Source organism: Zhihengliuella sp., assembly GCF_031178195.1.
GTDB lineage: Bacteria > Actinomycetota > Actinomycetes > Actinomycetales > Micrococcaceae > Zhihengliuella.
Map to the genome: position 1 here is coordinate 115,343 of NZ_JAPSJL010000002.1, position 57,671 is coordinate 173,013.

General features: G+C 70.3%; 49 protein-coding genes (2 of these 49 running past the window's edge). 32 read left to right on the top strand and 17 right to left on the bottom strand.

Features of this window, described 5'->3' with window-relative positions:
* From murG to nrdR, 14 genes are all read left to right on the top strand, one after another.
* Positions 1–257 carry the 3' portion of an undecaprenyldiphospho-muramoylpentapeptide beta-N-acetylglucosaminyltransferase gene (murG, locus tag RIN46_RS03180; RefSeq protein ID WP_309080019.1) on the top strand. 889 nt of this gene lie to the left of the window's left edge, so 257 of the gene's 1,146 nt are visible here — the last part of the coding sequence; its start codon lies beyond the left edge, outside the window; its stop codon occupies positions 255–257.
* Positions 258–265: 8 nt separating this feature from the next.
* Positions 266–1,702: a UDP-N-acetylmuramate--L-alanine ligase gene (gene murC, locus RIN46_RS03185; protein WP_309080018.1), complete on the top strand. Its 1,437-nt coding sequence runs from the start codon at positions 266–268 to the stop codon at positions 1,700–1,702.
* 7 nt (positions 1,703–1,709) lie between these two features.
* Positions 1,710–2,450 carry a cell division protein FtsQ/DivIB gene (locus RIN46_RS03190; RefSeq protein WP_309080017.1) on the top strand — a complete coding sequence of 247 codons (741 nt, stop codon included), beginning with the start codon at positions 1,710–1,712 and terminating at the stop codon, positions 2,448–2,450.
* A gap of 193 nt (positions 2,451–2,643) precedes the next feature.
* Positions 2,644–3,924 (top strand): cell division protein FtsZ, encoded by a 1,281-nt coding sequence (gene ftsZ, locus RIN46_RS03195; RefSeq protein ID WP_309080016.1) that lies wholly within the window; start codon positions 2,644–2,646, stop codon positions 3,922–3,924.
* Between the two features lie 83 nt (positions 3,925–4,007).
* The gene (locus RIN46_RS03200; protein ID WP_309080015.1) at positions 4,008–4,928 is read left to right on the top strand and encodes a polyphenol oxidase family protein; all 921 of its coding nucleotides are present in this window, start codon (positions 4,008–4,010) and stop codon (positions 4,926–4,928) included.
* On the top strand, positions 4,925–5,704 hold the full coding sequence (locus RIN46_RS03205; protein ID WP_309080014.1) for a YggS family pyridoxal phosphate-dependent enzyme: 780 nt from the start codon (positions 4,925–4,927) through the stop codon (positions 5,702–5,704). Before RIN46_RS03200 ends, RIN46_RS03205 begins: the two co-directional genes overlap by 4 nt.
* 68 nt (positions 5,705–5,772) lie before the next feature.
* Complete coding sequence (locus tag RIN46_RS03210; RefSeq protein WP_309080013.1) at positions 5,773–6,297, top strand: cell division protein SepF; 525 nt, start codon at positions 5,773–5,775, stop codon at positions 6,295–6,297.
* A 15-nt stretch (positions 6,298–6,312) separates the two neighbouring features.
* Positions 6,313–6,606: a YggT family protein gene (locus RIN46_RS03215; protein WP_309080012.1), complete on the top strand. Its 294-nt coding sequence runs from the start codon at positions 6,313–6,315 to the stop codon at positions 6,604–6,606.
* A gap of 165 nt (positions 6,607–6,771) precedes the next feature.
* Complete coding sequence (locus RIN46_RS03220; RefSeq protein ID WP_309080011.1) at positions 6,772–7,488, top strand: DivIVA domain-containing protein; 717 nt, start codon at positions 6,772–6,774, stop codon at positions 7,486–7,488.
* 160 nt (positions 7,489–7,648) lie between these two features.
* On the top strand, positions 7,649–8,167 hold the full coding sequence (lspA, locus tag RIN46_RS03225; RefSeq protein WP_309080128.1) for a signal peptidase II: 519 nt from the start codon (positions 7,649–7,651) through the stop codon (positions 8,165–8,167).
* Entirely contained in the window at positions 8,164–9,102 is a 939-nt protein-coding gene (locus tag RIN46_RS03230; protein ID WP_309080010.1) for an RluA family pseudouridine synthase, read from the top strand. Before lspA ends, RIN46_RS03230 begins: the two co-directional genes overlap by 4 nt.
* A 58-nt stretch (positions 9,103–9,160) precedes the next feature.
* Positions 9,161–12,724, top strand: a complete 3,564-nt coding sequence (gene dnaE / locus RIN46_RS03235) for a DNA polymerase III subunit alpha (protein WP_309080009.1) — start codon at positions 9,161–9,163, stop codon at positions 12,722–12,724.
* Between the two features lie 82 nt (positions 12,725–12,806).
* Positions 12,807–14,198: a histidinol dehydrogenase gene (hisD, locus tag RIN46_RS03240; protein ID WP_375141832.1), complete on the top strand. Its 1,392-nt coding sequence runs from the start codon at positions 12,807–12,809 to the stop codon at positions 14,196–14,198.
* A 109-nt stretch (positions 14,199–14,307) separates the two neighbouring features.
* Positions 14,308–14,796, top strand: coding sequence for a transcriptional regulator NrdR (nrdR, locus tag RIN46_RS03245; protein ID WP_309080008.1), 489 nt, complete (start codon positions 14,308–14,310; stop codon positions 14,794–14,796).
* Positions 14,797–14,896: 100 nt separating this feature from the next.
* On the opposite strand, the gene ppgK is transcribed toward nrdR, so the two are convergent.
* Positions 14,897–15,697 (bottom strand): polyphosphate--glucose phosphotransferase, encoded by an 801-nt coding sequence (ppgK, locus tag RIN46_RS03250; RefSeq protein WP_309080007.1) that lies wholly within the window; start codon positions 15,695–15,697, stop codon positions 14,897–14,899.
* A 51-nt stretch (positions 15,698–15,748) separates the two neighbouring features.
* Positions 15,749–16,621 carry a type I methionyl aminopeptidase gene (gene map, locus RIN46_RS03255; protein WP_309080006.1) on the bottom strand — a complete coding sequence of 291 codons (873 nt, stop codon included), beginning with the start codon at positions 16,619–16,621 and terminating at the stop codon, positions 15,749–15,751.
* A 106-nt stretch (positions 16,622–16,727) separates the two neighbouring features.
* On the opposite strand from map, the gene RIN46_RS03260 reads away from it, so the two are divergent.
* The gene (locus RIN46_RS03260) at positions 16,728–16,901 is read left to right on the top strand and encodes an SPOR domain-containing protein (protein ID WP_309080005.1); all 174 of its coding nucleotides are present in this window, start codon (positions 16,728–16,730) and stop codon (positions 16,899–16,901) included.
* Between the two features lie 89 nt (positions 16,902–16,990).
* On the opposite strand, the gene panB is transcribed toward RIN46_RS03260, so the two are convergent.
* Positions 16,991–17,833, bottom strand: coding sequence for a 3-methyl-2-oxobutanoate hydroxymethyltransferase (gene panB, locus RIN46_RS03265; protein WP_309080004.1), 843 nt, complete (start codon positions 17,831–17,833; stop codon positions 16,991–16,993).
* 116 nt (positions 17,834–17,949) lie between these two features.
* Here panB and glnA (RIN46_RS03270) point away from each other — a divergent pair, with 116 nt between their 5' ends.
* From glnA (RIN46_RS03270) to RIN46_RS03280, 3 genes are all read left to right on the top strand, one after another.
* A complete protein-coding gene (gene glnA / locus RIN46_RS03270) occupies positions 17,950–19,290 on the top strand; it encodes a type I glutamate--ammonia ligase (RefSeq protein ID WP_309080003.1) in 1,341 nt (446 codons plus the stop codon).
* A gap of 2 nt (positions 19,291–19,292) precedes the next feature.
* Positions 19,293–22,301 (top strand): bifunctional [glutamine synthetase] adenylyltransferase/[glutamine synthetase]-adenylyl-L-tyrosine phosphorylase, encoded by a 3,009-nt coding sequence (locus RIN46_RS03275; protein ID WP_309080002.1) that lies wholly within the window; start codon positions 19,293–19,295, stop codon positions 22,299–22,301.
* A gap of 154 nt (positions 22,302–22,455) precedes the next feature.
* Positions 22,456–24,345, top strand: a complete 1,890-nt coding sequence (locus RIN46_RS03280; protein ID WP_309080001.1) for a BCCT family transporter — start codon at positions 22,456–22,458, stop codon at positions 24,343–24,345.
* Positions 24,346–24,635: 290 nt separating this feature from the next.
* Here RIN46_RS03280 and glnA (RIN46_RS03285) read toward each other — a convergent pair whose 3' ends face one another.
* Positions 24,636–26,060 (bottom strand): type I glutamate--ammonia ligase, encoded by a 1,425-nt coding sequence (gene glnA / locus RIN46_RS03285; protein WP_309080000.1) that lies wholly within the window; start codon positions 26,058–26,060, stop codon positions 24,636–24,638.
* A 279-nt stretch (positions 26,061–26,339) separates the two neighbouring features.
* Between glnA (RIN46_RS03285) and RIN46_RS03290 the strand changes: the two genes are divergently transcribed.
* Positions 26,340–26,702 carry an RDD family protein gene (locus RIN46_RS03290; RefSeq protein WP_309079999.1) on the top strand — a complete coding sequence of 121 codons (363 nt, stop codon included), beginning with the start codon at positions 26,340–26,342 and terminating at the stop codon, positions 26,700–26,702.
* 106 nt (positions 26,703–26,808) lie between these two features.
* On the opposite strand, the gene RIN46_RS03295 is transcribed toward RIN46_RS03290, so the two are convergent.
* From RIN46_RS03295 to lipB, 3 genes are read right to left on the bottom strand one after another with little or no spacing between them, the layout of a single operon-like run.
* Complete coding sequence (locus RIN46_RS03295) at positions 26,809–27,567, bottom strand: DUF4191 domain-containing protein (protein ID WP_309079998.1); 759 nt, start codon at positions 27,565–27,567, stop codon at positions 26,809–26,811.
* A gap of 12 nt (positions 27,568–27,579) precedes the next feature.
* Complete coding sequence (gene lipA / locus RIN46_RS03300) at positions 27,580–28,515, bottom strand: lipoyl synthase (RefSeq protein WP_309079997.1); 936 nt, start codon at positions 28,513–28,515, stop codon at positions 27,580–27,582.
* A complete protein-coding gene (lipB, locus tag RIN46_RS03305) occupies positions 28,512–29,228 on the bottom strand; it encodes a lipoyl(octanoyl) transferase LipB (RefSeq protein WP_309079996.1) in 717 nt (238 codons plus the stop codon). The genes lipA and lipB overlap by 4 nt, the downstream gene beginning before the upstream one ends.
* A gap of 420 nt (positions 29,229–29,648) precedes the next feature.
* On the opposite strand from lipB, the gene RIN46_RS03310 reads away from it, so the two are divergent.
* Positions 29,649–31,196: a serine/threonine-protein kinase gene (locus RIN46_RS03310; protein ID WP_309079995.1), complete on the top strand. Its 1,548-nt coding sequence runs from the start codon at positions 29,649–29,651 to the stop codon at positions 31,194–31,196.
* Between the two features lie 70 nt (positions 31,197–31,266).
* On the opposite strand, the gene RIN46_RS03315 is transcribed toward RIN46_RS03310, so the two are convergent.
* From RIN46_RS03315 to RIN46_RS03330, 4 genes are all read right to left on the bottom strand, one after another.
* The gene (locus RIN46_RS03315; protein WP_309079994.1) at positions 31,267–31,620 is read right to left on the bottom strand and encodes a hypothetical protein; all 354 of its coding nucleotides are present in this window, start codon (positions 31,618–31,620) and stop codon (positions 31,267–31,269) included.
* A gap of 143 nt (positions 31,621–31,763) precedes the next feature.
* A complete protein-coding gene (gene sucB / locus RIN46_RS03320) occupies positions 31,764–33,650 on the bottom strand; it encodes a 2-oxoglutarate dehydrogenase, E2 component, dihydrolipoamide succinyltransferase (RefSeq protein WP_309079993.1) in 1,887 nt (628 codons plus the stop codon).
* A 159-nt stretch (positions 33,651–33,809) separates the two neighbouring features.
* On the bottom strand, positions 33,810–35,189 hold the full coding sequence (lpdA, locus tag RIN46_RS03325; RefSeq protein ID WP_309079992.1) for a dihydrolipoyl dehydrogenase: 1,380 nt from the start codon (positions 35,187–35,189) through the stop codon (positions 33,810–33,812).
* A 231-nt stretch (positions 35,190–35,420) separates the two neighbouring features.
* Entirely contained in the window at positions 35,421–36,941 is a 1,521-nt protein-coding gene (locus RIN46_RS03330; protein WP_309079991.1) for a leucyl aminopeptidase, read from the bottom strand.
* Positions 36,942–37,190: 249 nt separating this feature from the next.
* On the opposite strand from RIN46_RS03330, the gene RIN46_RS03335 reads away from it, so the two are divergent.
* The 3 genes from RIN46_RS03335 (at position 37,191) to RIN46_RS03345 (ending at position 41,064) form a co-directional block, all read left to right on the top strand.
* The gene (locus RIN46_RS03335; RefSeq protein WP_309079990.1) at positions 37,191–38,105 is read left to right on the top strand and encodes a PAC2 family protein; all 915 of its coding nucleotides are present in this window, start codon (positions 37,191–37,193) and stop codon (positions 38,103–38,105) included.
* A gap of 92 nt (positions 38,106–38,197) precedes the next feature.
* Complete coding sequence (locus RIN46_RS03340) at positions 38,198–39,397, top strand: DUF4192 family protein (protein WP_309079989.1); 1,200 nt, start codon at positions 38,198–38,200, stop codon at positions 39,395–39,397.
* Positions 39,398–39,729: 332 nt separating this feature from the next.
* The gene (locus RIN46_RS03345; protein ID WP_309079988.1) at positions 39,730–41,064 is read left to right on the top strand and encodes an RNA polymerase sigma factor; all 1,335 of its coding nucleotides are present in this window, start codon (positions 39,730–39,732) and stop codon (positions 41,062–41,064) included.
* Between the two features lie 232 nt (positions 41,065–41,296).
* On the opposite strand, the gene RIN46_RS03350 is transcribed toward RIN46_RS03345, so the two are convergent.
* Positions 41,297–41,524, bottom strand: a complete 228-nt coding sequence (locus RIN46_RS03350) for a hypothetical protein (protein ID WP_309079987.1) — start codon at positions 41,522–41,524, stop codon at positions 41,297–41,299.
* A 254-nt stretch (positions 41,525–41,778) separates the two neighbouring features.
* Between RIN46_RS03350 and RIN46_RS03355 the strand changes: the two genes are divergently transcribed.
* On the top strand, positions 41,779–43,884 hold the full coding sequence (locus tag RIN46_RS03355) for a DNA topoisomerase IV subunit B (RefSeq protein WP_309079986.1): 2,106 nt from the start codon (positions 41,779–41,781) through the stop codon (positions 43,882–43,884).
* An 18-nt stretch (positions 43,885–43,902) separates the two neighbouring features.
* Here the strand turns inward: RIN46_RS03355 and RIN46_RS03360 are convergent, their stop codons facing one another.
* The 3 genes from RIN46_RS03360 to RIN46_RS03370 form a co-directional block, all read right to left on the bottom strand.
* The gene (locus RIN46_RS03360) at positions 43,903–44,835 is read right to left on the bottom strand and encodes a M56 family metallopeptidase (protein ID WP_309079985.1); all 933 of its coding nucleotides are present in this window, start codon (positions 44,833–44,835) and stop codon (positions 43,903–43,905) included.
* Between the two features lie 19 nt (positions 44,836–44,854).
* A complete protein-coding gene (locus RIN46_RS03365) occupies positions 44,855–45,241 on the bottom strand; it encodes a BlaI/MecI/CopY family transcriptional regulator (protein ID WP_309079984.1) in 387 nt (128 codons plus the stop codon).
* A gap of 168 nt (positions 45,242–45,409) precedes the next feature.
* Positions 45,410–48,130 carry a DNA topoisomerase (ATP-hydrolyzing) gene (locus tag RIN46_RS03370; RefSeq protein WP_309079983.1) on the bottom strand — a complete coding sequence of 907 codons (2,721 nt, stop codon included), beginning with the start codon at positions 48,128–48,130 and terminating at the stop codon, positions 45,410–45,412.
* Positions 48,131–48,179: 49 nt separating this feature from the next.
* Here RIN46_RS03370 and RIN46_RS03375 point away from each other — a divergent pair, with 49 nt between their 5' ends.
* The 3 genes from RIN46_RS03375 to RIN46_RS03385 are packed head-to-tail and all read left to right on the top strand — an operon-like array spanning position 48,180 to position 52,804.
* The gene (locus RIN46_RS03375) at positions 48,180–50,978 is read left to right on the top strand and encodes a GNAT family N-acetyltransferase (RefSeq protein WP_309079982.1); all 2,799 of its coding nucleotides are present in this window, start codon (positions 48,180–48,182) and stop codon (positions 50,976–50,978) included.
* Between the two features lie 49 nt (positions 50,979–51,027).
* Entirely contained in the window at positions 51,028–51,630 is a 603-nt protein-coding gene (locus tag RIN46_RS03380; RefSeq protein WP_309079981.1) for a DUF5998 family protein, read from the top strand.
* Positions 51,623–52,804, top strand: a complete 1,182-nt coding sequence (locus RIN46_RS03385) for an alkaline phosphatase family protein (protein ID WP_309109435.1) — start codon at positions 51,623–51,625, stop codon at positions 52,802–52,804. Before RIN46_RS03380 ends, RIN46_RS03385 begins: the two co-directional genes overlap by 8 nt.
* Positions 52,805–52,818: 14 nt before the next feature.
* Here RIN46_RS03385 and sepH read toward each other — a convergent pair whose 3' ends face one another.
* Positions 52,819–54,027 (bottom strand): septation protein SepH, encoded by a 1,209-nt coding sequence (gene sepH / locus RIN46_RS03390; protein WP_309079979.1) that lies wholly within the window; start codon positions 54,025–54,027, stop codon positions 52,819–52,821.
* A gap of 249 nt (positions 54,028–54,276) precedes the next feature.
* Here sepH and RIN46_RS03395 point away from each other — a divergent pair, with 249 nt between their 5' ends.
* Positions 54,277–54,576 carry a DUF4193 domain-containing protein gene (locus tag RIN46_RS03395; protein ID WP_309079978.1) on the top strand — a complete coding sequence of 100 codons (300 nt, stop codon included), beginning with the start codon at positions 54,277–54,279 and terminating at the stop codon, positions 54,574–54,576.
* Between the two features lie 160 nt (positions 54,577–54,736).
* On the opposite strand, the gene RIN46_RS03400 is transcribed toward RIN46_RS03395, so the two are convergent.
* Complete coding sequence (locus RIN46_RS03400; protein WP_309079977.1) at positions 54,737–55,216, bottom strand: DUF3093 domain-containing protein; 480 nt, start codon at positions 55,214–55,216, stop codon at positions 54,737–54,739.
* 115 nt (positions 55,217–55,331) lie between these two features.
* On the opposite strand from RIN46_RS03400, the gene dut reads away from it, so the two are divergent.
* The 4 genes in view from dut to RIN46_RS03420 are tightly spaced (at most 32 nt apart) and all read left to right on the top strand, a layout consistent with a single transcriptional unit that may run on beyond the window.
* A complete protein-coding gene (gene dut, locus RIN46_RS03405; RefSeq protein ID WP_309079976.1) occupies positions 55,332–55,814 on the top strand; it encodes a dUTP diphosphatase in 483 nt (160 codons plus the stop codon).
* Positions 55,811–56,596, top strand: a complete 786-nt coding sequence (locus RIN46_RS03410; RefSeq protein ID WP_309079975.1) for a DUF3710 domain-containing protein — start codon at positions 55,811–55,813, stop codon at positions 56,594–56,596. The genes dut and RIN46_RS03410 overlap by 4 nt, the downstream gene beginning before the upstream one ends.
* Before the next feature lie 9 nt (positions 56,597–56,605).
* Positions 56,606–56,968, top strand: coding sequence for a hypothetical protein (locus RIN46_RS03415; protein ID WP_309079974.1), 363 nt, complete (start codon positions 56,606–56,608; stop codon positions 56,966–56,968).
* A gap of 32 nt (positions 56,969–57,000) precedes the next feature.
* A protein-coding gene (locus tag RIN46_RS03420; protein ID WP_309079973.1) for a DUF3159 domain-containing protein crosses the window boundary here: on the top strand, positions 57,001–57,671 show its 5' portion. The gene runs 70 nt beyond the window's last position; the window shows 671 of its 741 coding nt (coding positions 1–671); it begins with the start codon at positions 57,001–57,003; its stop codon lies off the right edge, out of view.

Genomic DNA, 57,671 nt, shown 5'->3' on the forward strand with positions numbered 1-57,671 from the left:
AGCGGCACAACGGACAGCCGCTCGTCGATGCCGGCGGCGCGCTGATGGTCGAGAACGCGCAGTTCACCGCGGACTACGTCGCGTCGACCGTGCTGCCCCTCCTCGACGATGCCGAACGCCTCGAGGGCATGGGGCGGCGGGCCGCTGCCTACGGCAGGCGCGACGCCGCGGAGGCGATGGCCCGCATCGTCGGCCAGGTCGTCGCCGCGGCATCGGAAGACCAGGGATCCGGCAACCAGGGAACGGGGAGCAAGTGAAGGACAGCATGGCACCACGGCAGCGCGCACCCCGGCTCGACGAGCTCGGCCGCGTCCACTTCCTCGGCCTCGGCGGCGTGGGCGTCTCCGCCGTCGCACGGCTCATGCAGGCCCGCGGGGTCGCCATCTCCGGCACCGATGCGAAGGACCTCCCGGTCCTGCGCGAGCTGGCGGCGCAGGGCGCCAGGGTCAGCGTCGGCTACGCGGCGGAGAACCTCGGCGACGCGGAGACCGTGGTCGCCTCCTCGATCATCAAGGACGGCAATCCGGAGTACGACGAGGCCCGGCGCCGCGGACTGCGCATCCTCCACCGCTCCGAGGGGCTCGCCGCCACGATGGAGGGCCACACGGTGGTCACGGTCGCCGGCACCCACGGCAAGACGACGACGACGTCGCTGGTCGCCGTCATGCTCCGCGAGGCCGGGCTCTCGCCCTCGTTCGCCATCGGTGCCAACGTGGGTGGACTCGGCGTCAACGCCGAGCTCGGGGCCGGGCGGATCTTCGTCGCCGAGGCCGACGAGTCCGACGGCTCCTTCATGAACTACGCGCCCGACATCGCGGTCGTGACCAACGTCGAGGCCGACCACCTGGACCACTACGGCACGGCGGAGGCCGTGCACGGGATCTTCCGCGAGTTCGTCGGGCTGCTTCCGGCCGGCGGTCTGCTCGTCGCCTGCGCCGACGATCCCGGCGCCGCGGCCCTGGCGGAGTGGGTGCGCGAGGCCCGGCCGGAGGTGCGGGTGCGGACGTACGGCTTCACGGACGCCGCCGGGCTCAGGCTCGTCGGCGCCGCCGCGGACGGTCTGCGCTACAGCTGCGGCCTCGAGTGGGACGAGGGCCGGAGCGCGGGCCTCGACCTCGCCGTCCCCGGTGACCACAACCTCCTCAACGCCGCCGCGGCCTTCGCCGTCGGCCTCGAGCTCGGCGTGGAGCCCGACGCCGCGGCGGCCGGACTGGCCGCCTTCCGCGGCGCCTCCCGACGGTTCGAGTACCGGGGCGAGGCGGCGGGGGTGCGTGTGTACGACGACTACGCGCACCACCCCACCGAGGTCGCCGCGGCGCTTGCGGCCGCACGCTCGGTGGCCGGGACGCACCGCGTGCACGTGCTCTTCCAGCCCCACCTCTTCTCCCGGACCCGGGAGTTCGCGGGCGAGTTCGCCGCGGCGCTCTCGCAGGCCGACACCGCCCGGCTCCTGGACATCTACCCCGCGCGGGAGACGCCCATCCCCGGGGTGACGAGCGAGCTCATCGCCGCCGGGCTGGACACCGACGGGGGACTGGTCGCCGCCGAGGACGCGGCGGCCGCCGTGGCCGCCGGCGTCCGTCCCGGCGACATCGTGATGACGGTCGGTGCCGGCGACGTCACCGAGTACGGGGAACGGATCCTCGCCGCCATCTCGGCCGTCGGGGACGGTTCCACGGCGGCCCGGCGGGACGACGCCTGAGGTGCCGATGACTGCGGAGTCCCCGAACGTCGTCGAACTCCCGCCCGCGGCGCGGAGCGTCTGGAAGCGCCGTCTCCTGATCTGGGGCGGCAGCATCCTGGGCACGGTGGCGGCCCTGATCCTGGTCCTGCTCTACTCGCCGCTGCTGGCCATCGAGCAGGTCGAGATCGAGGGCAACCGGCTGACGCCGACGGCACGCGTCCAGTCGGAGCTGGAGCCGTTGCTCGGGGTGCCGCTGCCCCGCGTCGGCCCGGGCACGGTGGAGGAGCTCCTCGCCGACCAGCCGGCCGTCGAATCGGTGGTCATCCAGGCTGAGGCCCCGCACACGCTCCGCGTGGTGATCGAGGAGCACCAGCCGGTCGCCGTGGTGGGCGAGTCGGGCGCGTTCCAGATGGTCTCCGCCACCGGCGAGCCGCTGGCCCCGGTCGACGAGCGCGGCTCCGTGGAGCTGCCCTACATCGAGGGGGTGAGCGCCGAGGAGCAGCCCGACGTGTTCGCGACCGTGACCTCCGTGCTCTCCACCCTGCCGCCCGAGGTGCTCAAGCAGATGGAGTCCGCCACCGCGCAGAGCATCGACTCCGTGGAGCTGAAACTCGCCTCGGGGGAGCGGGTCGTGTGGGGCAACTCAGAGCACGGCGCCGAGAAGGCGGCCGTCCTCGCGGCGCTGCTGACGGTCGAGACGCCAAAGGGCCAGGAGCCGGTGGAGGTCATCGACGTGTCCAGCCCCGAGCGGCCCGTGACGAATTGATCGCGGGGCGAAGTATTGGACGACACGCGGCCCCGGTCATTGCTTCGGGACCTAGCGGCCCATAGCGTCTATAGAGACACAGCTTGACATAAGTATAACTCTCAACCTGAGGGTTAAGGTTAGTCGGCTCCGTAGGCGAAGGTCAGACCTTCGGCAGCACACCGTAGAGCACATCGAGCAAGGGATACAGGACGTGGCAGCTCCCCAGAATTACCTCGCCGTCATCAAGGTCGTCGGCATCGGCGGTGGCGGCGTCAACGCCGTCAACCGCATGATCGAGGTCGGCCTTCGAGGCGTCGAATTCATCGCGATCAACACGGACGCGCAGGCGCTGCTGATGAGCGATGCCGACGTCAAGCTCGACGTGGGCCGCGAACTCACCCGCGGCCTCGGCGCCGGCGCCAACCCCGAGGTCGGCCGACAGGCCGCCGAGGACCACGCCGAGGAGATCGAGGAGGTCCTGCGCGGCGCCGACATGGTCTTCGTGACCGCCGGCGAGGGCGGCGGCACCGGTACCGGCGGCGCGCCCGTGGTGGCCCGCATCGCGCGGTCGCTCGGTGCGCTGACCATCGGCGTCGTCACCCGCCCGTTCACCTTCGAGGGCCGCCGCCGCGCCAACTCGGCCGAGGCGGGCATCGACGCACTGCGCGACGAGGTCGACACCCTCATCGTCATCCCGAACGACCGGCTGCTGTCCATCAGCGACCGGAACGTCTCCGTGCTCGACGCCTTCCGTTCGGCCGACCAGGTGCTGCTCTCTGGCGTCCAGGGCATCACCGACCTGATCACCACGCCCGGCCTCATCAACCTCGACTTCGCCGATGTGAAGTCCGTGATGCAGGGCGCCGGGTCCGCGCTCATGGGCATCGGATCCGCCCGCGGCGAGGACCGCGCCGTCCAGGCCGCGGAACTCGCCATCGCCTCGCCGCTGCTCGAGGCCTCGATCGACGGCGCGCACGGCGTGCTGCTCTCGATCCAGGGCGGATCCGACCTCGGGCTGTTCGAGATCAACGAGGCCGCGCGTCTCGTCCAGGAGGTCGCCCACCCCGAGGCCAACATCATCTTCGGCGCCGTCATCGACGACGCCCTCGGCGACGAGGCGCGCGTGACGGTCATCGCGGCCGGATTCGACAAGGTCGACGCGACGAGCGCGCCGGCCGCCTACGGCTCCAGCGCCGCACCGGCCTCGCCCCTGGCGAACGGCGCCTCCGCGGGCGCTGCGGGGGCCGTGGCGGGGACCGCCGGCGAGAGCGCGCAGCAGCCCACGAGCGTCCCGGGGACCGTGCCCCTGGATGCGCCGTCGGGGACCCCCGTCCGCGGCACGGTGCCGTTGGAGCCGGTCGGGGCTCCGGCCCAGTCCTCGGCCGCGGCTGCGGAGGGCGGCTCGCAGTACGAGGAACTGCCGTCCGTCGTCGACCAGGATCTCAGCGCCGGCGGCGGCGACGATCTGGACGTCCCGGACTTCCTGAAGTAGCCGCACCGCCGCAGCATGCCACGCGACCCCGGCCGGTCGGACCGAGTGTCCGCCCGGCCGGCGTCGTCCCAGGAAGGATTCCGATGCTCCAGCTCGACGCCGGCACCGCCAGGCGGTCCGGCCTCGTCCCGCGGGTGGCGTTCACCACCGTCGCCGAGGGCAACCTGGCCCTCCACGTCGACGACGACGCGCAGGCCGTGCACCGCCGGCGCGCCGCGGTCGCGGCGGCCCTCGGCGCCGACCGGGTCCACTACATGAACCAGGTCCACTCGGCCGACGTCGCCGTCGTGCCGGGGGTTCCCGACGCGGACGCGCGCCGTGCCGAGGATCCCTCGGTGGCCGATGCCGCCCCCACTGCCGACGCACTGGTCACGGGTGACGACGGTGCGGCGCTGGCCGTCATGGTCGCCGACTGCGTGCCGGTCGTCCTGGTCGGAGTGCCGGCCCGTCCCGGCACCGGCTCCGCCGGCAGGGAGGGACCCGACGGCGCCGAGGGCCCGGGAGGCCGCGATGGCCACAGCGGGGTCGTCCGGGCCGTCGCGCACGCCGGTCGGCGCGGACTGCTCTCCGGGATCCTCCCCGCCACGGTCGCGCGGATGCGGGCCGTCGCAGCGTCCGCGCACCAGGGCTCCCGTCCCGACGGGCCGGTGGCGGACGCCGACGCCGGGCTCGAGATCACGGCCTGGATCGGCCCCTCGATCTGCGGTGCATGCTACGAGGTCCCGGAGGCGATGGCCCGGCAGGCCGAGGCGGAGCAGCCCGGCATCAGCGCCACCACGAGCTGGGGGACTGCGTCGCTCGACCTGCCCGGGGCCGCGGCGGCGCAGCTGCGCTCGGGCGGAGTCGCCGTCGTGCCGTCGGGGATCTGCACCCTCGAGGACGCCCGCTTCTACTCCTACCGGCGCGACTCCCGCTGCGGCCGGTTCGCCGGCCTCGCGTGGATGGGCCCCGCCTCGGGGGACCGGGCCGGAACTGCAGCGGACACGACGGGAGGAAGCCGATGAACGACCCAGCGGCACAGGGGCGCCGGCAGGATCTGGCGGAGCGGCTCGAGCGGGTCCGGCGACGCATCGCCGACGCGGCGCGTGCCGCCGGGCGGGAGACTCCGGAGCTGATCGTCGTCACCAAGTTCTTCCCGGCCTCCGACGTACGCCACCTCAGCGGGCTGGGCGTGCGGGCGGTCGGGGAGAACCGGGACCAGGAGGCGGCGGCCAAGGCCGCCGAGACCGCCGACCTGGACCTGGAGTGGCACTTCATCGGACAGCTGCAGAAGAACAAGGCCAAGTCGGTGGTGCGCTACGCATCCGCCGTGCACTCGGTGGACCGCGAGCCGCTCGTGGGGGCACTGGCCCGCGCCATGGAGCGCGAACAGGAGCGGCGTCGAGAGGCGGGCGAACCGCCGCGGCCGCCGCTGACCGCGCTCGTCCAGGTGGATCTGGACCAGGGCGGACCGGACGCCTGGAACGACGGCGGGGCGGACGCCGCCCAGCCCGGCCGGGGCGGGGCCGCACCCGACGACGTCTCCTCGATCGCCGCGGCGATCGCGGCCGCTCCCGGGCTCGAGCTCGGCGGCGTCATGGCGGTCGCGCCCCTGGGCGGGGACCCCGACGAGGCGTTCGAACGACTTCGCGCTATCGCTCTGCGGCTGCAGGAGCAGTATCCGGAGGCCACGGCGATCTCGGCCGGGATGAGCCAGGACCTGGAATCGGCCGTAGCACACGGTGCGACACACCTGAGAATAGGCTCTGATGTCCTCGGGCCGCGTCCTGCCGTGCGGTAGCGTCGACTCAGCGGGAGATCCAGCGAATCCGGCGGTGCTGGGCCGCGCACGATCTGAAGGAGAAGACCATGGCTGGCGCACTGCGCAAGACGATGATCTACTTGGGCCTCGCCGACGGCGACGAGCACTACGAGGAGACGGCACGCGTCGAATCGGCCGAACGCGACGATGTGCGCCGAACCGAGCCGGCGGCGGCCCGCGAAGAGACCAGGCCCGCGGCGGCCCCCGAGCCGCCCGAGGCCGACAACGAGTACAGGGCGCCGGTCACGCCCATCAAGCGCGCAGCTTCATCGAGGGACGAGGATTTCGAATTGCGTCAGATCACGACCGTTCACCCGCGCTCGTACAACGATGCGAAGATCATCGGGGAGAGCTTCCGGGACGGCATCCCGGTGATCATGAACGTGACCGACATGGGGGAGGCGGAGGCCAAGCGGCTCGTCGACTTCTCCGCCGGTCTCGTCTTCGGCCTCCACGGCACCATCGAGCGTGTGACGAACAAGGTGTTCCTGCTCTCGCCCTCGACCATCGAAGTCCTCGGCGAGGATCAGAAGGCCTCCGAGGAGCAGACCTCCTTCTTCAACCAGAGCTAGCCGGGCCGCTCGACCGTGGATCTCCTCTTCGCCGTCCTCTACATCGCCCTGACGGTCTTCCAGATCGTGCTGATGATCAGGATCGTCTTCGACATCGTGCAGTCCTTCGCCCGGACCTGGCGTCCCGGCGGAATCGCGCTCATCGTGGCCAGCTTCGTCTACCGCCTGACGGACCCGCCGATGCGCTGGCTGCGCTCCAAGATCCCGCCGCTGGATCTGGGCGGGATGCGCTTCGATCTCGCGTTCCTCGTCCTCTATTTCGTGGTCATCATCGCCAAAGTGATCGTCTCGACGATCGCCGGGGCCTGAAGACTCAATGAAGAACAAAGGGCTCCTGTTAGCCCTGACCGGATAACCGTTATAGTCTTGTTAGCGAAGTGATCAGGGGCTTTGGCCTCCGTCCCACTGAATGTGAAAAGCCTGCCCGGCCAATCTGCTGAGGCTGGGAACAGACCTAAGTATCGAGGTGACCAGATGGCGCTCACGCCAGAAGACGTTGTCAACAAGCGATTCCAGCCGACTAAGTTCCGTGAGGGCTACGACCAGGATGAGGTTGACGACTTCCTCGACGAGATCGTCGTCGAACTGCGTCGCCTGAACCAGGAGAACGACGAGCTGCGCCGCCAGATCGCCGAGCTGGAGTCCGGCGAGGGCTCCGAGACCTCCGCCGTTCCCGCCCCGGTCGCAGCGGCCCCGGCCGAGAAGACCGAGGCGAAGGCCGACGCCGACGCCGGCAAGGCCACGGAGAAGGTCGCGGAGAAGCCTGCGGAGAAGGCCTCGGACAAGCCGGCTGCCGCTGCTCCGGCCACTCCTGCGCCGGCCGCCGAGGCCCCCGCCGCGGCTGCCGCTGCACCGCAGCAGGGCGGGGACACCGCCCAGTCCGCCGCAGGCGTCCTGGCCATGGCGCAGCGCCTCCACGACGAGTACGTCAACGAGGGTGCCAAGACCCGCGACAAGATCATCGCCGAGGCCCAGACCAAGGCGAAGTCCCTGGTCGAGGAGGCCGAGGAGAAGAGCCGCCAGACGCTCAACGCGCTCGAGGTCCAGAAGACCGAGCTGCAGCAGAAGGTCGACTCGCTCCGCACCTTCGAGCGCGACTACCGCGGCCGGCTCAAGGCGTACATCGAGGGCCAGCTGCGCGACCTCGAGGCCAAGGGCTCGTCGGCTCCGGACAGCAACGACAAGGCGTAACGACGCTTCGACCCATCGGCGGCCGGTGATCCGGCCGCCGATGGTGCGTTAACCACCGCACCGGGACGGCGGCAACGTCCCTCCAGACCCACCCGGAGGACCAGTGGACAACCCCGAGCGCACGACGGCGCAGCACGGCTCCGTCCGAGCCGGACGCTGCGTGGCGGTTGCCGCGGCGGTCTTCACGATCGCCGTCGTCCTCGACCAGACCACCAAGGCGGTCGTCGAGAGCACCATGAGCCTCGGGCAGAAGATCCCGGTCATCGATCCGGTCCTCTCGTGGCACTACATCCTCAACCCCGGGGCAGCGTTCTCCATCGGCACGGACGTCACCTGGATCTTCACAATCCTGCAGGCCGCCGTCGTCGTCTACGTCGCGACGCTGCTGCGGAAGGTCCGCCACCTGCCGTGGGCCCTCGCCCTCGGCGGTGTCGCCGGCGGCGCCGCCGGGAACCTGATCGACCGCCTGTTCCGGGAGCCGTCGTTCGGCATGGGCCATGTCGTGGACTTCATCGCGCTGCCGGACTTCGCCGTCTTCAACGTCGCAGATTCCTTCGTCGTCTGTTCGATGATCGGCGTGTGCCTGCTGATCTTCCGCGGCGTGAACCTCGACGGATCCCGGGAGGGCGTGGGCCCGCCCGCCGACGACGCACCCGAGTCGGGGCGGACGGGCCCGTGAGCCGGCAGGAATTCCTCGAGGTGTTCGAGGAGGACGACGGCGTCCGGATGGACGCCTTCGTGGCGGACTCGCTGGGGGAGTCGCGCACGCGGGCGGCCCAGTGGTGCCGCGACGGGCTCGTCGCCGTCGACGGTCGGCCTGCCGCCAAGTCCCGTCGGCTCGTCCGAGGGGAGATCGTCGAAGTATCCGTGCCGGACCGGGAGGACCCGCTGGCCGTGAAGGTGGAGGCCGTGGAGGACCTGAAGATCATCGCCGAGGATCCCGACTTCGTCGTGATCGACAAGCCGGTGGGCGTGGCAGCGCACCCCTCGCCCGGATGGGTCGGGCCGACCGTGGTGGGCGCGCTCGCGGCGGCGGGGTACCGCATCAGCACCTCCGGCGCCGCGGAGCGCCAGGGCATCGTCCACCGCCTCGATGTCGGTACCTCCGGCCTCATGACGGTCGCCACGAGTGAGCGCGCTTACACGGTGCTGAAGCAGGCCTTCCGCGACCGGACGCCCCGCAAGGTCTACCACGCCGTCGTTCAGGGCATCCCGGATCCGACGCGCGGGACGATCGACGCCGCGATCGGCCGCCACCCCGGCCACGAGTGGAAGTTCGCCGTCACGGAGGACGGGCGCCCCTCCGTCACCCACTACGAGGTTCTCGAGGCCTTCGGACGGGCCTCTCTGGTGGAGGTCCACCTGGAGACCGGACGCACCCACCAGATCCGCGTGCACTTCTCCGCGCTGCGCCATCCGTGCGCCGGAGACCTGACCTACGGCGCGGATCCGCGTCTGGCCTCCACACTCGGGCTGACCCGGCAGTGGCTGCACGCCCACCGGCTCGGGTTCCCGCACCCGGTCACGGGGGAGTGGGTCGACTTCGAGAGCAGCTACCCAGCGGACCTGCAGCAGGCGCTGGACCTCCTGCGTGACGGAGCCGACCTCGCCTGACGGCCCCACGCCCGGCCCATGGCGCCAACACGTCGGGCCGGGCTCCTAGACTGTACGGGTGGCTTCTACGCGAGACGGTTTCGTTCATCTGCACACCCATACCGAGTACTCGATGCTCGACGGGGCGGCGCGCCTTCCGGAGCTCTTCAAGGAAGCCGAGCGGCTGGGGATGGACGCCATCGCCACGACCGACCACGGCTACCTGTTCGGCGCCTTCGACTTCTGGAACAAGGCCCGCCAGGCCGGCATCAAGCCGATCATCGGCGTCGAGGCGTATGTCACCCCGGGCACGCACCGGACCGACAAGCAGCGCGTGAAGTGGCGCACCGACGAGTCCCAGAAGCGGGACGATCTCTCCGGCGGTGGCCTCTACACGCATATGACGCTGCTGAGCTACAACAACACCGGCATGCGGAACCTCTTCCGGGCGTCCTCCCGCGCCTCGCTCGACTCCCCGCTGGGCAAGTACCCCCGCTGGGACCGCGAACTGCTGAACGAGCACGCCGAGGGTCTCATCGCCACCACGGGCTGCCCGTCCGGGGAGATCCAGACCCGTCTTCGCCTCGGCCAGTACGAGGAGGCGAAGCAGGCCGCAGCCGAGTTCCGCGAGATCTTCGGCGCCGAGAACTACTTCTGCGAGCTGATGGACCACGGCCTCGAGATCGAGCGCCGGACCACCCGGGACCTCCTCCGCCTGGCCAAGGAGCTGAGCCTGCCGCTCGTGGCGACGAACGACCTGCACTACACCCACGAGCACGACGCGAAGGCCCATGAGGCCCTGCTGGCCATCAACTCCGGTTCCACGCTGGACGAGCCGACCTACGACGAGGGCGGGTCGCGGTTCGCCTTCTCCGGGACCGGGTACTACGTCAAGAGCCCGCGGGAGATGCGCGAGCTCTTCAAGGAGCTCCCCGAGGCCTGCGACAACACGCTGCTCATCGCCGAGCGGGCCGAGGTCTCCTTCGACATGGACGCCAACTACATGCCGAAGTTCCCCTGCCCGCCGGGCGAGGACGAGACGAGCTGGCTGATCAAGGAGGTCGACAAGGGCCTCCACTACCGCTACCCGGACGGGATCCCGGAGGACGTCCGCCGGCAGGCCGACTACGAACTCGACATCATCATCAAGATGGGGTTCCCCGGGTACTTCCTCGTCGTCGCCGACTTCATCAACTGGTCCAAGGACAACGGCATCCGCGTGGGCCCGGGCCGTGGCTCAGGCGCGGGGTCGATGGTCGCCTACGCCATGCGCATCACCGACCTGGACCCGCTGCGCCACGGGCTGATCTTCGAGCGCTTCCTCAATCCGGACCGCGTGTCCATGCCCGACTTCGACGTCGACTTCGATGATCGCCGCCGCTCCGAGGTCATCAAGTACGTGACCGAGAAGTACGGCGACGAGCGCGTGGCCATGATCGTCACGTACGGCTCCATCAAGACCAAGCAGGCGCTGAAGGACTCCTCGCGCGTGCTGGGCTACCCGTTCTCCATGGGCGAGACGCTGACCAAGGCACTGCCGCCGGCCGTCATGGCCAAGGACATCCCGCTGAAGGACATCGAGGATCCCTCCGCCAAGCGTTACGGCGAGGCCGCCGACTTCCGCGAGCTCATCGGCACCGACCCCGAGGCGAAGCGCGTCTTCGAGACCGCCAAGGGCCTCGAGGGCTTGAAACGCCAGTGGGGCGTGCACGCCGCCGGCGTCATCATGAGCTCGGACCCGATCATCGATGTCATCCCGATCATGCGAAGGCTCCAGGACGGCCAGGTCATCACGCAGTTCGACTACCCGACCTGCGAGGGACTCGGGCTGATCAAGATGGACTTCCTGGGGCTGCGCAACCTCACGATCATCTCCGACGCGATCGAGAACATCCGCGCCAACCGGGGCGAGGGGCTCGACCTGGAGACCCTGGACGTGGGGGACCGGGAGGCCTACCAGCTGCTCGCCCGCGGCGATACCCTGGGCGTCTTCCAGCTCGACGGCGGCCCCATGCGCTCCCTCCTGCGTCTGCTGCGCCCGGACAACTTCGAGGACATCTCCGCCGTCATCGCCCTGTACCGTCCGGGCCCCATGGGCGCGAACTCGCACAACAACTACGCGCTGCGCAAGAACGGGCTCCAGGAGGTCACCCCGATCCACCCCGAGCTCGAGGAGCCGCTGAAGGAGATCCTCGACACGACCTACGGCCTGATCGTGTACCAGGAGCAGGTCATGGCCATCGCCCAGAAGGTGGCCGGCTACTCTCTCGGCCAGGCAGACATCCTCCGCCGCGCCATGGGCAAGAAGAAGAAGGAGGAACTGGACAAGCAGTACGCCGCCTTCCACCAGGGCATGGTGGACAACGGCTTCTCCGAGACAGCCATCAAGTCCCTCTGGGACATCCTGCTCCCGTTCTCCGACTACGCCTTCAACAAGGCGCACTCGGCCGCCTATGGCCTGGTCTCCTACTGGACCGCCTACCTCAAGGCGCACTACCCGGCCGAGTACATGGCGGCCCTGCTGACCTCCGTCGGCGACGATCGCGACAAACTCGCGATGTACCTCAACGAGTCCCGCCGCATGGGCATCACCGTGCTCCCGCCGGACGTGAACGAGTCGGCCCTGAACTTCACCCCGGTCGGCGGGGACATCCGTTTCGGCATGGGCGCCATCCGCAACGTCGGCAGCAACGTGGTCAACGCCATGGTGGAGGCCCGCCGGGAGAAGGGCGGCTACCAGTCCTTCAGCGATTTCCTGCAGAAGGTCCCCGCCGTGGTCTGCAACAAGCGGACCATCGAGTCCCTGATCAAGGCGGGAGCGTTCGACTCGATGGGGCAGCCGCGCCGCGCGCTCGCCATGATCCACGAGGAGGCCGTCGACTCCGTCATCGTCCTCAAGCGCAACGAGGCCGCCAATCAGTTCGACCTCTTCAGCGGCATGGACGACGCCGACGCCGGCTCCAGTCTGACGGTCGAGGTGCCGGACCTGCCCGAGTGGGAGAAGAAGGACAAGCTCGGCTTCGAGCGCGAGATGCTCGGACTGTACGTCTCGGACCATCCGCTGCAGGGCCTGGGCGGGGTGCTGGAGCAGCACGCCGACATGCCGATCGACCGCCTCCTGGGTGACGACGGGCCCCATGACGGGCAGCCGGTCAAGATCGCGGGAATGATCACGTCGCTGCAGCGCCGGATCGCGAAGACCAGCGGCAACCCCTATGCCCGGTGCGAGATCGAGGACATGACCGGTTCCATCGAGGTCATGTTCTTCGGGCAGGCGTACGGGCCGATCGCGTCCGTCCTCGCCGAGGACCTCATCGTCGTGGTCAAGGGCCGCTTCCAGCGCCGGGACGACGGCGCGATCAGCATCTCCGCCCAGGAGATGACGATCCCCGAGATCAGCGAGGACGGACTCGCGGGTCCCGTCGTGATCTCGATGCAGCACCACAAGGCCACCGAGCCCGTCGTGAACGCGCTCGGTCAGGTCCTCAAGACCCACCCCGGGAACACGGAGGTGCGCGTCAAACTCGCGGGCACCCGAACCGTCCAGCTCATGCGGCTCGGGCCGGACTTCCGCGTGAATCCGAACCCCGCGCTCTTCGGCGACCTCAAGGTGCTCCTCGGCCCGGCCTGCCTGGACGTCTGATCCCGGGGCCGGTGGGCGTCGGCCGCGTCACAGTGGCCGGCGCCGCCGGACCACGGGACGCTCGCCGTCGTAAGCTGGTCGGGTGAGTGAGACGAACCCGAACCCCAGCCCCAGCAGCGCCGACGACGCCCCGCTCGTCCGCCATCTCGACCTGCGCCGCGCTGCCACCGGGCACCCCCTCACGCACGCGGAGCTGAAGGCCGTCATGCCCCGGCCGGAGCAGGACGTCGCCGGGGCGACCGAGACGGTCGAGGGGATCATCCGCCGTGTCCGCGCCGAGGGCTTCGGCGCGCTCGCCCAGCTCGCCCAGCAGTTCGACGGCGTGGCCCAGCAGACCACCCTGGTCCCGGACGCGGAGCTGCGGCGGGCGGCCGAAGAGCTGGACCCGGAGATCAGGGCTGCCCTGGAGGAATCGATCCGGCGGGCCCGGATCTTCGCCCGCGCCCAGCGCCCCGAGGACACGACCGTCGAGTACGGCGACGGCGCCAGCGTCACGCAGCGGTGGGAGCCGGTCCGGCGGGTCGGCCTCTACGTCCCGGGCGGGCTGGCCGTCTACCCGAGCTCCGTGGTGATGAACGCAGTCCCTGCGCAGGCGGCCGGTGTCGGCTCGCTGGCCCTGGCCTCGCCGCCGCAGCGCGAGTTCGGGGGCCTGCCCCACCCGACGATCCTCGCAGCCGCCTACCTGCTCGGGATCCAGGAGGTCCACGCCATCGGCGGGGCGCAGGCGATCGCAGCGTTCGCCTACGGCATCGATCCCTCGGGGCAGGCCGCCGCGATCGAGCCGGTCGACGTCGTCACCGGTCCCGGCAACGTCTATGTGGCGACCGCCAAGCGACTCGTCAAGGGCGTCGTCGGCATCGACGCGGAAGCGGGGCCGACCGAGATCGCGATCCTGGCCGACGACACGGCCGACCCGGACTTCGTCGCGGCCGACATGATCAGCCAGGCGGAGCACGACCCCAACGCCGCCGCCGTCCTGATCACCGCCTCCGAGGCGCTCGCGGGCAGAGTTCAGGAGGCGCTCCGGTGGCAGGCCCGGCGCACCAAGCACAGCGAACGCGTCCGCACGGCGTTGGCCGGCGAGCAGTCCGCCGTCGTGCTGGTCGACGACCTGGCCGAGGGGATCCGCGTCGCCGACGTCTACGCGGCGGAGCACCTCGAGATCCTCACCGAGAACGCCGGGGACGTGGCGGCGCGCATCACGGCGGCCGGCGCCATCTTCGTCGGACCGTACAGCCCGGTGAGCCTGGGCGACTACGCCGCGGGCTCGAACCACGTCCTCCCGACGAGCGGCACGGCCGCCTACGCGTCCGGCCTCAATGTCGCCACCTTCCTCAAGGCCATCCAGGTGATCGAGTACGGCCGCGCCGGACTGGAGCAGGTGGCGGACCACGTCGAGGCCCTCGCACGGGCCGAGGACCTGCCCGCCCACGGGGACGCCGTCGCCGTCCGCCGGAGGACCCAGGCCGACTGAGCCCGGCCGAGCGCGCCGTCGCCCGGACCCGGTGCGGACGGGCTCCTACCCCGTTGCGACTACACTTGATCCAGCTGTCCGTCGTACGAGTTGGGAGGAAGGTCCGCCGATGCACTGCCCATACTGCCGCCACTCCGACTCGCGCGTCGTCGACTCCCGGCTCACCGAGGACGGCTCCGCCATCCGCCGTCGGCGCCAATGCGCCGAATGCGGGCGCCGCTTCACCACCGTGGAGACCGCCAGCCTGTCCGTCATCAAGCGCTCCGGCGTGGCCGAGCCGTTCAGCCGTGCGAAGGTCATCAACGGGGTGCGCAAGGCCTGCCAGGGCCGGCCGGTCACCGATGACGATCTCGCCGTCCTCGCCCAGGAGGTCGAGGAGGCGGTCCGCTCGTCCGGCGCTGCGGAGATCGACGCCCACCAGGTCGGCCTCGCGATCCTCGGACCGCTGCAGGAACTCGATCAGATCGCCTACTTGCGGTTCGCCAGCGTCTACCAGGACTTCGAGTCCCTCGAGGACTTCGAGCAGGCCATCGAGGCCCTGCGGGCCCGGTCCGACGATGGCCCGCAGGGCCGGCAGCGCCCCCTGTCCGCCGACTGAGGTCCGTCGACTGAGCCGCCCGAGATGGCGGAGCCCCGGCCGCCGCTGGGCGGAGGACCGGGGCTGATGTGCCGGCTGCGGCGGAGCGGGCCGAGTAGAGCTAGTCGACGAGTTTGAAGTGCAGGGCCGCCTGCAGGGCGGCGCCGACGATGCCCGCGTTGTTCTTCAGCTCCGCGACGACCACCGGGGTGCGCAGGTCCAGGTGGGGCAGGAAGTCCTCGCTGCGCTTCGAGATGCCCCCGCCGATGATGAACAGCTTCGGCGAGAAGAGGAACTCGACGTGGGAGAAGTAGCGCTGCAGGCGCTTCGAGTACTCGTCCCAGGGCAGGTCCTCCCGCTCGCGGGCCGACGCCGAGGCACGGCTCTCCGCGTTGTGGCCGTCGAGCTCCAGATGGCCGAGCTCGAAGTTCGGGACCAGCTTCCCGTCGAACAGCATCGCGGATCCGATCCCCGTCCCCAGCGTGATGGCCAGGACCGAGCCCTTGACGTTCTTGCCAGCCCCGTAACGGGCCTCTGCGAGCCCGGCTGCGTCGGCATCGTTGATGATGTGCACCTCGCGGCCCAACCGCTCCGTGAAGATCGCGTCGACATCCGCGTCGATCCACGACTTGTCGACGTTCGCGGCCGAGCGCGCGACACCGTCGTCGATGATGGCCGGGAACGCCGCGCCGATCGGCGTCCCGGGCGCCGGGGCCTCGTCCCGCTTCATCAGCTCGTCGACGATCTCGCCCACCACGTCGGCGACGGCCTCCGGTGTCGACGGCTTCGGCGTCGGGATCCGGAACCGGTCCCCGACGAGCTTGCCCTTCTTGAGATCGACGATGCCGCCCTTCATCCCCGTGCCTCCGATATCGATGCCGATCGCGGTGGCCGGGGTAGCGGTCTTGGTGTCCTGGGCCATGTGGGTTCCTCTGGTTTCTCGGGCGAACTGGACTGGGCTGGTCTGGTCTGGTCAGGGAAGTGTCAGGACGTCAGCGCCGGAGTCGGTGACGACGAGGGTGTGCTCGAACTGGGCGGTCCGCCGACGGTCGCGGGTCACGGCGGTCCAGCCGTCGTCCCACATGTCCCACTCGTGGGTGCCCAGGGTGAGCATCGGTTCGATCGTGAAGACCATGCCCGGCTCCATGAGCTGGCTGTAGGCCGGGGCGGCGTCGTAGTGCGGGATGACCAGGCCGGTGTGGAACGCCTTCCCCACGCCGTGGCCGGTGAAGTCCCGGACGACGCCGTAGCCGAATCTCTTCGCGTAGGCCGAGATGGTACGGCCGATCACGTTGAGCTCGCGGCCGGGCGCGACTGCCCGGATCGCGCGACGGAGCGCCTCCTCGGTGCGTTCGACCAGGAGGCGGGACTCCTCGTCGACGTCGCCGACGAGGAAGGTCCGGTTCGTGTCGCCGTGGACGCCGTCGACGTACGCGGTGATGTCCACGTTCACGATGTCGCCGTCCTCCAGGCGCGTGGTGTCGGGGATTCCGTGGCAGATGACCTCGTTGATCGAGGTGCAGACACTCTTGCCGAAACCCCGGTACCCCAGGGTGGAGGGGTACGCCCCATGATCGAGGAGGAACTCGTGCCCGACGCGGTCGAGCTCGTCGGTTGTGACCCCCGGACGTGCGGCCCGGCCGACCTCCACGAGGGCCTGTGCGGCGATGCGGCCCGCCCGCCTGATCCGTTCGACGGTCTCGGGGCCGTGGACGTCCGACCCCTCGTAGGGGGCGGGGGCGGGCTTCCCGACGTACTCCGGACGTGCGATGGATGCGGGGACGCGTCGGGACGGCGTGGGCGTGCCGGGCTCGAGGCGCCCGGCGGGTGCGGTGGTTGCAGCCATGCTCTCGATCCTATCCGCGCGCCGCGAGGGCGTGCGAGTATGGTGCTGACAAAGGGTGACGCGAGCCCCATTGCACCGCGGAAAATCCACATGGGAGGAGAAACCGATGAGCGAGCCCACCGGAGATTACTGGTTCAACGTCGAAACACATGAGGTCGAGAGCGGCGCCCAGTCGGACTGGACGAAGCTGCTGGGCCCCTATCCGACGCGTGCGGAGGCCGAGCAGGCTCTCGAGAAGGTGCGCCGCCGCAACGAGGCGTGGGACGCAGAGGACGAGTAGCCCGGGTGCGGGTCGCTGTCCGTGATGCACCTTACATCATGGACGGGCGGTGCCGCATCCACAGGGCGCCCGGCTCGGCCGGGAGCGGCTCAGAACGAGTGCTCCTCCGCCGGGAACGTGCCCGCGGCCACCTCGTCCCGGTAGGCGGCGGCGGCGTCGTGCACCACCGAGCGCAGGTCCGCGTACTGCTTCACGAACCGGGGCTGCCGCCCACGCCGCAGGCCCAGCATGTCCTGCCACACCAGGACTTGGCCCGTCGTCGCTCCGCCGGCGCCGATGCCGATCGTCGGCACGGCCAGTGCCGCGTCGACGTCCGCGGCGACGTCGGCGGGGACCATCTCCATGAGGACGCAGAACGCGCCCGCCGCCTCGAGGGCACGAGCATCCTCGAGGAGCGCCGCCGCGGCGTCCCCGCGGCCCTGGACGCGGTAGCCGCCGAGCGCATGCTCGCTCTGCGGAGTGAAGCCGATGTGCGCGATCACCGGCACCCCGGCATTCACCAGGGCACGCACATGCTCGCTGTAGTAGGCGCCGCCCTCGATCTTGACCGCGTGGGCACCGCCCTCCTTCATGAAGCGGACCCCGGTGCGGACCGCCTGCTCCGCCGATTCCTCGTACGAGCCGAAGGGCAGGTCGCAGACGACGAGGGCGCGTGTGGCTCCCGCGGCGACGGAACGGGAGAAGACGAGCATCTCCTCTACCGTGATGGGCAGCGTCGTCGCGTGCCCCATCATGTTGTTGGCGGCGGAGTCGCCCACCAGCAGGACGTCGATCCCGGCCTCGTCGAAGACCTCCGCCATGAGGGCGTCGTAGGCTGTCAGCATCGTGAACTTCCGGCGTTCCTCCTTGGCGCGCGCGAGGTGGTGGATCCGGACCTTCGCGGGACGCTCGGAGGGGGTGCCTGAACCGGGCGCGTTCTCCTCGTTTGTCATAGGGGCAAGGGTAGTTTGAAACCCGCCTGACATGTGAGCCGGTCATACTGGTCCGCGAGTAGAGTGACATCGGCGGCGCCCCGCGGCGTCGGTCGGCCGGACGGAAGGAGACGCACGTGGATCGTCAGCAGGAGTTCGTGCTGAGGACTATCGAGGAACGGGACGTCAGGTTCGTCCGTCTGTGGTTCACCGACGTCGTCGGATCGCTCAAATCCGTCGCCCTGGCTCCCGCCGAGGTCGAGGGGGCCTTCGAGGAGGGCCTGGGCTTCGACGGCTCCTCCATCGAGGGACTGTCCCGGATCTACGAGGCGGACATGCTGCTGCAGCCGGACCCCTCAACCTTCCAGATCCTGCCCTGGCGCGGTCAGACGGAGCCGACGTCGCGCATGTTCTGCGACATCCTCACGCCCGACGGCTCGCCGTCGCCGGCCGATCCGCGCCACGTGCTCAAGCGGCAGCTGGCCGCCGCCGCGGACATGGGCTTCACCTGCTACACCCATCCCGAGGTGGAGTTCTACCTCCTCGAGTCGGACGACCTGAACGCAGCCGGCGATCCCGTCCCGGTCGACCAGGGCGGCTACTTCGACCACGTCACCGGGGGCGTCGCGCAGGATTTCCGGCGCAATGCCGTGACCATGCTCGAGGCCGTCGGGATCTCCGTGGAGTTCAGCCACCACGAGAACGGCCCCGGCCAGAACGAGATCGACCTCCGCTACGCCGATGCCCTGCAGACGGCCGACAACATCATGACCTTCCGGACCGTGGTGAAGGAGGTCGCCATCCAGCAGGGGATCTACGCGACCTTCATGCCCAAGCCGTTCTCCGAGCACCCCGGCTCGGGGATGCACACGCACTTCTCGCTCTTCGAGGGCGACACCAATGCATTCTTCGAGGCCGGGCACGAGTACCAGCTATCGCAGACAGCGCGGCAGTTCATCGCCGGCGTCCTCAAGCACGCGCCCGAGTTCACCGCAGTGACGAACCAGTTCGTCAACTCCTACAAGCGGCTCTGGGGCGGGGGAGAGGCACCGAGCCATCTGTCCTGGGGGCACAACAACCGCTCCGCCCTGGTGCGGGTCCCGCTGTACAAGCCCAACAAGGGCCAGTCCGCGCGCATCGAGTACCGCGGGATCGACTCGGCCGCGAACCCCTACCTCGCCTACGCCGTGCTGCTGGGTGCCGGACTCAAGGGCATCCAGGAGGGCTACGAGCTCGCTCCGGCGGCCGAGGAGGACGTCTGGAGCCTCTCCACGGCCGAGCGCCGCGCGCTCGGTCACAGCCCACTGCCCGGCAGCCTGCACGACGCGATCAGGGTGATGGAGGAGTCCGAGCTGGTCGCCGACATCCTCGGCGAGCAGGTCTTCGAATCGTTCCTGCGCAACAAGCGTGACGAATGGGCTGACTACCGGCAGAACGTCTCGCCGTTCGAGATCAACCGGTACCTCGGCATCCTCTAGCCGTGTTCTCCACCCGCCAGTTCCTCAGCATGGGGTTCGACGACGTCGAGCGGGCCCGGCGCTTCCTCGCAGCGCCCGAACTCTCGGCCTGCGACCCGGCCGATCTGCTCGCTGGCTTCGCCCAAGCGCCGGACCCGGACCTCGCGTTACTCTCCCTGGTCCGTCTCGCCGAGCGCGCGCCAGCGGTCGCCCCGATGGTCGCGGACCCGGCGATCCGCGTGCGGCTCTTCCGTCTCCTCGGGTCCTCCGAGGCTCTCGCGGAGTTCCTCCTCCGGCATCCGGAGCAGCTCGAGCTGCTGGGCGTCCCCGACGCGGAGCTCGCCCCGCAGGACCCAGCGAGGCTGCGCCATCGTCTGCTCTCCTCCGTCCGCGCGACCGGTCCGGACGGCGCCCCGGTCGCGGAGCTCGCCGGGCAGGAAGGGTTGCTCGCCCTGCGCGTCGCCTACCGGGCCGAGGTCGTCCGGATCGCCCTGCGCGACCTGACGGCCGAGGATCCGCTGCGGGCCATGCCCGGCGTCGGGGCCGAACTGGCGGACATCGCGGGTGCCGCTCTGGACGCGGCCTTGGCCGTCGCCCGGGCGGACGCGGCCGAGCGCTTCGCCCCGGACGAGATCGCGGCGGTCTCCCTCGCCGTGATCGGCATGGGCAAATGCGGTGCCCGCGAGCTGAACTACATCTCCGACGTCGACGTCGTCTACGTGCACGACGCAGGCGAGCTGGACGAGGAACGGGCCGGGACGATCGCCGCCTACCTCGCCGGGCACCTCGCCCAGCTCGCCAACGCCCCGGCCGCGGAGCCGGGACTCTGGGAAGTCGACCCGAACCTCCGCCCCGAGGGACGCGACGGCGTCCTGTCCCGGACCCTCGAATCCCACCTCGCGTACTACGAGCGCTGGGCGCAGAGCTGGGAGTTCCAGGCCCTGCTCAAGGCCCGGTGCATCGCCGGCGACACCCGGCTCGGGCAGGCCTACGAAGCGGCCGTGGCCCCCCTGATCTGGTCCTCGCCCGAACGCGACGGCTTCGTCGAATCCGTGCAGTCCATGCGCCGGCGGGTGAGCGACAACATCCCTGCGGCGGAAGTGGCCCGCCAGATCAAACTAGGCCCAGGCGGGCTGCGGGACGTCGAGTTCACGGTCCAGCTGCTGCAGCTGGTGCACGGACGGATCGACGAGACGCTCCGCGTGCGGGACACGACGACGGCGATCGCCCGTCTCGCCGAAGCCGGCTACATCGGGCGCGGCGACGCCGCCGACTTCGACAACGCCTACCGCTATCTGCGCGTCCTGGAGCACCGGATCCAGCTGGTCAGCCTTCGGCGCACCCACTTGATGCCGACCCGGGAGCCCGCGCTGCGTGCCCTGGCCTGCGCTGCCCAGGCGGCGGGGTCGCCCAAGCGCCAGACGGCTGCGGCCCTCTCGGACCGGTGGCAGCAGACCAAGCGACAGGTCCGTGCACTGCACGAGCGCATCTTCTACCGGCCGTTGCTGGCCACTGCAGCCAATCTCAGCACGGACGAGGTACGGCTCAGCACGGAGGCGGCCGAGGCCCGTCTCGCGGCGCTCGGCTATCTGGACCCAGCCGGGGCGATGCGCCACATCGAGGCCCTCACGGCCGGGGTCAGCCGCCGCGCGTCGCTGCAGCGCCAGCTCCTGCCGGTCCTGCTCGGGTGGTTCGCCGAGGGGGTCAGCCCGGATGCAGGACTCCTGGGCTTCCGCCGGCTCAGCGAGCGGCTCGGACAGAGCCCGTGGTACCTCGGCCTGCTGCGCGACTCCAACGCCGCGGCGGAACGCCTCTGCCGCATCCTGTCGTCCTCCCGCCTGCTCACGGACTGGCTGGAGGTCTCGCCCGAGTCCGTCGCCTGGCTCGGCAACGACGATGAGCTGACTCCCCTCACCGGCGAGCAGCTCCTGCGGGAGAACACGGCCAAGCTCCGCCGTCAGGCCACCGCAGAGGCCGGCATGCGCCTCGTCAGGCTGAACCGCCGCCGGGAGATGCTGCGCACCGCGCTTGCCGAGGGGGCCGGGCTCATCGACATCGATCAGGTCGGTCACGCCCTGTCCAACGCCGATGCCGCCTGTGTCCAGGCCGCGCTGGAACTCGCCCGGTCGGAGGTCGTCGCCGAGGAGCAGCCGGTCACCGCGGTCCTGGTCGTCGCCATGGGGCGGCAGGGCGGGCGCGAGATCGGCTACGGGTCGGACGCCGACGTCATGTACGTCCACCAGCCGTCGGCCGGTGCGGACGAAGGCCACGCGCAGGAGCAGGCGACGCGGATCGTCACCCGCGTCGGCCAGCTGCTCACCGCCAACCTGAAACCTCCCGTGCCGGCAGAGCTCAAGCTGACGGTCGACGCCGCCCTGAGGCCGGAGGGGAAGCAGGGCGCACTCGTCCGGACACTGGCCTCCTATCGCGAGTACTACAACCGCTGGGCCTCCGTCTGGGAGCGCCAGGCCCTGCTCCGTGCCCGCCCGATGGCGGGGAACGACGAGTTGGGCCAGCAGTTCCTCGCGATGATCGACCCGATCCGCTACGACCGCGGCCTGGACGAGGGCGAGCTGCGCGAGATCCGGCGCATCAAGGCCCGCGTGGAGGCCGAAAGACTTCCGCGCGGGGCGGATCCGGCCCTCCACGTCAAACTCGGCCGGGGCGGCCTGAGCGATGTCGAGTGGCTGGTCCAGGTCCTCCAATTGCAGCACGCGTCGGGGGATCCCGGGCTGCGCACGACGTCGACACGGCAGGCGCTGGCTGCCATCGGACGTGCCGACCTGCTCCCGGCCGAGGAGATCGCGCTGCTGGACGAGGCCTGGACCCTGGCGACGCGGATCCGCAGCGGCACCCTGATCACCACCGGGCGGCCCTCCGACGTCGTGCCGCGCGGCTGGCAGGACCTGGAGATGGTCGCCCGCTGGTGTGGGTACGGGTCCGGGCAGGGCGCACATCTCGAATCGGACTATCTCCGGGCGACCCGACGGGCGCGCCACGTCTTCGAGCACCGGTTCTACGGCATCGAGTAGCAGGTCAGGGCGGGGGAGGGCAGGGCACCCCGGTTGGACACTCCACTGACGGCCTTCGGTAAGGTGGAGGCGTTCTGACCAAAGCTCGACCCCAAGTGGAAGGACCAGCGGGACAGCGCCCGGCTCCGGCCGTGCCGGCTGCCCGCCCTGACTTATGAGCACACCTGAGACAACCAAAGACCTCCTGGAGACACTGCACCAAGCGACCAAACGGAAGCACCGGCCGCACCGCGAGACCGGGCTGGACAAGACCGTCTTCTTCATCGCGGCCGTGGTGGCCGTCGCTTTCGTCGCCTGGGGCTTCGTCAGCCCCGCCGGCCTCGGCTCGGTCGCCGAGACGCTGCTGAACGGGACGATCAGCAACTTCGGCTGGCTCTTCATCGTCGCCGCCTCCTTCTTCATGATCTTCGTGATCGTCGTCGCCGCCAGCAGGTTCGGCGGCATCAGGCTCGGCAAGGACGACGAGACGCCCGAGTTCCGCACGTCCTCGTGGATCGCCATGATGTTCGCCTCCGGCATGGGCATCGGCCTCGTCTTCTACGGCGTCGCCGAGCCCCTCTGGTACTACATGGCGCCCCCGCCCCGGACCGTCGACCCGCAGACGGCCGAGGCCCTGCACACGGCCATGGGCACCACCCTGTTCCACTGGACCCTGTACCCCTGGGCGATGTACGCCATCGTCGGCCTCGGCATCGCCTACGGCACGTTCCGTCTCGGACGGCGCCAGCTGTTCTCGTCGATGTTCATCCCACTCTTCGGCCAGAAGGCCGCCGACGGCATCGGTGGCAAGGTCATCAACATCCTGGCCATCCTCGCGACGCTCTTCGGCTCCGCCTGCTCCCTCGGCCTCGGCGCCCTGCAGATCGGCGGCGGCATCCAGGCCGTGGGCCTCATGGAATCGGTCACCACCACGATCCTCGTGGCGATCATCGCGGTCCTCACGGCCGGCTTCGTGGCCTCGGCGGCCTCCGGCGTGGCCAAGGGCATCCAGCTGCTCTCCAACATCAACATGGTGCTGGCCATCGTCCTCGCCGTCCTCGTCTTCATCGGCGGACCGACGCTGTTCATCCTCAACGTGCTGCCCAACGCCGTCGGCTCCTTCATCGGGGACCTCCCGGACATGGCGTCCCGCACGTCGGCCTCCGGCGGGGAGGCCCTGGAGTCCTGGCTGTCCTCGTGGACGATCTTCTACTGGGCCTGGTGGGTGAGCTGGACGCCGTTCGTCGGCCTCTTCATCGCCCGCATCTCCCGCGGCCGCACCATCCGCCAGTTCGTCACCGGCGTCCTCGTCGTGCCCTCGGTCATCTCGCTGGTGTGGTTCTCCATCATGGGCGGCGGCGCCATCGGCCTCCAGCGCCGGGCGGAGAACGCCGGCGGTGCGCTCGACCCGATCACTCGGATGGTGGACGGCGCCCCGGACCTGAACTTCGACACCGCGCTGTTCGACTTCCTCGGCCACCTGGCCGCGCCAGGCTGGCTGGTCATGGCGATGACGATCGTCGCGGTGGTTCTCATCGGCATCTTCTTCGTCACCAGCGCCGACTCGGCCTCCATCGTCATGGGAACCCTGTCGGAGAACGGTGTCATCGAGCCCTCCAAGAAGATCGTCATCTTCTGGGGCCTCGCCGTCGGCGCCGTCGCAGCCGTCATGCTCCTCGCGGGCGGGGACGATCCGGCAGCCGCCCTCACCGGCCTGAAGAACATCACCATCGTCTCGGCCCTGCCGTTCCTCGTGGTGATGATCATGCTCTGCGTGTCCCTGTGGAAGGACCTCGCCAAGGACCCGTACGTGCTCCAGGGCCAGCTGGCCCGGCAGGTGCTTGTCGAGTCCGTGGTCACCGCGGTGGACAGGTACGACGGCGAGGCCTTCGAACTGCATACGCTCGAGACCCCGGAGGGGGACTCCCCGTCGGACGACGCTGCGCCCACGCACAGCGTCGACGCAGGCGGCGACCCCGCCGACACCGTACCGGGCCCGGAGACGTCCTGGGGCGACACCCTCGACGGCGACGACCTCGACGACGACGCGCGCGCACGCGTGTAGCGCGCACTGCACTCGCACGGCGGACGGCCGGCGGCAGGACCCACACGGGGTGCTGCCGCCGGCCGTCTGCAGTTCCAGAGGGCGCCGCTGGGGCTCCAGGGCATGTCGGAACGGCCCGGCTGCGCGTCCGGCGAACTGGCCCCCGAGCCCGGGAGCCCAGACACACAGAAGAGGGCCCGCACGCTGCGGCCGGCACCATGGTGCCGGCCGCAGCGTGCGGGCCCTCAGTGGCCCGAGGCCGGTCGGTCATCCGAGCCGTGGAGCTCCGGACCGCCCGACCGGCCGCAGGACTAGCAGCTGAAGTACAGCTCGAACTCGTAGGGGTTCGGGCGGAGCGACAGCGGCTCGATCTCGAACTCGCGCTTGTAGGCGATCCACGCCTGGATGAGGTCCTCGGTGAAGACGTCGCCGGCCAAGAGGAACTCGTAGTCGTTCTCCAGGGCCTCGAGGGCCTCGTCGAGCGAGCCGGGGGCGACCTGGATGTCCTTGGCCTCCTCGGCGGGGAGCTCGTAGAGGTCCTTGTCGATCGGGGCGGCGGGCTCGATGCGGTTCTTGATGCCGTCCAGCCCGGCCATGAGCTGGGCGGAGAAGGCCAGGTACGGATTGCAGGAGGGATCCGGCGCACGGAACTCGATACGCTTGGCCTTGGGGTTGGAACCGGTGATCGGAATGCGGATACCGGCGGAACGGTTGCCCTGCGAGTAGACCATGTTCACCGGGGCCTCGTAGCCCTTGACCAGACGCCGGTACGAGTTCACGGTCGGGTTGGTGAAGGCCAGGACGGCCGAGGCGTGCTTGAGCAGTCCGCCGATGTACCAGCGAGCAATATCCGACAGGCCGGCATAGCCCTTCTCGTCGTAGAACAGGGGTTCGCCGTTGGCCCAGAGCGACTGGTGGCAGTGCATGCCCGAGCCATTGTCGCCGAAGATCGGCTTCGGCATGAAGGTCGCGGTCTGACCGAAGGCCTGCGCGACGTTCTTGACGATGTACTTGAACTTCAGGATGTCGTCCGCTGCATGGGTCAGCGTGTCGAACCGATAGTTGATCTCCGCCTGGCCGGCAGCACCGACCTCGTGGTGGCTACGCTCGACCTCGAGCCCGGCCGCGTCGAGCTCGACGCAGATCGCATCGCGCAGGTCGGCCTGCTTGTCGATCGGTGCGACGGGGAAGTACCCGCCCTTGACCGGCGTCTTGTGGCCGAGGTTGCCGCCCTCCTCCTTGCGGCCGGTGTTCCAGGGTGCCTCCTCGGAGTCGACCTTGTAGAAGGAGCCCTGCGGCGTCGACGCGTACTGCACGTTGTCGAAGATGAAGAACTCGGCCTCGGGGGCGAAGAACGCCGTATCGGCGATGCCGGTCGAGGCGAGGTAGGCCTCGGCGCGCTCCGCGACGCCACGCGGATCGCGGTGGTATGGGTCTCCGGTGCGCGGATTGATGATCGAGAAGTTGATGGCGAGCGTCTTCTCCACGCGGAACGGGTCGATGAAGGCGGTCGAGACGTCCGGGATGAGCTGCATGTCGGATTCGGCGATGCCCTGGAAACCGCGGATCGAGGAGCCGTCGAAGAGCTGGCCGTTCACGAAGAAGTCTGCGTCCACGGACTTCGCGGGGACGTTGAAGTGCTGCTGGACACCCGGGAGATCGGTGAATCGGATGTCGACGAACTTCACTTCTTCGTCGGCAATGTACTTGAGGACTTCGTCCGGATTCTTGAACATCTAGAACTGCTCCTTGTGTGCAATCAGCGCGCGCGTTCGTAAGGCATGCGCCTCGGGTGTCGGGCCCCGATGATGTAACGATCCTAACGAACCGGCGTTACCCGGCAGTGTCGCAATTGTTTCCGCGGTGTAACACGGCCGCCCAGGGCCGGTGCGTCCACGGCGGCGCCCGGGCCTTCGAGGCGCTCACGGTACGCTGGGTCGGTGGAGAGAAGAGACCTCGGGTCGTGGCTCGAAGGCCCGCCCCAGCTGAACAGTGAAGCCTGGCCCGGTCGGAGAATGGGTCGACCAGAGCGCGGCCCCGGCAGTGTGGCCCGCATCGGCCCGCGGGTGGTAGCCCTCTGCATCGACTGGGCGCTCGCCATGGTCGTCTCCCATTTCTTCTTCGACGGCGACGCGACGGCGAACTTGGTGATCTTCGGCGCGATGACGCTCGTCCTCGTCGGCCTCACCGGGCACACGATCGGACACCGGATCATGGGGATGCAGGTCCAGCGCGTCGCCGGTGGTCCGGTCCGGCCGCTTGATGGAGTGGTCCGCACGCTCCTGATGTGCTTGGTCGTTCCGGCATTCGTCACCGACGCCGATCAACGCGGACTCCACGACAGGGTCCGCGGGACCATTCTGGTCAAGATCCGCTGAGCGGGAGGAACGGCCGGGCCGTTCCTCCGATGGACGCGTCTCGAGTACAGCAGTGGGGCCGTCCCCGAACCGGGGCGGCCCCACTGCTGTACTGCGGCATGGAGACCTAGCGGCCGCGCATGGCGCGCCGGTCCGGACGGGCGCGCGTCGGATCGATGCCCTTCGGCACCGGCATCTTGTTCATGTTCAGCGAGCTGATGCGTCGGTCGACTGTCTGGACTTCCACCTTGTTGAGGGACTTCGGCAGCTTCTTCATCTTCTTCGAGACGTCGCCGAGCTTCGTCTGGTTCTCGTCCGATCCGGCGTTGATGATGTGGATCGGGACGTTCGGCAGTACCCGCGCCAGACGGCGCTTCTCTCCCTCGACCAGCGGACGGACCCGGCCCGTCGGCCCCTCTGTGACGAGGACGACTCCCGGGCGTCCGATGGCCATGAAGACCAGGTCCTGGGTGCGGGGGGAGATCGCGACTGGCTCTTCCTTGATGATCCAGCCACGGCGCAGGACGCTCATCGCGGCGCCTGCGGCACCTTGGCGGCCCTCGATCTGGGCGAAGGCGGCCGTCTCGGCCCTCCGGGAGAGAATGACCGTCGCGAGGAGCAGGCCAACGGGGATCGCGATGAGGACGGCCGTGATCCAGTTGTTGATCAACAGGCCGATGGCGAGCCCGACGGCGATGGTGCCCAGGAACGCCAGGAGCATCCACCACACGACACTGGGGTCGTGGCGGCGGGTCATCCGGAAGACCTGGCCCATCTGCTTCAGCCGGCCGGGCTCCTTGGCGGCCTTCTCGGCCTTCGGTTTACGGGTGAAGAGGCCGCGCTTCTGCGGCTCCTCTGCGGATGCGTCGGTGGGGGTTTTGGCCATAATAGGTCAATTCTACGTGATCTGTAGTTCCTTCTTCCGCACGGCCTCGCTCCACAGAGTGCCCGCACGGTAGGACGAGCGCACGAGCGGGCCGCTCATGACGCCCAGGTAGCCGATCTCCTCGGCCTCCTGCTTGAGCTCGATGAACTCCTGCGGCTTGACCCAGCGGTCCACCGGCAGGTGGCGCTCCGTCGGGCGGAGGTACTGGGTGATTGTGATCAGGTCGCAACCGGCCTCGTGGAGGTCGCGGAGCGCCTCCGAGATCTCAGCACGGGTCTCGCCCATGCCGAGGATCAGGTTCGATTTGGTGATCAGGCCGCGCTGACGTCCGTGCGTGATGACGTCGAGGGAACGCTGGTAGCGGAAAGCAGGCCGGATGCGCTTGAAGATGCGGGGCACTGTCTCGACATTGTGGGCGTACACCTCGGGCGCGGAATCGCAGATCGCATCCAGGAACTCGGGGTTGCCGGAGAAGTCGGGGATCAGCAGTTCCACACCCGTCTCCGGGTTCATGCGATGGATCTGCCGGACCGTTTCGGCGTAGAGCCACGTTCCCTCGTCCTCGAGGTCGTCTCGTGCCACACCGGTGACCGTCGCGTATCGCAACTCCATCTTCTTGACGCTCATGGCGACCTTGAACGGCTCCGCCCGGTCGAGTGCGGCCGGCTTGCCCGTATCGATCTGGCAGAAGTCGCAGCGGCGCGTGCACTCCGACCCTCCGATGAGGAACGTGGCCTCGCGGTCCTCCCAGCACTCGAAGATGTTCGGGCACCCGGCTTCCTGGCACACGGTGTGGAGACCCTCCGACTTCACGAGGTTCTTCAGCTCCACGTACTCGGGGCCGATATTCACCTTGGCCTTGATCCAGTCGGGCTTGCGCTCGACGGGTGTCTCGGAATTGCGCTGCTCGATCCTGAGCAGGCGGCGGCCTTCGGGTGCCAGTGTCATGCGTTAACTCCATGTGTGGGGTGCTGGGCGGGGGATGATCCTGCAGCGGCGGTAGCCGGCGTGCGATCTCCGAGTGCGGGCGGGAGGATGCTGTCGAACTCCCGCCGGACGATGTCGAGGACGTCCGACGGTGCTACCGGACGTCCGGATTCTGCGCTGATGCTGGTCACGGAGGCGTCCGTGATGCCGCAGGGGATGATGTTGCCGTAGGGGTCCAGGGAGTTGGAGCAGTTCAGCGCGAATCCGTGCAGCGTGACGCCGCGGAGGACCCTGATTCCGATCGCGGCGATCTTGCGGTCCTGCTGGATCCCGTCGCCGAGCACCCAGACCCCGGCCCGGCCATCGACGCGTACAGCGTCGATGCCGTACTGCGCGACGACGCGGATGAGGATCTCCTCGAGCCGCCAGACGTAGTCCTTGACGGCCGACTTGTCGGCCAGCGGGACAATCGGGTACGCGACCAGCTGACCCGGTCCGTGCCAGGTGATCTTGCCTCCCCGGTCGACGTCTACGACCGGCGTGCCGTCGATGGGCAGGTCCTCCGGCTCGGTGCGCTTCCCGGCCGTGTAGACGGGCGCGTGCTCCAGCAGGAGCACTTCGGGCTCTCTCTCCCCGGACGAGACCTCGCGGTGGATCGTTCGCTGGAGGTCCCAGCACTGCCGATAGTCGACGAAATCGGGCGCGAACCCGAGGGGGCGGAACTGAAGTGGCATAACGGTCAGCCTACGCCGCAGCGTGGGGTGATTCCACTCACCGGCAAGTGCTACACGGCCGCTCTGCGCTGCCTGTGGATAGTTTCTGCGCGTTACGCCGGAAAGGACTAGAACGGGTACATGGACTTCCTCGAATCCGAGACACCTCCGGAGTTCCCGCCGCAGCGCCGCGGGAGACACGCGGCGGAGCCAGCGCCGGTCGACGTCGTCGCCCCTCGCCCGCCGGCGGCAGACGCCACAGCGCCGGCACAGGCAGAGGCGCCGCGGGGCGCATCCGCCGCAGCGGAGTCGGCCGAGGCCAGGCGGCATCGGCAGGAGGCCCCGGGAGCGGGCCCGTCCGACGGGCCGGTCGAGTCTCCGGCGGGGGAGGGCACAGACGCACAGCACTTGGGCCTGTCCCGGACACTGGAACACGTCGAGGTGGTCCGGACGATCGGACGGGGCAGCACGGGGCTCGTCTATGAAGTCAGTGCCCGCTCGGCCGAATCCCCGCTCGCGCTCAAGATCGTCTCGGAGGGCGATGGCGGTTGGTCCGGGCTCCGACGACGCGAGACGGAGGTGCTCCTGGCACTGGATCACGACTACCTCGTAGCGGTGCACGGTGTCGCCCGTGCGGATGTCGGCACCGGCCTGCTCATGGAGATGCTGCCGGGCGGGTCCGTGGAGCGGCTGGTGCAGACCAAGGGCGCACTGACGCCGGGGCAGGCGGTGACGGTCCTCGCGCCGATGGCGGCGGCTCTGGACTACCTTCACGGGCGTGACGTGACTCACGGCGACATCAGTCCCGCGAACGTGCTCTTCACCGCCGCCGGGATGCCGAAGTTGACCGACTTCGGGCTCGCTGGTCTGCTGGGACGCCCGGGCGCCGCCGGCCGTTCTGCCGGCTTTGCGGCCCCGGAGTTGATGGTCGACCCAGAGATGGCTGCCGGGCCGCGGCAGGACGTCTACGCGTGGGGTGCCGTGGCCTGGTACGTGCTCACCGGTCGGCCACCGGGCCCGAGGGCGACGCGTCCACCCCTCCCGAGCCTCGTGCCGGAGATCGGCGCCGGCGTCGCCGGGCTCGTCGAGGCCGCGCTGTCTGAGGACGCCCGGCAGCGGCCGAGCGCAGCGGAGGCGCACACGGGGATCTTCGAGGCCGGACCCGCGGAGCCATTGGACCTGGTCGGGTCGGTCGACGATGTCGGGATGGCTCGTCTCGTCACGCAGCTGCCCGCCTCGTCACGGAGGCGTCCCGGGCTCCTGGGTGCCCTACGCGGCGGCGGGCGGGCTCCGCAGTCGCCGTTGTTCCGCGCCGGGGCGCCGGCTGGTCCGAGCGGCCGGGCGACGAGGAGCAACGGCTCGAGGCGACCTGGGCGGTTCCGCGGGGCGACCCCCGGCAGGGGCGAGCGGTTCCGACGGATCGCGCTGCGAGCCGGCACCGTTGCCCTCCTTGGGGTGGCTCTGTCGAGTGTTGCTCTTCTCCTCGTCGGTGACCGCGAGGAATCCACCGTGCAGCCGACCAGTGCCGCCGGTGACTCCGACGACCGCACCTCCCAGGACCACACCGAGACCGCCGAAGGGAGACCAGGAGCGCCGGCGACCCCCGAGGAAGCCGTGGTCGCATTGGCAAGTGCTCGCGACGTCGCTCTCGAGGCGGCGGACGTCGATCAGCTGGGACGCATCTACACGGGGGAGGAGAGCGCGGCACGAGACCTGGTCATCATCGGCGAGCTGGCCGAGAGCGGTCTGCGCTACTCCGGTCTGGAGACCTCCCTGACGGACGTCGAGCTCATCGAGCGGGAGGGGCCTTCCGCGACGGTCGAGGCGGTGGCCACGATCGACGCCTATGAGGTGGAGACGATCGACGGTGCGCCAGTGGAGAGCATGCCGGCGGGGGAGCCCGTCCCTCTGGTCCTGGATCTCGTCTGGGAGGAACAGGCCGGGTGGAGAATCTCCGCGATACGCCAAGGGCCGCTCCCGGGAGCGTAGAACGCCCGGAAACGGCCCTTTGTCGGTGTCCCCCGCGGGTGGGTGCGCGGCGGATACCCCGCAGGGAGGCCTACCAGAACACCGCGAGGGCGATGTTGACGAGGGAGAAGCCCCCGACCGTGTGGGCGATGCCCGTCGGGACGGGATCCCCGTTCTTCATCTTGCGGCGGCCGATGATCGCTGCCACCAGCACCGCAATCAGGAGGACGAGCTTGACGCCGATCTTGGCGTGGTTCAGCTCGCCTCCGTCCGGGTCCATCTCGGCCAGAAAAGTGAGTGCCAGGCCGGTGACGAGCTGGACCCAGGCACCAGCGTGCTGCCACGTGCCGACAGTCGGCGTCTTGAATGATGCGAGCCATCCACCGACCAGCGCGGCCGCGCCGAGCAGGTGGAAGAAGACCAGAAGTGCGTGCAGGAAATCCATGAATTCAGCTTACGCAGTTCGACGACTCGTCGAAAAGCACCGTCGCGCGAGGAATCACGCGGCAGACGCCCGCGGGGCGGAACCCTGGTACAGGATTCCGCCCCGCGGGCCGTGCGACGTGCTACGACGAGCGGACGTCGGGGCTAGAGCCCGAGCTCGCTCTCGAAAGCGCCTCCTTCGAGGCGTGCCTTGAGAGTCTGCAGGAAGCGGCCCGCGTCAGCGCCGTCGACCAGGCGGTGATCGTAGGTCAGCGACAGGTACATCATGTGCCGGATGGCGATCGTGTCGTCGCCCTCCTCATTCGTCACGACGACCGGACGCTTGACGATCGCGCCGGTGCCCAGGATGGCCACCTGCGGCTGGTTGATGATCGGCGTGTCGAACAGGGCACCGACAGAGCCGATGTTAGTGATCGAGAAGGTCCCGCCGGAGAGCTCGTCCGGTCCGATCTTGCCGTCGCGGGTGCGGCCCGCAACATCGGCGATCTTCCCTGCCAGGCCGGCGAGGTTCAGATCGCCGGCATCCTGGATGACGGGGACCAGCAGGCCCTTGTCGGTGTCGACGGCGATCGCCAGGTGCTCCGCACCGTGGTACGTGATCTCCTGCTTCTCCTCGTCGTACTCCGCGTTCAGCTTGGGGTGCTGCTTGAGCGCCTCGGTGACTGCCTTCGCGATGAACGGCAGGAACGTGAGGTTCGTGCCGTTGGTCGCCTTGAAACCGGCCTTCGCCTTGGTGCGCAGCTTGGCGATGCGGGTCATGTCGACCTCCTGCACCTGCGTCAGCTGCGTCGAGACGTCCAGCGACTCGCGCATGCGCCGGGCGATGACCTGCCGGATCCGGGGAGCCTTGGCCGTGGTGCCGCGCAGCGACGACGCCTCGGTCGTCGGCGCGCTCTTGGCTGCCGGCGCGGCGGGGCTCGAGGAGCCCTGGGCCGGGGCGCTCTGCGCCTTCTTGGCCTCGATAGCGGCCTCGACGTCCTGCTTGCGGATGCGACCGCCGACGCCGGTGCCCTCCACGGTGCTGAGATCGACGTCGTTCTGCGACGCGAGGCGACGCACCAGCGGCGTCACGTAGCCCTCACTGGCACCGCCGGCCTGGCTCTCCTTCGGCTTCTCGGCCTGGGGCGCCTCCTGCTTCGGTGCCTCCTGCTTCGGTGCCTCCTGCTTGGGCGCCTCCTGCTTGGGAGCGTCCTGCTTCGGGGCCTCCTCCTGCTTGGGAGCGTCCTGCTTCGGGGCCTCCTCCTGCTTGGGAGCGTCCTCCTTCGGGGCCTCCTCCTGCTTGGGAGCGTCCTCCTTCGGGGCCTCCTCCTGCTTCGGGGCCTCCTCCTGCTTCGGGGCCTCCTCCTGCGGGGCGGCGGACTTGTCGTCAGAACCGGAGGGAGCGCCGGAACCCACGAGTGCGAGCACTGCGCCGACCTCGGCGACTTCGTCCTCGCCGACGCGGATCTCGAGCAGAGTGCCGGCCACCGGCGACGGGATCTCGGTGTCGACCTTGTCGGTGGACACCTCGAGCAGCGGCTCGTCGACGGCGACGTCGTCGCCCACGGCCTTGAGCCAACGCGTCACGGTACCCTCGGTGACGGACTCGCCGAGGGCCGGCAGCGTCACCTCTGCGGCGTCACCGGATGCCTCATCCGTAGAGTCGGAGTCGGAACCCTGCTTCTCGGCAGATGCCTCTTCGGACGATTCCTCGGCCGGGGCCTCCTCGGCGGACGATTCCTCGGCCGGGGCCTCCTCGGCCGCGGGCTCCTCAGCAGGGCTCTCGCCCTGCGCCGGGGCGTCGTCGGACCCGTTGCCGTCGCCGATGCGAACCAGCGGGGCGCCCACTTCGGCCTCTTCGTCCTCGCCGACGAAGATCTCCTCGATGACGCCGGCGACCGGCGACGGGATCTCGGTGTCGACCTTGTCGGTGGAGACCTCCACCAGTGGTTCGTCGACCTCGACTCGGTCGCCGACGGCCTTCAGCCAACGTGTGACAGTACCTTCGGTGACGCTTTCACCGAGGGCGGGCAAGTTCACGGTTTCAGACATTTCGTCCCCGTTCTCCTTAGGGCTAGCAAACTGTTCGAGGTACGACGGCGTGGGCTGCCGGCCTCGGACGACTATGGGTGAGCTTAGTTCACCGGTTCGGTGCCGCGCCCGTCGCGGAACGGACGTGACGGGCGCGGCACCGAACCGGCGCTGCGCGGTCTAGCCGTGCAGCGGCTTGCCGGCGAGGGCCAGGGCCGCCTCGCCGAGCGATTCGTTCTGCGTCGGGTGTGCGTGGATGAGCGGAGCGAGATCCTCCGGGTAGGCCTCCCAGTTGACGATCAGCTGGGATTCGCCGATCTGCTCGCCGATCCGGCCGCCGATGCCGTGCACACCGACGATGGGACCGTCCTTGAGCCGGACCATCTTGATGATGCCGCTGGTACCGAGGATCGAGGACTTGCCGTTGCCCGCGAGGTTGTACTCGACCGTCTCGATGGCGTCCTTGCCGAACTTCTCAGCGGCCTTGGGCTCGGAGTAGCCCACGGACATGATCTCCGGTTCGCAGAAGGTGACCTTGGGGATGTTGATGTCCTCGACCACTACCGGGTTCAGGCCGGCGATCTCCTCGGCGACGAAGATCCCGTGCTGGTACCCGCGGTGGGCCAGCTGCACGCCCGGGACGATGTCGCCGATGGCGTACACGTTCCCGACGCCGGTGTGCAGACGCTCGTTGGGGATCACGAAGCCGCGATCCAGCTTGACGCCCTGCTCCTCGAAGCCGAGCCCCTCCGTGACCGGCCCGCGACCGACGGCCACGAGGACGAGGTCGGCCTCGAACTCCTTGCCATCCGCCAGCGTCACCTTCGCGCTGGAGTCGTTCTGCTCGACCTTCTCGAAGAAGGTGCCGGTGTTGAACTTGATGCCGCGCTTCTTGAAGGCGCGCTCGAGGTTCTTGATGATCGCCGGATCCTCGTTCGGAACCAGGCTGGGCAGGCCCTCGATGATGGTCACGTCGACGCCGAAGGAGTTCCAGACCGACGCGAACTCGACGCCGATCACGCCACCGCCGAGGACGATGGCCGACTTGGGCAGGGTGTCCATGTTCAAGGCCTCGGTCGAGGTCATGACGCGGCCACCGATCTCGATGCCCATGGTCTTGGACGTGGAACCGGTGGCCAGGACGATGTTCTTGCCCTTGTAGGCGACGCCGTCGACGTCGATGGTGTCGGGCGCGACCAGACGGCCGTTGCCCTCGATGGTGGTGACCTTCTTCATCTTGAGCAGGCCGGTCAGTCCCTTGAACTTGCCCGCGACGACGCCGTCCTTGTAGTCACGGACCTTCGCGATGTCGATCGACTCGAGCGTCGAGTTGATGCCGTACTTGGCGCCCTCGCGCGCGTTCTCGGCGAGCTCCGCCGAGTGCAGGTACGCCTTGGTCGGGATGCAACCGGTGTGCAGGCAGGTGCCGCCCAGCTTGGCCTTCTCGATGAGACCGACGCTGAATCCGAGCTGCACGGCCCGCAGCGCGGCCGAGTAGCCGGCACTGCCGCCGCCGAGGATCAGGACGTCAAACTCTTGCGGTGTTGCCGATTCGGCCACGTGAACGCTCCCTCGCGATGTGATCTGCTCCCGACAGGACGGGATTGCAATGGGCGAGCAGGATCAGGCGGCTGCCGTCACCAGCTCTTTTCTGTGTTCTGTCAAAAGACACCTTAGCCGGATTGGGTCGAGCCCGGCATTCGCGTCGGGCGTAAGTCACCGCACCCCGTCCTCGGTGTCGTCGACCGCCGGCGGACCTGCATGCCGACCCGCCGACTGTCCCTGCCGACCCTACTCCGCCAGCCGCTCCGTGTAGCTCACCAGCGTGCGGAGCATCGTCCCGGTTCCGTTCTTGGGCGTGTATCCGTAGGGCGACGCGTCGTTGAACGACGGGCCGGCGATGTCCAGGTGTGCCCACGGGATCGCTCGCCCGTCGACTTCGCCCACGAACTCCTTCAGGAAGACCGCCGCCGTCATCATGCCGCCGTTGCGCTCACCGATGTTGGCGAGGTCCGCGACCTCGGACTTGATGGAGGGGCGCAGTTCCTCCGGGAGGGGCATCGCCCACGCGGTCTCGCCCGCGGTCCGTGAGGCCTCGACGAGGGCGTCTCGGATCGCGTCGTCGCCCATGATCCCCGTGGTGCGACGCCCCAGGGCGACCATCTGTGCCCCCGTGAGGGTGGCGATGTCCAGCACGACGTCGGGCTTCTCCTCGCTCGCGGCGGTGAGGCCATCGGCCATGACCAGTCGGCCCTCGGCGTCCGTGTTGAGGATCTCGACGGTCTTGCCGTTGAGCATGGTCACCACGTCTCCGGGGCGCGTCGCCGAGCCGGACGGCATATTCTCGGCCAGGCACAGCCACGCCGTCACCTTGACGGGCAGGCCGAGCTCGGCGACGGCGAGCACGGTCTCCAACGCGGTCGCGGCGCCGGCCATGTCCGACTTCATGTGGTGCATGTTCTGCGCGGGCTTGATGGAGATGCCGCCGGTGTCGAAGGTGATTCCCTTGCCGACGATGGCCAGATGCTTCACGGGCTTCGAGGGCGAGTACTCGACCTTGACGAGCCGAGGCGGACGGGACGATCCCCGACCGACGGCCATGATGCCGCCGTAGCCGTCCTTGTCCAGCCGCTTCTCGTCCAGGACCGTCACCTTGACGCGGGCGGACTTCCCGGCGTCGTACGCCAGTTGGGCGAAGACCTCCGGGTACAGGTCGTTCGAGGGCGTGTTCACGAGGTCGCGTACTGCACGGACGGAGCGGCCCAGCACGGCGGCCCGCTTGAGGGCAGCGGGCAGACCGGCCTCGGTGGAGGCCTCCGTGGCGACGATTCCCTCGGAGAGCAGCGTCTCGTCCGGTTGATCCGAGCGGTAGGCGTCGAACCGGTAGGCACCGAGCGAGATGCCCTCGGCGACCGCCGCCGCGCTCTCCACGTCGCCAGCCGGAAGCGCGAACAGGACCTTGCCCAGGCCGGTCACCTGCCGGGCCACCGAGCCCGCGGCACGGCGCAGCGTCTCCAGGTCGACGCCGTCGTCCCCCACTGCTCCGAGGCCCACCAGCACGACGACGTCGGCCCGCGTCCCGTCCGGTGCGCCCAGGCGCACTACCTCGTCCGCGCGGCCGGTCGCCCCCACGGCGGGCAGCGCCCGGTCGAGTGCGGCGGTCTCACCGGCTGGCAGCGGCGACGAGACGATCCGCGCGGGACGCTTGGTCGCCTTGTCGGCGGCAGCCACTCCGAGCACCAGCGCGTCGGCGGAGATCCGCTTGATGTCGGTCGATACGGCGGTCAACTTCAGATCGGATGGGGTGATCACAGAGTCTGGGTCCTTAATGCCCGGCACGGTGCCGGCTGCGGTGGCGACGCCCGCGGGCGTCTTTCCTACGGTGAACGGTCGTCTGCATCGTAACGCGTGGGCACCCCCTGTTCGGGGGCGGCGCTAGGATGTTCGCGGTTCCTGGCGCCACCGACCGGAGGGAACAAACGAGTCGGGCGCGAGGTTGAGCAGAACGGGCCGGGAGGCCCGCCCGCGCAGACAGCCGCCGCGGTGGGGAGAGGAGAGAACGTGCTGGACCCGTTGTCACTTGTTCGTCTCAACGACGAGATCATCGACGATGTCGAGCTGCAGGGGCGCGATCTAGTGGTCGCCCTCGACGGCCACGCCGACGCGGGACATGTCATCCCGCAGGTGCGCGCAACGCTCCTGGAGGAGCTCGACGCCGTGCTGGTCGCCAGCTTCGACGCCGACCAGCTCATCGACTACCGTGCCCGCAGGCCCCAGATCTCCTTCCTCGGGGACCACTTCGCCGCGTACCAGCGTCCCCGGATCGAGCTCTACCGGCTCGTGGACGGGCTCGGCACTCCGTTCCTCCTGCTGACCGGTCCGGAGCCGGATCTGCAGTGGGACCGGTTCGTGACCGCCATCGTCCGGCTCGCCGTCGGCCTGAACGTGCGGCTGACCGCGAGCTTCAGCGGCGTCCCGATGCCGGTGCCCCACACCCGTCGGCTCGGTGTGACGGTCCACGGGACGCGCCCCGATCTCGCCGAGGGCATCACGACCTGGAACCCGCGGGCCGAGATCCCGGCCTCGGTCGCCAACCTGATCGAGGTCGAGCTGTCGAAGGCCGGGCGCGACGTCGTCGGCTACGCCCTGCACGTCCCGCACTACCTCGGCGACGCCGAGTACCCGCAGGTCGCCGTGGCGGCCCTGGAGCACCTGGGCGCCGCCCTGGGCCTCGGGCTCCCGACCGACCGGCTGCGGGAGGCCGGCCGGACGGTCGAGGAGCAGATCGACCAGCAAGTGGCCGGGTCGCCGGAGATCCAGCGGATGGTCCACGCGTTCGAGCGCCGGTTCGACGAGGCCGCGCCGGCAGATCGACGCCGCTCGCTCCTGCTCGGGGCGGGCGACTCGCTGCCGGACGGCGAGGACCTGGCGGACGCGGCCGAGGCATACCTCTCCTCACGCGCCGCCGACGACTGACTCCTCCTCCACAGGCCCGCCCGTCCGAGTCGCGGTCCACAGCGGCCCGGGCGCGCTCCCGCGGCCCGGGGGAGCGGACGCAGAGTCGGTGCATGACATCGACGCCCCAGCCCCCGGCCCCCGACGACGCCATCACCGTCTCCGACTCCGAGAGCGTTCTCGCCCTCGTACCGCACCTCCTCGGGTTCGAGCCGCGCGACGCCCTCGTCACGCTCGTCCTCGACGGGAAGCGGCTCGTCGCCACGCTCCGCACGGACCTGCCGTCCCCGGCGACGCCGGCCGCCGAACGGGAGGAGCAGAACGGCGTCTACGCGCTGAAGCACGCCGCCTTCCTGGAGAAGATCCCGAACGCCGACGGAGCGGTCATCGTGGTCTACAGTCCCGAGTCCGCCGGACCCGGCGCCCCGCACGGCGACCTGCTCGAGCAAGTTGAGGTCGTCCTGGCGCTGCAGAACGTCGCGATGCGCGGTGCGTGGCACGTCGGGACCGAGACGTGGCGCCACTACCGGTGCCCCCGGCCGGCCTGCTGCCCGGAGGAGGGCAATCTGCTCTCCGTCCTGGAGCGGACGGAGACGCACCTCGAGCTCACCGTGCGGGGGAGCGCCCCGAAGGCCGGCCTCTGGGACGGCAGGAACACCGCGCCGTGGCCGGGGCGGGACGGTGTCCGCCGAGGCGTCGACGCCGCTCTCTCGGGCGACGTGCCGCCGCGGACGCTCCGCTCGCTGATGCTGCTCTGGGACGACCTGCTTCGTGAGCCTTCCGCGACCGTCGGCGCGCGGCTCCGGGCCGATGTCTCGACGACGGCAGCCCTGCTGGCCGGAATGCACCGGCTCCAGAGCCGGAACTTCCTGCTCTACATCGCCGCCGGGGCCGAGCGTGCCGAACGCCTGCCGAAGGAGCCGGGGGACCCGGGGTTCACCCCCCGGATGCAGTCCAGCCTGCTCCGCAAGTCCCACCGTCTGGCCTCTGGTGCTGTGGAGCTGATCATCGGCGAACTCGACATCGCCCCGGACTGGCAGACGCTGGACCGGTTGTGGCGCGTCGGCTACGAACTGGTAGCCGCCGCCGACGCGACGGAACGCTCGTCGCTGATGACCATGCTCGCCTGGATCGAGTGGGCCCGGGGACGCAGTTCCGCCGCCAGCCGGCTGCTGGAGGCGGGCCGGCCGTTCCTGGCGCACGACGACGTGGCCCAGGTGCTGGTCACGCTGCTCAGCCGGGGATCGCTCGCGGCCTGGGTGCAGAACCCACGGCGGGCCTGGCGACGGTGCGGGCTCGACGCCGCCGCCTGAGAGCTGCGGACGCCGGCGGACCCCCGGGAGGGGGGCCTGCTCGGAGTCGGTGACGGCGTCATCCACCGGGCCACGCGGGTGCGAGATTCCGGCCGATTCGTGAGACACTGGGACGCAGACCCGGTTGGGTCCGAGTTTTCCTGGCGGTGCCGAGAGGCCCGCAAGCGGTTCCAGCTCCTCTCGCGGAGCGGGAACACAGGGACGACTGCAGACGTTCTCTTGTACGAGGCCCTGCAGTCGGGATCGCCGTGAGCGATCAACCGGACTTGACAGGGTCATAGTGGCGTTACCCACCCGGCGACTCCACGGATCTCACGTGAGGAAGGTAATTCGTGCCAGCTACCGAGACCAGCTCTCAGACCGACCGAGGCGGGGCGAAGACGACCGCGGCCCAGAGCGCAGAAGAGACGACCCCGGCGAACCAGGAGGAGGAGCACCTGACGCCGGGGCAGAAGAGCGCGCGGACGCGCAGGCTCAACAAGGCGAAGGCCGAGGCGGCCGCTGCTGCCGGCGAGTCCGACGCCGAGGAGACTCCGAAGAAGACGCGTGCGAAGTCGACCCGCGGCGCCGCCAAGAAGGCAGCGGTCGAGCCGGAGCCGGAGGCCGCCGAGCCGGAGCCGGAGGAGCCCGAGGCCGGCGTGGTCGATCCCGAGGCGGGCGACAAGCCGGGCAAGCCCGTCGAGGAGGAGAGCCGCGGCTTCGTGCTCTCCTCGGACGACGACGATGCCCCGCAGCAGCAGGTGCTCGTCGCCGGCGCGACCGCTGACCCGGTCAAGGACTACCTCAAGCAGATCGGCAAGGTGGCTCTCCTCAATGCGGAGCAGGAGGTCGATCTCGCCCTGCGCATCGAGGCGGGCCTCTACGCGTCGCACAAGCTCGCCGAAGAGGGCGACTCGATGGATCAGCGACTGCGCTGGGACCTCGAGCAGATCGTCCACGACGGCAAGATCGCCAAGAACCACCTCCTCGAGGCGAACCTCCGACTGGTCGTCTCGCTGGCCAAGCGGTACACCGGCCGCGGCATGCTCTTCCTGGATCTGATCCAGGAGGGCAACCTGGGCCTGATCCGTGCCGTGGAGAAGTTCGACTACACCAAGGGCTTCAAGTTCTCGACGTACGCCACCTGGTGGATCCGTCAGGCGATCACGCGCGCCATGGCCGACCAGGCCCGCACCATCCGCATCCCAGTGCACATGGTCGAGGTCATCAACAAGCTCGCTCGCGTGCAGCGCCAGATGCTTCAGGACCTGGGCCGCGAACCCACGCCGGAGGAGCTGGCGAAGGAGCTCGATATGACCCCTGAGAAGGTCATCGAGGTCCAGAAGTACGGACGCGAGCCGATCTCTCTGTCCACCCCCCTGGGCGAGGACGGCGACTCGGAGTTCGGCGATCTGATCGAGGACTCCGAGGCGGTCGTCCCGGCCGACGCCGTGAGCTTCACGCTCCTGCAGGAGCAGCTCCACTCGGTGCTGGACACGCTGTCGGAGCGCGAGGCGGGCGTCGTGGCGATGCGCTTCGGCCTCACCGATGGACAGCCGAAGACTTTAGACGAAATCGGCAAGGTCTACGGCGTGACGCGCGAGCGCATCCGTCAGATCGAATCGAAGACGATGTCCAAGCTGCGCCACCCGTCCCGCTCGCAGGTTCTGCGGGACTACCTCGACTAGACGTCGAAGCAGCGACGGCCGCCCGGTCCCTGACCCGGCGGCCGTCGTCGTTCCCGGCACGGGCCGCCACCGGCCGCCACACTGCCGCTACCGGCCGGGACCGATGCGCGCCCCGCCGCCGTGCCCGTAGGACTCGGAGCGGTCGCCGGAGACAGCGAAACGGCCGGTCGCCCGAGGGTGACCGGCCGCTTCGTGATCCCCGTCCGCAAGCGGCGGGCCCGCGGATCCGGGTTCAGTCCACGGCCGCGAACGACGGCTTCTCGTGGAGCTTGCTGGTCTCGTCCTGCCATTCCGAGGTCTGGGGACGCAGCTTCGACTCGACCTCGCGAGCGTGGTGCCCGCAGAAGAGAAGCTCCCCGCCCGAGGTCGCCAGAATCGCCCGCACGTATGCCTGGGCACCGCAGCGATCGCAGCGATCGAGCGCGGTGAGTTCGCGTTCTGCCACTGTAGTTGCACTCATGACGACCTCCTCTAGTCGGTATGCACTCCATCAAACCAGTTCGGGCCGCGATTCGATGCCGTCAAAGCGTGTCTTTCGCTCACCGCGTAGCACACCGGTCCGCGCCGGGTGGCGTCCCGCACGGCGCGCTCGCCTCCCTGGACGTCAGTTCGGCCCCGCCCGGCGGGGCAGCTCGGCTCGAGGCCCCGGGGCTCGTAAACTTGCGGGGATCGCAGTCCCATTCCCCTGACCGACCCCGAAGGAGTTGCTGCCGCGTGGCACCGAGTTCTGAGTACAGCGCACGGCACCTGTCCGTGCTCGAGGGCCTGGAGGCGGTCCGGAAGCGCCCCGGCATGTACATCGGCTCCACGGACTCCCGCGGCCTTATGCACTGCCTCTGGGAGATCATCGACAACTCCGTGGACGAGGCGCTGGCTGGCTTCGGCCAGAGCATCACCGTGGTCCTCCACCCCGACGGCTCCGTCGAGATCCGCGACGACGGCCGAGGTGTGCCGGTCGACATCGAGCCCAAGACCGGTCTCTCCGGCGTCGAGGTCGTGTTCACCAAGCTGCACGCGGGCGGCAAGTTCGGCGGCGGCTCCTACACCGCCTCCGGCGGCCTCCACGGCGTCGGCGCCAGCGTCGTCAACGCGCTCTCGGCGCGGCTCGACGTCGAGGTGGACCGCGGCGGGAAGACGTACCGGATGCAGTTCCGGCACGGGGAACCCGGCCGGTTCACGGACACCGGCAAACCGAAGCCGGACGCCGCCTTCGCGCCGTTCGTCCAGCAGTCCGAGCTCGACGTCGTCGGCAAGGCCAAGCGCGGCGTCACGGGCACGCGGATCCGCTACTGGGCCGACCGCCAGATCTTCACCCCGGACGCCAAGTTCTCCTACGAGGAACTGCAGGCCAGGGCCCGGCAGACCTCGTTCCTCGTCCCCGGGCTGCGGATCGAGCTCCGCGACGAGCGCCGACTGCCCGGCACGGCGGGCGCGGATGCCCCGGTCGTCGAGGTCTTCCAGCACGACGGCGGCATCTCCGAGTTCGTGGAGTTCCTGGCGCCGGACGCCGCCGTGACCGACGTCTGGCGGTTCCACGGGACGGGGACCTTCCACGAGTCCGTCCCCGTCCTCGACGCGAGCGGGCGCAGCAAGATCACCGACATGGAGCGGGTCTGCGAGGTCGACGTGGCCCTGCGCTGGGGCGTCGGCTACGACACGACCGTGCGCAGCTACGTGAACATCATCGCGACGCCCAAGGGCGGCACCCACCAGACCGGTTTCGAGCAGGCGCTGCTCAAGACGTTCCGCAGGCACATCGAGGCGAACGCGCGGAAACTCAAGGCCGGCAACGACAAGGTCGAGAAGGACGACGTCGCCGCCGGCATGACCGCCGTCCTCACCGTCCGCCTCGCCGAACCCCAGTTCGAGGGGCAGACCAAGGAGATCCTCGGCACCTCGGCCGTCCGGCAGATCGTGTCGAAGGTGGTCGAGAAGGAGCTCAAGGCCAAACTCGCCTCCACGGCCCGCGCCGACCGCCAGCAGACGAGCCAGTTGCTCGACAAGGTCGTCAACGAGATGAAGTCGCGGATCTCAGCGCGCGTCCACAAGGAGACGCAGCGGCGCAAGACGGCCCTGGAGGGGTCCTCCCTGCCCACCAAGCTGGCGGACTGCCGCAGCAACGACGTCGAGAAGTCCGAGCTCTTCATCGTCGAGGGCGACAGCGCCCTCGGCACCGCCAAACTGGCGCGCAGCTCGGACTTCCAGGCGCTGCTGCCCATCCGCGGCAAGATCCTCAACGTCCAGAAGGCCTCGGTCGGGGACATGCTGAACAATGCCGAGTGCGCGGCTCTGATCCAGGTCATCGGGGCCGGGTCCAGCCGCAGCTTCGACCTCTCCGCCGCCCGGTACGGGAAGGTCATCCTGATGACCGATGCGGACGTCGACGGCGCCCACATCCGCACGCTGCTGCTGACGCTCTTCTTCCGCTACATGCGCCCGATGGTCGAGTCCGGACGCGTCTATGCGGCCGTGCCTCCGCTCCACCGCGTCGAGGTCGTCAACCCCGGGTCGAAGTCGAACGAGATGGTCTACACCTACAGCGAGGCCGAACTGCACCGCGTGCTGGACCGGCTGGAGTCCGAGGGCCGCAAGTACAAGGAGCCGATCCAGCGCTACAAGGGCCTCGGCGAGATGGATGCCGAGCAGCTGGCCGAGACGACGATGGACCCGCGGCACCGCACGCTGCGCCGGGTCAACATCGAGGACGCGGAGCGCGCCGAGCGGATCTTCGAGCTGCTCATGGGCAGCGACGTGGCGCCCCGGAAGGACTTCATCATCACCGGCTCCCAGCGGCTGGACCGCGAGCAGATCGACGCCTGACGGCCCGACCGACCGGCGTCAGTCGAGGACGGCCTGGACGAGGACCAGCCCGGTGGGCACCAGGACGAGCAGGGCCGACGCCGAGGCGAGCCCGGCCACCGCGGCGCGGGGGAGCGGCACGGGAGCCGTGATCAGCCGCTTGAGCCGGTGCGTCGAGAGACCGCCCTCCGGCAGGGCCGCCTCCGCGCCCGCCACCGGCGACTCGCCGGTGGCGGCGGTGACGACAGCGCGCAGCAGCGTCTGCCGCGGCACCTGCTGCAGGGCGGCGTCGTCCGCCAGCATCTCGATCAGCTCGTGGACAGCCGAGCGCGCCAGACGCGACGTCGGAAGCCACGGCAGCGCCTGGTGCCAGGACTCGAAGGCGAGGAGCAGCAGGTCGTGGCGCTGCTCGAGATGCGCACGCTCGTGGGCCAGCACGGCTGCGAGGCCGTCGTCGTCGAGCGCGTCCATGAGGCCGCGGGAGACGACCGTGACCGCGCTGGTCACCCCGGGGACGCAGTAGGCGACGGGGGTGTCGTGCTGGACCACCACCGTCCTCGGGATGGTGGGGGACGGGTTGGAGAGCAGCGACAGGAGCCGGCGGTGCCGGATGCGGTGGCGGTGCACGCGGATCCACGTGAGCAGGAGCGTGAACACCAGGTGCACGCCGAGCAGGGCCGCGGTGCTCAGGGCGAACAGGTGCAGCGCCCCCAGGCCGTCGGCCGAGGTCCGCCCGCTGACAACCCTCCAGAACTCGACGAGGCTCGCCACGAGACTGTCGCCCAGCGGCGCCAGTCCCCAGAGGGCGAAGGCGCCGATCATGGAGAGCCCGCCCGCCAGGGCGATCGCCTGCCAGAGGATCAGCGTGGCGATGGGCGCGCGCGCGACGAATTCGGCTTTGGACAGCCAGACGGGGACGGGCCACGCCAGCGCGATGGCGAGGCCCGCGAGGAGGTAGGAGGTCAGCAGCACGGCGCCGCGGCCGGGGCGGTCAGGCGGGCTGCTCGTCGGCGGGGTCGCCGTCGAGGAGCCGGCGCAGGGCGGCGGCCTCGTCGTCGGAGATGCCGCCGATGAAGCGGGCGAGGACCGCCTCGCGGTCCATGACGGTCCCGAGCGCGTCGTTCATCAGCTCGACCGTGTGCTCCTCGCGGGTCATGACCGCGCGGTAGCGATGCGGCCGTGTGTCGCGTTCACGGCTGACCAGGTTCTTCTTCTCCAGCCGGGCCAGCACCGTGAGCACAGTCGTTACCGCCAGCTCCTTGCCGTCGGCGCTGGCGGATTCGGCCAGCGCGTCACGCAGGCCGTTGGCGGTCTGCGCGTCCGGGCTGTCCCAGAGCAGATCCATGACTGCGCGTTCGAGGTCGCCGAGTGTGGCCACTGTGTGTTGTCCTCCATGTGGTGAAAGCGGTACAGGCGGCACGGGCGTGCACCCGGACCGCTGCAGAGACCAATTTACCGCTTCGCAAGCCAAGTTTCTACACGCAGTAGAAACCTGGGGTCGATCCGCAGGAAACCATCAGCCGGGCTCCAGCGCTCCGCGGCGAGCTCAATCGACGTCGACCACGCCCGGGTCCCCGAAGGGGATGGAGTCCTGCACGGGAGCGGAGAGCGGGGCGCGCGCCGGCTCGGGGGCCGGCAGGCCCTCGGGCATCCCCGACGCCGCAGCCGCGGCCGGCGACGGCGAGCCTGCGGCACTCGACGGAGCGCTGGGGGGCGCTGTGGAATCCGTGGCGGCATCGGCCGCGGCGGTCTGGCCCCCGGACGGGCTGCCGGTGATCCCCGCGGCACCGAGCGATCCGCCGAGCAGATCGACGCGCTGCGCCAGCGGCGCCCCGGACCCGTCGCGGCGCCCGAACTCGACCGGTAGGGACCGCGCGACCCCCGCCTGCGAGGACGCGCGGGCCGGCCCGCGGCCCGCGAAGGCGAGCATCAACCGGTCCTCGCCCTTGAGGAAGCGGTGGGCGCGGACGCCGGCCGTCGCGCGGCCTTTGACCGGGAACTCGGCCAGCTCCGTGACCTTGACCGTGCCGGCCTCGGTGCCGGGCAGGACGTCGTCGCCGGTGGCGATGGTGACGACGACGGCGTCCGGGTCCTCCGGGGCGCAGACCCCGAAGAAGACCGCCTGGTCGCCGTCGCCGAGCTTGATGCCGGCCATGCCGCCCGCCGTGCGCCCTTGTGGCCGCACGGCCGCGGCCGGGAAGCGGAGCAGCTGCGCTCTGGCGGTCACGAAGACGAGCTCCGCCTGGTCGCTGGCGGGCGCGGCGCCGACCACCGCATCGCCCTGCTTGAGCGTGACGGCCTCGAAGTCGTCCCGGTTCAGCGGGTAGTCCGGTGTGACGCGTTTGACCACGCCGTTGCGGGTGCCGAGGGCGAAGACCTCGTTCATGGGAACCAGCGCCACCACGGTCTCCTTCGGCGCGAGCTGGACGAACTCGCCGACCTTCACGCCCTGGGCCAGGGCCGGGAGGCCGGGACCGGGCGGGAGCACAGGCATGTCGACCACCTGGAGGCGGATCAGCCGGCCGGAGCTCGTCAGGGCCCCGACCTCGCCGCGCGCCGTGGCCGCGACACTGGACTGCACGACGTCGTGCTTGCCCCGGGCGCCGCCGTGGTCGAGGGGTGTGCGGTCCGCGGTGCGGCCCAGCTGGCCGGTCGCGGAGAGCAGCACGAAGCACGGATCGTTGGCGATCTCGAGCGGCATCGCCGCCTTCGCGCCCTTGGCGGCCGGCTCGGCGGAGGGCAGTGCGCTGCCCTTGAGCGGCTTGCCGTCGTCCTTCTCGAGCAGGACCGTCCGGCGTGGCTGCGCGAACTGGTCGCCGACGGCGGCGAGCTCCGCCGAGACCGTGTCCCGCAGGCGCTGCTCGGAGTCCAGGATCGCCTGCAGCTCGTCGATCGACCGCTTGAGCTCGTCGCGCTCGGCCTCCAGCTCGACCTGCGAGTACTTCGTCAGCTGGCGCAGCCGCAGCTCGAGGATGTGGTTGGCCTGCACCTCGGAGAGGTCGTAGATCTTCATCAGGCGCTCGCGGGCCGCCGCCGTCTCGTCCGAGGTGCGGATGATCTGGATGACCTCGTCGATGTCCAGGATCGCGATGATCAAACCCTCGACCAGGTGGAGGCGGTCGCGCTTCCGGCCCAGCCGGTACGCCGTGCGGCGGCGGACGACGTCGATCCGGTGGTCGACGTAGACCTGCAGGAGCTCGACGAGCCCCATGGTCCGGGGCTGGCCGTCGACGAGTGCGACGTTGTTGATGCCGAACGAGTCCTCCATCGGCGTCAGCCGGTAGAGCTGCTGCAGGACCGCGTTCGGGTTGAAGCCGTTCTTCAGCTCGACCACGAGGCGCAGCCCGTGCTTGCGGTCGGTGAGGTCGACGACGTCGGAGATGCCCGAGAGCTTCTTGGACGTCACCGCGTCCTTGATCTTCTCGATGACCTTCTCCGGCCCCACCATGTAGGGCAGCTCGGTGATGACGAGGCCCTGCTTGCGGGCGGAGATCTGCTCGAGGGCGACCTTGGCCCGGGTCTTGAACGAGCCGCGCCCGCTCCGGTAGGCGTCCCGGACGCCGTCGAGCCCGACGATCGTGCCGCCGCCGGGCAGGTCCGGCCCGGGGACGAACTTCATCAGGGCGTCGAGGTCGGCCTCGGGGTGCTCGATCAGGTGGCGGGCGGCCGCGATGACCTCGCCGAGGTTGTGCGGCGCCATGTTGGTCGCCATACCGACCGCGATGCCGGTCGTGCCGTTGACCAACAGGTTCGGGAACGCGGCGGGCAGCACGTCCGGCTGCTGGAGCTGGTTGTCGTAGTTGGGGACGAAGTCGACGACGTCCTCGTCGAGGCTGTCCGTCATCGCGAGCGCCGGCGCGGCCATCCGCGCCTCCGTGTAGCGGGCGGCGGCGGGGCCGTCGTCGAGCGAGCCGAAGTTGCCGTGCCCGTCCACCAGGGGCAGGCGCATCGCCCACGACTGGGCCAGGCGCACCATCGCGTCGTAGATGGCGCCGTCGCCGTGCGGGTGGAGCTTGCCCATGACCTCGCCGACCACGCGGGCGCTCTTGACGTGGCCCTTGTCCGGCCGCAGCCCCATCTGCGTCATCATGTAGAGGATGCGGCGCTGGACCGGCTTCAGCCCGTCGCGGGCGTCCGGGAGCGCCCGGGAGTAGATGACGGAGTACGCGTACTCGAGGAAGGACTCCTCCATCTCGCTCGTGACATCGATGTCGACGATGTTCTCGGTGAAGTCCTCGTCCAGGATCGAACTCTGTCGACGCGGCATTGGTGAGCGGTTCCCCTTGGGTCGGCGGGCTGGGACGTAGGCTAAGCCTATGGCGGAGACGAGCCGAAGTGCCGAATATCCGGACCACTGGGAGGCCGATGTCGTCCTGCGGGACGGTACCACGGCCCACCTGCGGCCGATCGGGCCCGGCGATGCCGCCGAGCTGCAGCGCTTCCACGGGACCCAGTCCGAGACGTCCGTCTACCTGCGCTTCTTCACCTACAAATCCGAGCTGACGCCGCGCGAGCTCGAGCGGTTCACCCGTGTCGACCACCGCGACCGGGTCGCGTTCATCGTCCTGCGCGGCGGCCGCATCATCGGGGTGGGACGGTACGACCGACTCGACGACCCCGTCGAGGCCGAGGTCGCGTTCAACATCGCCGACGAGGCCCAGGGCCGCGGCGTCGGCTCCATCCTCCTCGAGCACCTCGCGGCCGCCGCGCGAGAGAATGGCATCGCGCGCTTCAGCGCGGAGGTCCTCCCGGAGAACCGCAGGATGCTCGCGGTCTTCGCCGAAGCCGGCTATGAGGTGGCGCGTCGATTCGACGACGGCGTCGTCATGCTGGAGTTCCCGATCGACCCGACCGAGCGGTCCCGCGCCGTCATGGAGGCGCGCGAGCACCGCGCCGAGGCACGGAGCGTCGCCGGCCTGCTGGCGCCGGCGTCCGTGGCCGTGATCGGCGCGAGCCGCGAATGGGGCTCCGTGGGGCACACCCTCCTGGAGAACCTCACCGACGGCGGCTTCGCCGGCCCCGTCTATGCGGTGAACCCGGACGCCCTGGAGCTCGGTGGGCGGATCGCCTACGGCACGCTCGCCGAGGTCCCGGGCGGGGTGGACCTCGCCGTGGTCGCGGTTCCCGAGGACGCGCTGCTCGACGTCGTCGCCGACTGCGCCGCGAAGGGCGTCAAGGGGCTGCTCGTGGTCACCGGCGGGTTCGACCGGGACCCCGCCGCCACCGCGCGGCAGCGCGAGCTCGTCCGACTGGCGCGGAGCCACGGCATGCGCCTCGTCGGCCCGGCGTCCCTGGGCCTGGTCAACACCGACGGGCAGGTGAGGCTGAACGCGTCCGTGGCCCCCGGCATGCCGCGGCGGGGCGCGCTCGGCCTGTTCTCGCAGTCCGCCGCGATGGGCATCGTCATGTTCTCCGCCGCGAGCCGGCGGGGCCTGGGCGTCTCCAGCATCGTGTCCGCCGGGAACCGGGCCGACGTCTCCGGCAACGACGCCATGCAGTTCTGGGAGGACGATCCGGCCACGAGCGCCGTCGGGCTCTTCCTCGAGAGCTTCGGCAACCCGCGCAAGTTCTCGCGCATCGCCCGGCGGCTGGCCCGCAGCAAGCCGGTCATCGTCGGCAAGAGCGACTACATGGGCCTGCGCCTGCCACCGGGGCACACCGTCCGCACCACGCAGGCGCCCCTGGGCGCCGTGGACGCGATGCTCCGGCAATCCGGTGTGATCCGGGTGCGGACCAACGAGGAGCTGATGGACGTCGCCCAGCTCGTCGCGACCCAGCCGCTGCCGGCCGGGCCCCGCATCGCCGTCGTCTGCAACTCGGCCGCGCTGGCCGGCATCGTCGCGGACACCGCCGCGCAGGCCCGCCTCGAGCCCGTCCTCCTCCGCGGGGACCTCGAGCTCGACGACGGCCAGTCCCGGGCGCTGCCCCGCCTGTCCGCCGCGGTGGGGGCGGCGCTCGCCGACGAGCGGGTCGACGCCGCCGTCGTCGCCCTGCTGCCGGTGCGCGGCCTCTCGCTGGCGGCGCCCGCCACGGCCCTGCTCGAGACCGGCCGCCGGGCCGGCAAGCCCGTCGTCGCGTGCTTTGCGGGGCAGCCCGGGAACGCCGCGCCGGCGCAGGGAGTCCACGACCCGGCCGTGCAGGAGCGCGGCTCGCCGGCGCCGCGGTCGACGGCGCAGGGCAGGACCCCACGGGCCGACGACGACCGGGGGAGCGGGGCCGCGGTGGGGCCCCAGGGGGCCGACGGGCCCGCCCTGCAGCCGGCCCTGCCCTATTTCTCGAGCCCCGGGGACGCCGCTCACGCGCTGGGCCAGGTGGTCGACTACGTCCGCTGGCGGGAGCGGGACTTCGGCGAGGTCGCGGCACCGAGTGGGATCGACGTCGACGGGGCGGAACGGCGGCTCGCCGGGTACCTGACCCGCGTGACCGACACGGAGCTGATCCGGCTCGACCCGACCGAGGCCTCGGAGCTCCTGTCGTGCTACGGCATCGACGTCCTGCCCTCGGTGCCGTTCGAGACCGAGGAGGAGGCCGCGGCCGCGGCGGGACGCGTGGGCTACCCCGTGGCGCTGAAGACCACCGACGAGAACCTGCGCCACCGGCTGGACCTCGGCGGCGTCCGCCTGAACATCTACGACGAGCCGAGCCTGCGCGGCAACATCCGCGACATGCGCAGGGTCCTGGAGCCCTACGGCGCCGTCGGCCTCGAACTGCAGGCCATGGCCCCGTCCGGTCAGGGCTGCGTGGTCCGCGCCCTCGAGGATCCCCTCCTCGGCCCCCTGGTGTCCTACGGGCTCGCAGGGGACGCCGTGAGCCTGCTCGACGACTGGGCGCACGGCATCCCGCCGCTGAGCAGCACCGAGCTGGCGGAGCTCGTGCGCGCGCCCCGCGCCTCCCGCCGCCTGTTCGGCTATCAGGGGCTGCCGGCCGCGGACGTCGGTGCCCTGGAGGACTTGCTCAACCGGGTCGCGACGCTGAAGGACAACCACCCCGAGATCGCGCTCCTCGAGGCCAACCCGGTCCTGGTCGCCGAGCACGGGCTGACCGTGCTCTCCGTCGACGTCCGCGTCGGCAATCCGGCCGAGCGGACGGACAGCGCCCGCCGCGCCATGTCCTGACGCGGACGGCCCGTCCCCGATCGGCGGCACTCTCGATAGACTGGAGCCCATGTTCTCCCGCACCCCCGACGCGTTGAGCGCCCTGCGCGACGACCTGACCCGTTCCGGCTTCTACCCGCACCTCGTGGAGGACGTCATCGTCGACGGGCTCGACGGCGCGGAGCCGCAGGACCACTTCATCCACGTGGAGACGCACTTCGACCAGGACGAGGTGCACCGCCACGTCACCGGCCTGGTGGTGACCCGGGACTTCCTGGTCATCGTCCACGTGGACGACCAGCAGCTGGACGAGCACGGCCAGCACGTCATGGCCCAGGCCTCCACGGAGACCGTCCCGCTGGTCCGGCTCGGGACGGTCATGCTCAACTCGGTCTTCCGTCAGCCGCACGAGTACCGCCGGGGCGACCAGGCGCGCGAGCTCACGCTGGCCATCGCCTGGACGGGGAGCCTGCGCGCCGACCTGGTCCCCGCCGGATGCCAGGACCAGCACTGCGACGCGGACCACGGATACACCGGGAACCTCCAGAGCGAGGACCTGGTCCTGCGGATCAGCGCCGAGGCGGACGGACCGCTGGCCGTCGAGAACGCGCGCCGCTTCGCACGGACCCTGCGCCGGCTGCACACCGGGGCGGCGCTGGCCGGGCGTGCCTGAACCGGCCGCCATGACGGGGACCGAGCTGCCGCCGTTGCCGCGCTACGCCGGCGCGCACGTCCGCCACGTGCTGCCCAGCGCCGCCGCCGCGCTCGGCATCGCCGGCTTCGAGAACTCCCTGGGCGTACCGCGGGCCCGGAGGGTCTGCGTCGTCATGGTGGACGGGCTCGGACTCGGCCTGCTGAAGGCATCCTCGGGCCACGCGCCCTTCCTGCGCTCGGTGCTGGGCACCAATCGCACGCTCGACGCCGCGTTCCCGACGACGACGGCCGCCTCGCTGGCCTCCTTCGGGACGGGCACCGCCCCGGCGGAGCACGGCATCGTCGGGTACGACGTCGTCGACCCGGCCCGGCGCCGGGTGGTGAACCAGCTCGGCAACTGGCCGTCGGACCTCGACGCCGTCGCCTGGCAGCCGGTGCCCACCGTGCTCGAGCGGGCCGCCGGGAGCGTGCACGTCGCCACGGTCAGCCTGCCCGAGTTCGCGGACTCCCAGCTCACGCGCGCCGCGCTGCGCGGCGGGACGTTCGTGGGGGCGAAGACCATCCAGGCGCGCGTCCAGGCCGCCCAGCGGCAGCTGGCCGGTCACGAGCGGGCCCTCGTCTACCTCTACCTCAACGAGCTGGACAAGACGGGGCACCGCCACGGGTCCGACTCGGGCCGCTGGCGCGACCAGCTAGAGGACATCGACTTCGCCCTGCGGACGCTCGTGAAGCGCCTGCCCGCGGGGACCCTGGTCCTCCTCACGGCCGACCACGGCATGGTGGACGTCCCGCGGGAGCAGCGCCTCGACTACTCGCTCGTGCCGGAACTGGTGGCGGGAGTCGAGCTGACCGCGGGCGAACCGCGCGCGGTCCAGCTGCACGTCGCCCCCGGGGACAGCGCCGGGGCGGACCGAGTAGCCGAGGCCTGGCGGCGCGAGTTCGGCCGCCGGGTGTGGGTGCTGCGCCGTGAGGCCGCGATCGCGGCCGGATTCCTCGGCGCGCCCGAGGACCTCCGGGGCGGGGTCGCGGAGCGGCTCGGCGACGTCCTGGTGCTGCCGCGTGAGACGGACCTGGCGCTCTACGACGGTCGGCGGGTGGCCCCCCACGCCTTCGACATGGTGGGGCAGCACGGCAGCCTCACCCGCGCCGAACGGGAGGTCCCGCTGCTGACGCTGGCCCGGCCGGTGAAGTAGGGGCCGGAGCGGTACTAGTCCTGCTTCTTGCCGAAGACGATCTCGTCCCAGCTGGGCACGGAGGACCGCTTGGGCTTCTGCCGCTTTCCCTGCGGGTCGTCCTGCGCGCCGGCCGCGTTCCGCTCGTCCTCGCCGGCGCGGTTGCGACCGGTGGGCAGCTTGCGCCCGGCCGAGGGCGAATCCGCCGACGCGTCGTCCTCGCGCGCGGCGAAGCGGAGCGTCCGGAGGTTCGGGACCACGGTGACGTCGGACGTCTCGGTGCTCACGCCGTCGTGCAGGTGCGGCAGCTCCTGGTCCTCCTCGGCGAAGCCGAGCCGCCGGGCCTCGGCCTCGTCCGCGAAGTCCTCGTCGCGCGGATGGGCTGCCGGCACGCCCTGGCTGAGCATGAGCGCCAGCTCATCGTCGCCGTCCTCGTCCTCGCCGAGGCGCTGGCCGCGACGAGCGCGGAGGATCTCGAGGAACTCGTCCTGGGCGCGGGACTCCTGCGTCTCGTCGGCCGGCGATGCCGGCTTCTCCTCGTCCTCGGCGGCCTCGACGTCGAACGGGTGGTCCGCGACGGCGGTCAGCCGGCGGCCGGCGAACGGCGAGTCGAGCGGCTCCAGCTCGGAGAGCACCTGCGCCCAGCGGTTGCTGTTCTGGAGGAGTTTGCGGGAGGGATGGAAGATCCAGCGGGCAACCGGCTCATCGCCGATCGAGAGCCGGTCGGCATCGGAGGGCGAGGCGAACTCCGCGGTGACGTTCCACGCGCCGTCGGAGCGGCGAGCGGCATCCCAGGCGAGCGTCTCCACGTCCACGCCGAAGCCCTCGAGCCGGACGCGGACCATCTCGGCCAGATTGGCGGGCTCGTCGCCGAACGCCGAACGGTAGGCGTCGTGCCCCTGGGGCCCGGACACCTCGACCCGCTGAGCCTGCTGCGCCATGTACTCGCGCTCGGCGAGCACCGGGCTCGCATACCGCATGATGTTCTCCAGCGGCAGCCCGGACTCGCGGACCAGCTCGTCGGCGGAGGCGCCGGAGCGGATGCGGGCCTGGATCTCCCGGGGGGAGAGTGTCCGGGAGGCCGCGGAAGGGTCGGCGGCCTGGTCGCCGCCGGGGCGGGCGGACGGACGGGTCACGGCCTGACGGAGCGCGTCGTCGATCGCCAGTTGAAAGGTCTCGCCCTCGGAAGCGAGTAACACGTGGCTGCCGTCGTCGTGGACGCCCACCAGTCGGAGCTGCTGCATTCCATTCCTCCACACCGTCGATTTCCTGGTGCAAACTCTGCCATCGCAGGCCCGGCAAACCCGTGATTTGCGCGGGTGTGGCGCGGCCGGCCGGACCGGCCGTGCACGGGTTCTTCCATCCGTCGGAATCGCTGTCCGCGAAAGATTGGCGTTTTCGGGGCCGATGGTGAACAATCTGTGCGTCATCAGGGTGACAACCCGAGAGCACAACGTCTACAGCAGCTAGCACCGGAGCGTGATTCATAGACCATGGCGACCGATTACGACGCGCCGCGCAAGAACGAAGATGAACTCAGCGAGGACTCGATCGAGGAGCTGAAGAACCGCCGCTCCGACAAGCAGTCCGCCGTCGTCGACGAGGACGAGGCCGAGACCGCTGACAGCTACGAACTGCCCGGCGCCGACCTCTCCGGCGAGGAGCTGATGGTCCGCGTCCTCCCGGCCCAGTCCGACGAGTTCACCTGCAACTCCTGCTTCCTGGTGCGGCACCGCTCCCAGGTCGCCGTCCAGCGCGACGGCCTGCTGTACTGCAAGGACTGCGAAGGCTGATCATCCCGCCCCGCATCACGCACGGCCAGCGGTGAACGACGGCGGCTCCCCGCCGGATCCGAGAGGGTCCGGCGGGGAGCCGCCGTCGTCCTGCGTGCGGTCGCCGGTCCCTGCTGCGGGCGGGGGCCTGCGCCGGCGGTCCGGTGCGGGGCACCGGTCGCTAGGCGCTGGCCCCGGTCAGGACCGCCGCGAGCTCCTCGGGCCGCCGCGTGCTGGTGATCCAATAGGGGGTCGCGTCCGCCGGGTCGGTGACCTCGATGGTGACCACCGGGTCGATCCAGCCGCGGAAGCACATGAAGGCCGTGCCGTTGAGCGCGGGGCCGCGCTGCTGGGTGGCGTCCTCGCCGCGGTACGCTGCGACGTCGCCGATGTGCTCGCGCTCGATCCTCGCCCTCCCGACGCGCAGCCACTCCGGCGTCACCTCGATCCGCCCCGATGACAGCGTGTGGTTCAGGACAGCCACCGTGACCAGGGCCGCCACGGCGATGCCGGCGGTCACGCCGACCCCGACCCCGATCGGCGCGAGCATCGCATACCCCGCGAAGCCGGTGCCCAGGACGATGAGCCAGATCCACCAGGCGGGCCAGAGATATTCGCGGTAGAGGACGCCGGCGGCGGGGGAGTGAGAGGTTTCTGCCATGGGATCCAGTCTAGGTTCACCGCGGCACGGGGCACGCCGGAGTTCAGGGCTCCGGCGAAAGTGGCTAGAGTGAGATGAGTCCCCGAACCAGCCGAACGGCAGGAGCAGCGCGGTCATGACCGCCGAACAGACCACTACTTGCGACGTCGAACTGAAGATGCTCGACGAGGGCATCGAGCCGCCGTCGTACGCCCACCCCGGCGACGCCGGCGCCGACCTGCGTGCGCGCGTCGACGTGACCCTCGAGCCCGGCGAGCGGTGCCTCGTCCCCACGGGGGTGTCCCTCGCTCTGCCCGCCGGCACGGTCGCGCTGATCCACCCCCGCTCGGGACTGGCCACGAAGCACGGGCTGACGATCGTCAATGCGCCCGGGACCGTGGACGCCGGATACCGCGGTGAGATCTCCGTGACGCTGCTCAACACCGACCGGTGCGAGGCCATCCGGCTCCGCCGCGGCGACCGGATCGCGCAGATGGTCATCCAGCGCGTGGAGACGGCGCGCTTCGTGCCCGTCGCCGAGCTGCCCGATTCCGCGCGCGGCGCCGGCGGCTTCGGCTCCACCGGGGGCTTCGCCGCCGCAACCCGAGGAGAGGCATGATCTTCAAACGCAGGAAGCCCGCCGACCGTGCCCAGGACGCGGGCGCGAACGACCTCGAGCACGGGACCGGCGACGGCGCCGAGCAGGAGCCCCGGCAGGACGCCGGCACGCCGGGCGCGGCCCCGGGCCTCTCCGGCCCGTTCGACGGCGACGACTTCACCGCCCGCGAGGGATACGTCGATCTCGGCTCCCTGCTGATCGAGCCGGTCGAGGGCATGCAGCTGCGCCTCGAGGTCGAGGACAAGACGAAGCGCGTCATCGCGGTCGCCCTGGAGCTGGACGGCTCGCGCCTGCAGCTGCAGACGTTCGCCGCACCCAAGTCCGAGCAGCTGTGGCCCGGGATCCAGCAGCAGATCACGGCCAGCATCGAGAAGCAGGGCGGCCGGGTGGACAAGGTCACCGGCCGCTTCGGCGAGGAGCTCGTCGCGCGCGTGCCCGCCAAGCGCCCGGACGGCACCGCCGGTTTCATGGTCGCCCGCTTCCTCGGGTACGACGGCGGACGCTGGTTCCTGCGCGGCGTCATCGGCGGCCCCGCGGCCCTGGACCGCTCGAAGGCCCAGGCCCTCGAGGAGATCATGGCCCGCGCCGTCGTCGTCCGCGGGGACCAGCCCATGCCGCCCTCGGAGCTGTTGCCGCTGAAGGTGCCCGAGGGCGCCGTGGCGCGCCACCCGGCGGAGGGCGCAGCCGCCGACGCCGGGACCGGAGCCGCAGGGACCGCTGGCGGGACGGGCGACCGTCCCGAGCCGCCGGAGCGCGGCCCCGAGACCACGCAGATCGGCTAGGGGCCCGGCGTGCCCGCCCCCAGCCAGCCCTCGGGACCCGGGTTCGTGACGATCGCCGATCTGCCCGAGCGCGGCCGCCTGACCACCGGCGGCTTCGTCGAGTTCGTCCGCTACACGCCTGCCGCCGGGGCCCCGCGCTTCCAGGCGAGCCTCGTCGACCGGCCGGCCGCCCCCGGCGGCCGCCGTGCCGCTGCTCCCCGGATCGAGCTCCTCTGGCACGGCCGGTCCCGCGTGCCGGGGATTGTTCCCGGCGCGTGGGTGCGCGTCCGCGGCGCCGTCTCCACGGTCAGGGGCGTCCCGACCATGTACGACCCCCACTACGAGATCCTGGCCTCGCACCGCGAGCTCGCCGGGACCGAGCGCTCCGCGTGAGCCGCGCGCACCACCAGCAGGAGGCGAGCGACGTGCAGTCGACACCCTACGATCCGGAGCAGCCGGAGCAGCCGGAGGATCGCCGGCGGCGTGCCAAGTCGGCCGCCGAGTCGGTCGCGCGCCAGGTCGCCGAGAGCTCGGCGGTCCGGCACAAGGACAACGGCGAGGTCGACGTGCTCGCCACCATCGGCGGCTGGCGGGGCCTGGCCGAGGCCCTCGTGCCCGGCTCCGTCTTCATCGTGGTCTTCACCGTCTGGCAGGAACTCGTCCCGGCCCTGGTGGCCGCTCTCGCCTCGGCGGCCGTGTTCACGGCGCTCCGCCTCGTCCAGCGCCAGGCGCTCACGCAGGCCCTCGCGGGGCTCGTCGGCGTCGTGGTCTGCGCCCTGTTCTCCGGGACCACCGGTGAGGCGCGCGGCTACTACGTGCCGGGGTTCATCACCAACGCCGTCTACGGCGCCGCGCTGGTCCTCTCCATCCTGCTGCGCTGGCCGCTGATGGGCGTCGTCTTCGGCTACCTCCGCGGAGAGGGCACGGGGTGGCGGCAGGACCGGGCCCGCCTGCGGCGCTACGCCGCCGCCACGTGGACGATCGTGGCCGTCTTCGCGGCCCGCATGCTCGTGCAGATCCCGCTCTATGTCGCCGCGGAGTCCGACGCCGGCGCGCTCACCGCGCTCGGATCGGCTCGCCTCATCATGGGAGTCCC

Excerpts from the sequence above, each read along its gene's own strand:
- glnA (WP_309080000.1), bottom strand. The coding sequence starts at position 26,060 with ATGTTCAAGAATCCGGACGAAGTCCTCAAGTACATTGCCGACGAAGAA.
- dut (WP_309079976.1), top strand. The coding sequence starts at position 55,332 with ATGACCGCCGAACAGACCACTACTTGCGACGTCGAACTGAAGATGCTC.
- RIN46_RS03260 (WP_309080005.1), top strand. The coding sequence starts at position 16,728 with ATGAGCGAGCCCACCGGAGATTACTGGTTCAACGTCGAAACACATGAG.
- panB (WP_309080004.1), bottom strand. The coding sequence starts at position 17,833 with ATGACAAACGAGGAGAACGCGCCCGGTTCAGGCACCCCCTCCGAGCGT.
- RIN46_RS03395 (WP_309079978.1), top strand. The coding sequence starts at position 54,277 with ATGGCGACCGATTACGACGCGCCGCGCAAGAACGAAGATGAACTCAGC.
- RIN46_RS03350 (WP_309079987.1), bottom strand. The coding sequence starts at position 41,524 with ATGAGTGCAACTACAGTGGCAGAACGCGAACTCACCGCGCTCGATCGC.
- sucB (WP_309079993.1), bottom strand. The coding sequence starts at position 33,650 with ATGTCTGAAACCGTGAACTTGCCCGCCCTCGGTGAAAGCGTCACCGAA.
- RIN46_RS03205 (WP_309080014.1), top strand. The coding sequence starts at position 4,925 with ATGAACGACCCAGCGGCACAGGGGCGCCGGCAGGATCTGGCGGAGCGG.
- RIN46_RS03190 (WP_309080017.1), top strand. The coding sequence starts at position 1,710 with ATGACTGCGGAGTCCCCGAACGTCGTCGAACTCCCGCCCGCGGCGCGG.
- RIN46_RS03200 (WP_309080015.1), top strand. The coding sequence starts at position 4,008 with ATGCTCCAGCTCGACGCCGGCACCGCCAGGCGGTCCGGCCTCGTCCCG.
- RIN46_RS03380 (WP_309079981.1), top strand. The coding sequence starts at position 51,028 with ATGTTCTCCCGCACCCCCGACGCGTTGAGCGCCCTGCGCGACGACCTG.
- RIN46_RS03290 (WP_309079999.1), top strand. The coding sequence starts at position 26,340 with ATGGGTCGACCAGAGCGCGGCCCCGGCAGTGTGGCCCGCATCGGCCCG.
- RIN46_RS03210 (WP_309080013.1), top strand. The coding sequence starts at position 5,773 with ATGGCTGGCGCACTGCGCAAGACGATGATCTACTTGGGCCTCGCCGAC.
- RIN46_RS03340 (WP_309079989.1), top strand. The coding sequence starts at position 38,198 with ATGACATCGACGCCCCAGCCCCCGGCCCCCGACGACGCCATCACCGTC.
- lipA (WP_309079997.1), bottom strand. The coding sequence starts at position 28,515 with ATGACACTGGCACCCGAAGGCCGCCGCCTGCTCAGGATCGAGCAGCGC.
- RIN46_RS03315 (WP_309079994.1), bottom strand. The coding sequence starts at position 31,620 with ATGGATTTCCTGCACGCACTTCTGGTCTTCTTCCACCTGCTCGGCGCG.
- RIN46_RS03295 (WP_309079998.1), bottom strand. The coding sequence starts at position 27,567 with ATGGCCAAAACCCCCACCGACGCATCCGCAGAGGAGCCGCAGAAGCGC.
- RIN46_RS03400 (WP_309079977.1), bottom strand. The coding sequence starts at position 55,216 with ATGGCAGAAACCTCTCACTCCCCCGCCGCCGGCGTCCTCTACCGCGAA.
- RIN46_RS03410 (WP_309079975.1), top strand. The coding sequence starts at position 55,811 with ATGATCTTCAAACGCAGGAAGCCCGCCGACCGTGCCCAGGACGCGGGC.
- ppgK (WP_309080007.1), bottom strand. The coding sequence starts at position 15,697 with ATGGCCCAGGACACCAAGACCGCTACCCCGGCCACCGCGATCGGCATC.
- map (WP_309080006.1), bottom strand. The coding sequence starts at position 16,621 with ATGGCTGCAACCACCGCACCCGCCGGGCGCCTCGAGCCCGGCACGCCC.
- murC (WP_309080018.1), top strand. The coding sequence starts at position 266 with ATGGCACCACGGCAGCGCGCACCCCGGCTCGACGAGCTCGGCCGCGTC.
- sepH (WP_309079979.1), bottom strand. The coding sequence starts at position 54,027 with ATGCAGCAGCTCCGACTGGTGGGCGTCCACGACGACGGCAGCCACGTG.
- nrdR (WP_309080008.1), top strand. The coding sequence starts at position 14,308 with ATGCACTGCCCATACTGCCGCCACTCCGACTCGCGCGTCGTCGACTCC.
- RIN46_RS03220 (WP_309080011.1), top strand. The coding sequence starts at position 6,772 with ATGGCGCTCACGCCAGAAGACGTTGTCAACAAGCGATTCCAGCCGACT.
- lipB (WP_309079996.1), bottom strand. The coding sequence starts at position 29,228 with ATGCCACTTCAGTTCCGCCCCCTCGGGTTCGCGCCCGATTTCGTCGAC.
- RIN46_RS03375 (WP_309079982.1), top strand. The coding sequence starts at position 48,180 with ATGGCGGAGACGAGCCGAAGTGCCGAATATCCGGACCACTGGGAGGCC.
- RIN46_RS03280 (WP_309080001.1), top strand. The coding sequence starts at position 22,456 with ATGAGCACACCTGAGACAACCAAAGACCTCCTGGAGACACTGCACCAA.
- RIN46_RS03370 (WP_309079983.1), bottom strand. The coding sequence starts at position 48,130 with ATGCCGCGTCGACAGAGTTCGATCCTGGACGAGGACTTCACCGAGAAC.